Source organism: Marinobacterium sp. xm-d-579 (genome assembly GCF_013282935.1).
In the GTDB taxonomy this organism is placed as follows: Bacteria; Pseudomonadota; Gammaproteobacteria; order Pseudomonadales; family Balneatricaceae; genus Marinobacterium_E.
This window is the reverse complement of record NZ_WBYP01000001.1, coordinates 684,102-741,444: the sequence shown is the minus strand read 5'-3', so window position 1 is coordinate 741,444 and position 57,343 is coordinate 684,102. Positions and strand designations below refer to the sequence as shown.

At 48.8% G+C, this 57,343-nt stretch carries 58 protein-coding genes (1 of these 58 running past the window's edge); 25 read left to right on the top strand and 33 right to left on the bottom strand.

Annotation, left to right across the window (positions count from 1 at the left end):
* On the bottom strand, positions 1-741 hold the 5' portion of the coding sequence (locus tag XMD579_RS03815) for a dienelactone hydrolase family protein (protein WP_173505853.1). 168 nt of this gene lie to the left of the window's left edge; the window shows 741 of its 909 coding nt (coding positions 1-741); it begins with the start codon at positions 739-741; its stop codon lies beyond the left edge, outside the window.
* A 191-nt stretch (positions 742-932) separates the two neighbouring features.
* Here XMD579_RS03815 and XMD579_RS03810 point away from each other — a divergent pair, with 191 nt between their 5' ends.
* Both XMD579_RS03810 and XMD579_RS03805 read left to right on the top strand, forming a co-directional pair.
* Positions 933-1,430, top strand: coding sequence for a hypothetical protein (locus tag XMD579_RS03810; protein ID WP_173505852.1), 498 nt, complete (start codon positions 933-935; stop codon positions 1,428-1,430).
* A 35-nt stretch (positions 1,431-1,465) separates the two neighbouring features.
* Complete coding sequence (locus XMD579_RS03805) at positions 1,466-2,239, top strand: sulfite exporter TauE/SafE family protein (RefSeq protein WP_173498780.1); 774 nt, start codon at positions 1,466-1,468, stop codon at positions 2,237-2,239.
* Here XMD579_RS03805 and XMD579_RS03800 read toward each other — a convergent pair.
* The 3 genes from XMD579_RS03800 to ssb all read right to left on the bottom strand — a co-directional run bounded on the left by XMD579_RS03800 (position 2,228) and on the right by ssb (position 4,056).
* The gene (locus tag XMD579_RS03800; RefSeq protein ID WP_173480025.1) at positions 2,228-2,836 is read right to left on the bottom strand and encodes a LysE family translocator; all 609 of its coding nucleotides are present in this window, start codon (positions 2,834-2,836) and stop codon (positions 2,228-2,230) included. The two genes, XMD579_RS03805 and XMD579_RS03800, sit on opposite strands and share 12 nt — an antisense overlap.
* 8 nt (positions 2,837-2,844) lie before the next feature.
* Positions 2,845-3,471 (bottom strand): LysE/ArgO family amino acid transporter, encoded by a 627-nt coding sequence (locus XMD579_RS03795; protein WP_173482818.1) that lies wholly within the window; start codon positions 3,469-3,471, stop codon positions 2,845-2,847.
* 69 nt (positions 3,472-3,540) lie between these two features.
* Positions 3,541-4,056 (bottom strand): single-stranded DNA-binding protein, encoded by a 516-nt coding sequence (gene ssb / locus XMD579_RS03790; RefSeq protein WP_173480027.1) that lies wholly within the window; start codon positions 4,054-4,056, stop codon positions 3,541-3,543.
* Between the two features lie 141 nt (positions 4,057-4,197).
* Here ssb and uvrA point away from each other — a divergent pair, with 141 nt between their 5' ends.
* Positions 4,198-7,020 (top strand): excinuclease ABC subunit UvrA, encoded by a 2,823-nt coding sequence (gene uvrA / locus XMD579_RS03785; protein ID WP_173505851.1) that lies wholly within the window; start codon positions 4,198-4,200, stop codon positions 7,018-7,020.
* Positions 7,021-7,076: 56 nt separating this feature from the next.
* On the opposite strand, the gene ilvD is transcribed toward uvrA, so the two are convergent.
* Positions 7,077-8,909, bottom strand: coding sequence for a dihydroxy-acid dehydratase (gene ilvD / locus XMD579_RS03780; RefSeq protein WP_173488965.1), 1,833 nt, complete (start codon positions 8,907-8,909; stop codon positions 7,077-7,079).
* A gap of 188 nt (positions 8,910-9,097) precedes the next feature.
* Here ilvD and XMD579_RS03775 point away from each other — a divergent pair, with 188 nt between their 5' ends.
* Genes XMD579_RS03775 through XMD579_RS03765 form a run of 3 tightly spaced genes read left to right on the top strand, consistent with a single transcriptional unit; the run spans position 9,098 to position 11,641 of the window.
* Positions 9,098-9,592 carry a PepSY domain-containing protein gene (locus XMD579_RS03775; RefSeq protein ID WP_173480030.1) on the top strand — a complete coding sequence of 165 codons (495 nt, stop codon included), beginning with the start codon at positions 9,098-9,100 and terminating at the stop codon, positions 9,590-9,592.
* Entirely contained in the window at positions 9,589-10,269 is a 681-nt protein-coding gene (locus XMD579_RS03770) for a response regulator transcription factor (protein ID WP_173480031.1), read from the top strand. Before XMD579_RS03775 ends, XMD579_RS03770 begins: the two co-directional genes overlap by 4 nt.
* Positions 10,247-11,641, top strand: a complete 1,395-nt coding sequence (locus tag XMD579_RS03765; RefSeq protein ID WP_254442888.1) for an ATP-binding protein — start codon at positions 10,247-10,249, stop codon at positions 11,639-11,641. The genes XMD579_RS03770 and XMD579_RS03765 overlap by 23 nt, the downstream gene beginning before the upstream one ends.
* Here the strand turns inward: XMD579_RS03765 and argA are convergent, their stop codons facing one another.
* On the bottom strand, positions 11,642-12,979 hold the full coding sequence (argA, locus tag XMD579_RS03760; RefSeq protein ID WP_173480032.1) for an amino-acid N-acetyltransferase: 1,338 nt from the start codon (positions 12,977-12,979) through the stop codon (positions 11,642-11,644).
* 2 nt (positions 12,980-12,981) lie between these two features.
* Positions 12,982-14,136, bottom strand: a complete 1,155-nt coding sequence (argE, locus tag XMD579_RS03755; protein ID WP_173480033.1) for an acetylornithine deacetylase — start codon at positions 14,134-14,136, stop codon at positions 12,982-12,984.
* A gap of 119 nt (positions 14,137-14,255) precedes the next feature.
* On the opposite strand from argE, the gene XMD579_RS03750 reads away from it, so the two are divergent.
* On the top strand, positions 14,256-15,272 hold the full coding sequence (locus XMD579_RS03750) for a CYTH domain-containing protein (RefSeq protein ID WP_173505850.1): 1,017 nt from the start codon (positions 14,256-14,258) through the stop codon (positions 15,270-15,272).
* Complete coding sequence (locus XMD579_RS03745) at positions 15,265-16,224, top strand: asparaginase (RefSeq protein ID WP_173480035.1); 960 nt, start codon at positions 15,265-15,267, stop codon at positions 16,222-16,224. Before XMD579_RS03750 ends, XMD579_RS03745 begins: the two co-directional genes overlap by 8 nt.
* Before the next feature lie 39 nt (positions 16,225-16,263).
* Here the strand turns inward: XMD579_RS03745 and XMD579_RS03740 are convergent, their stop codons facing one another.
* From XMD579_RS03740 to XMD579_RS03725, 4 genes are all read right to left on the bottom strand, one after another.
* A complete protein-coding gene (locus XMD579_RS03740) occupies positions 16,264-17,028 on the bottom strand; it encodes an amino acid ABC transporter ATP-binding protein (protein WP_173480036.1) in 765 nt (254 codons plus the stop codon).
* Positions 17,029-17,030: 2 nt separating this feature from the next.
* Positions 17,031-18,131 carry an amino acid ABC transporter permease gene (locus XMD579_RS03735; protein WP_173482814.1) on the bottom strand — a complete coding sequence of 367 codons (1,101 nt, stop codon included), beginning with the start codon at positions 18,129-18,131 and terminating at the stop codon, positions 17,031-17,033.
* Positions 18,132-18,140: 9 nt separating this feature from the next.
* Positions 18,141-19,361, bottom strand: coding sequence for an amino acid ABC transporter permease (locus tag XMD579_RS03730; RefSeq protein ID WP_173480038.1), 1,221 nt, complete (start codon positions 19,359-19,361; stop codon positions 18,141-18,143).
* 74 nt (positions 19,362-19,435) lie between these two features.
* Entirely contained in the window at positions 19,436-20,452 is a 1,017-nt protein-coding gene (locus tag XMD579_RS03725) for an amino acid ABC transporter substrate-binding protein (RefSeq protein ID WP_173480039.1), read from the bottom strand.
* A gap of 335 nt (positions 20,453-20,787) precedes the next feature.
* On the opposite strand from XMD579_RS03725, the gene glnE reads away from it, so the two are divergent.
* Complete coding sequence (gene glnE / locus XMD579_RS03720; RefSeq protein WP_173505849.1) at positions 20,788-23,646, top strand: bifunctional [glutamate--ammonia ligase]-adenylyl-L-tyrosine phosphorylase/[glutamate--ammonia-ligase] adenylyltransferase; 2,859 nt, start codon at positions 20,788-20,790, stop codon at positions 23,644-23,646.
* 8 nt (positions 23,647-23,654) lie between these two features.
* Positions 23,655-24,269, top strand: a complete 615-nt coding sequence (locus XMD579_RS03715; RefSeq protein ID WP_173505848.1) for a phosphatase PAP2 family protein — start codon at positions 23,655-23,657, stop codon at positions 24,267-24,269.
* 37 nt (positions 24,270-24,306) lie between these two features.
* Here the strand turns inward: XMD579_RS03715 and XMD579_RS03710 are convergent, their stop codons facing one another.
* The gene (locus tag XMD579_RS03710; protein ID WP_371815176.1) at positions 24,307-25,362 is read right to left on the bottom strand and encodes a branched-chain amino acid aminotransferase; all 1,056 of its coding nucleotides are present in this window, start codon (positions 25,360-25,362) and stop codon (positions 24,307-24,309) included.
* A 111-nt stretch (positions 25,363-25,473) separates the two neighbouring features.
* Here XMD579_RS03710 and XMD579_RS03705 point away from each other — a divergent pair, with 111 nt between their 5' ends.
* The 5 genes from XMD579_RS03705 to XMD579_RS03685 are packed head-to-tail and all read left to right on the top strand — an operon-like array spanning position 25,474 to position 30,502.
* Positions 25,474-26,322 (top strand): ELM1/GtrOC1 family putative glycosyltransferase, encoded by an 849-nt coding sequence (locus XMD579_RS03705; protein ID WP_173505846.1) that lies wholly within the window; start codon positions 25,474-25,476, stop codon positions 26,320-26,322.
* Positions 26,319-27,431: a glycosyltransferase family 4 protein gene (locus XMD579_RS03700; protein WP_173505845.1), complete on the top strand. Its 1,113-nt coding sequence runs from the start codon at positions 26,319-26,321 to the stop codon at positions 27,429-27,431. Before XMD579_RS03705 ends, XMD579_RS03700 begins: the two co-directional genes overlap by 4 nt.
* Complete coding sequence (locus XMD579_RS03695; protein WP_173505844.1) at positions 27,428-28,669, top strand: O-antigen ligase; 1,242 nt, start codon at positions 27,428-27,430, stop codon at positions 28,667-28,669. Before XMD579_RS03700 ends, XMD579_RS03695 begins: the two co-directional genes overlap by 4 nt.
* Positions 28,662-29,795 carry a glycosyltransferase family 4 protein gene (locus XMD579_RS03690; protein WP_173505843.1) on the top strand — a complete coding sequence of 378 codons (1,134 nt, stop codon included), beginning with the start codon at positions 28,662-28,664 and terminating at the stop codon, positions 29,793-29,795. The genes XMD579_RS03695 and XMD579_RS03690 overlap by 8 nt, the downstream gene beginning before the upstream one ends.
* Positions 29,783-30,502 (top strand): hypothetical protein, encoded by a 720-nt coding sequence (locus tag XMD579_RS03685; protein WP_173505842.1) that lies wholly within the window; start codon positions 29,783-29,785, stop codon positions 30,500-30,502. The genes XMD579_RS03690 and XMD579_RS03685 overlap by 13 nt, the downstream gene beginning before the upstream one ends.
* Position 30,503: 1 nt before the next feature.
* Here XMD579_RS03685 and XMD579_RS03680 read toward each other — a convergent pair whose 3' ends face one another.
* The 3 genes from XMD579_RS03680 to lpxL are packed head-to-tail and all read right to left on the bottom strand — an operon-like array spanning position 30,504 to position 33,225.
* The gene (locus XMD579_RS03680) at positions 30,504-31,307 is read right to left on the bottom strand and encodes a glycosyltransferase (RefSeq protein ID WP_173505841.1); all 804 of its coding nucleotides are present in this window, start codon (positions 31,305-31,307) and stop codon (positions 30,504-30,506) included.
* On the bottom strand, positions 31,304-32,272 hold the full coding sequence (locus XMD579_RS03675; protein ID WP_173505840.1) for a glycosyltransferase family 4 protein: 969 nt from the start codon (positions 32,270-32,272) through the stop codon (positions 31,304-31,306). The genes XMD579_RS03680 and XMD579_RS03675 overlap by 4 nt, the downstream gene beginning before the upstream one ends.
* Positions 32,273-32,301: 29 nt before the next feature.
* Complete coding sequence (lpxL, locus tag XMD579_RS03670) at positions 32,302-33,225, bottom strand: LpxL/LpxP family Kdo(2)-lipid IV(A) lauroyl/palmitoleoyl acyltransferase (protein ID WP_173495556.1); 924 nt, start codon at positions 33,223-33,225, stop codon at positions 32,302-32,304.
* Between the two features lie 123 nt (positions 33,226-33,348).
* On the opposite strand from lpxL, the gene msbA reads away from it, so the two are divergent.
* On the top strand, positions 33,349-35,100 hold the full coding sequence (msbA, locus tag XMD579_RS03665; protein ID WP_371815171.1) for a lipid A export permease/ATP-binding protein MsbA: 1,752 nt from the start codon (positions 33,349-33,351) through the stop codon (positions 35,098-35,100).
* The gene (gene waaA / locus XMD579_RS03660; protein ID WP_173505839.1) at positions 35,093-36,334 is read left to right on the top strand and encodes a lipid IV(A) 3-deoxy-D-manno-octulosonic acid transferase; all 1,242 of its coding nucleotides are present in this window, start codon (positions 35,093-35,095) and stop codon (positions 36,332-36,334) included. Before msbA ends, waaA begins: the two co-directional genes overlap by 8 nt.
* Here the strand turns inward: waaA and XMD579_RS03655 are convergent.
* Both XMD579_RS03655 and cyaY read right to left on the bottom strand, forming a co-directional pair.
* Positions 36,331-37,335: an NAD-dependent epimerase gene (locus XMD579_RS03655; RefSeq protein WP_173505838.1), complete on the bottom strand. Its 1,005-nt coding sequence runs from the start codon at positions 37,333-37,335 to the stop codon at positions 36,331-36,333. The two genes, waaA and XMD579_RS03655, sit on opposite strands and share 4 nt — an antisense overlap.
* A gap of 3 nt (positions 37,336-37,338) precedes the next feature.
* Positions 37,339-37,665, bottom strand: a complete 327-nt coding sequence (cyaY, locus tag XMD579_RS03650) for an iron donor protein CyaY (RefSeq protein ID WP_173494938.1) — start codon at positions 37,663-37,665, stop codon at positions 37,339-37,341.
* A 170-nt stretch (positions 37,666-37,835) separates the two neighbouring features.
* Between cyaY and XMD579_RS03645 the strand changes: the two genes are divergently transcribed.
* From XMD579_RS03645 to XMD579_RS03620, 6 genes are read left to right on the top strand one after another with little or no spacing between them, the layout of a single operon-like run.
* Positions 37,836-37,943, top strand: coding sequence for a lipoprotein (locus XMD579_RS03645; RefSeq protein WP_217361965.1), 108 nt, complete (start codon positions 37,836-37,838; stop codon positions 37,941-37,943).
* Between the two features lie 10 nt (positions 37,944-37,953).
* On the top strand, positions 37,954-39,210 hold the full coding sequence (lysA, locus tag XMD579_RS03640) for a diaminopimelate decarboxylase (protein WP_173494939.1): 1,257 nt from the start codon (positions 37,954-37,956) through the stop codon (positions 39,208-39,210).
* On the top strand, positions 39,210-40,043 hold the full coding sequence (gene dapF / locus XMD579_RS03635; RefSeq protein ID WP_173505837.1) for a diaminopimelate epimerase: 834 nt from the start codon (positions 39,210-39,212) through the stop codon (positions 40,041-40,043). Before lysA ends, dapF begins: the two co-directional genes overlap by 1 nt.
* Positions 40,040-40,711: a DUF484 family protein gene (locus tag XMD579_RS03630; RefSeq protein ID WP_173505836.1), complete on the top strand. Its 672-nt coding sequence runs from the start codon at positions 40,040-40,042 to the stop codon at positions 40,709-40,711. Before dapF ends, XMD579_RS03630 begins: the two co-directional genes overlap by 4 nt.
* Position 40,712: 1 nt before the next feature.
* Entirely contained in the window at positions 40,713-41,621 is a 909-nt protein-coding gene (gene xerC, locus XMD579_RS03625) for a tyrosine recombinase XerC (protein ID WP_173484400.1), read from the top strand.
* The gene (locus tag XMD579_RS03620; protein WP_173482795.1) at positions 41,608-42,324 is read left to right on the top strand and encodes an HAD-IA family hydrolase; all 717 of its coding nucleotides are present in this window, start codon (positions 41,608-41,610) and stop codon (positions 42,322-42,324) included. The genes xerC and XMD579_RS03620 overlap by 14 nt, the downstream gene beginning before the upstream one ends.
* Here the strand turns inward: XMD579_RS03620 and hemW are convergent.
* The 8 genes from hemW to XMD579_RS03580 all read right to left on the bottom strand — a co-directional run bounded on the left by hemW (position 42,314) and on the right by XMD579_RS03580 (position 48,466).
* Entirely contained in the window at positions 42,314-43,459 is a 1,146-nt protein-coding gene (gene hemW / locus XMD579_RS03615; RefSeq protein ID WP_173482794.1) for a radical SAM family heme chaperone HemW, read from the bottom strand. The two genes, XMD579_RS03620 and hemW, sit on opposite strands and share 11 nt — an antisense overlap.
* Positions 43,460-44,062: an XTP/dITP diphosphatase gene (locus XMD579_RS03610; RefSeq protein WP_173480064.1), complete on the bottom strand. Its 603-nt coding sequence runs from the start codon at positions 44,060-44,062 to the stop codon at positions 43,460-43,462.
* Between the two features lie 2 nt (positions 44,063-44,064).
* Positions 44,065-44,502 (bottom strand): DUF4426 domain-containing protein, encoded by a 438-nt coding sequence (locus XMD579_RS03605; protein ID WP_173480065.1) that lies wholly within the window; start codon positions 44,500-44,502, stop codon positions 44,065-44,067.
* Between the two features lie 12 nt (positions 44,503-44,514).
* The gene (metW, locus tag XMD579_RS03600) at positions 44,515-45,105 is read right to left on the bottom strand and encodes a methionine biosynthesis protein MetW (protein WP_173480066.1); all 591 of its coding nucleotides are present in this window, start codon (positions 45,103-45,105) and stop codon (positions 44,515-44,517) included.
* Entirely contained in the window at positions 45,095-46,261 is a 1,167-nt protein-coding gene (locus XMD579_RS03595; RefSeq protein WP_173482793.1) for a homoserine O-acetyltransferase, read from the bottom strand. The genes metW and XMD579_RS03595 overlap by 11 nt, the downstream gene beginning before the upstream one ends.
* A gap of 65 nt (positions 46,262-46,326) precedes the next feature.
* Entirely contained in the window at positions 46,327-46,872 is a 546-nt protein-coding gene (locus tag XMD579_RS03590; RefSeq protein ID WP_173480068.1) for a YggT family protein, read from the bottom strand.
* A 60-nt stretch (positions 46,873-46,932) separates the two neighbouring features.
* Positions 46,933-47,757 (bottom strand): pyrroline-5-carboxylate reductase, encoded by an 825-nt coding sequence (proC, locus tag XMD579_RS03585; RefSeq protein ID WP_173505835.1) that lies wholly within the window; start codon positions 47,755-47,757, stop codon positions 46,933-46,935.
* A gap of 16 nt (positions 47,758-47,773) precedes the next feature.
* Positions 47,774-48,466 (bottom strand): YggS family pyridoxal phosphate-dependent enzyme, encoded by a 693-nt coding sequence (locus XMD579_RS03580; RefSeq protein WP_173505834.1) that lies wholly within the window; start codon positions 48,464-48,466, stop codon positions 47,774-47,776.
* A 55-nt stretch (positions 48,467-48,521) separates the two neighbouring features.
* On the opposite strand from XMD579_RS03580, the gene XMD579_RS03575 reads away from it, so the two are divergent.
* Both XMD579_RS03575 and XMD579_RS03570 read left to right on the top strand, forming a co-directional pair.
* Positions 48,522-49,556, top strand: a complete 1,035-nt coding sequence (locus XMD579_RS03575; protein WP_173482831.1) for a type IV pilus twitching motility protein PilT — start codon at positions 48,522-48,524, stop codon at positions 49,554-49,556.
* A gap of 12 nt (positions 49,557-49,568) precedes the next feature.
* Positions 49,569-50,702 carry a PilT/PilU family type 4a pilus ATPase gene (locus XMD579_RS03570; protein WP_173480071.1) on the top strand — a complete coding sequence of 378 codons (1,134 nt, stop codon included), beginning with the start codon at positions 49,569-49,571 and terminating at the stop codon, positions 50,700-50,702.
* A gap of 61 nt (positions 50,703-50,763) precedes the next feature.
* On the opposite strand, the gene XMD579_RS03565 is transcribed toward XMD579_RS03570, so the two are convergent.
* The 8 genes from XMD579_RS03565 to XMD579_RS03530 all read right to left on the bottom strand — a co-directional run bounded on the left by XMD579_RS03565 (position 50,764) and on the right by XMD579_RS03530 (position 57,315).
* The gene (locus tag XMD579_RS03565; protein ID WP_173480072.1) at positions 50,764-52,041 is read right to left on the bottom strand and encodes a dihydroorotase; all 1,278 of its coding nucleotides are present in this window, start codon (positions 52,039-52,041) and stop codon (positions 50,764-50,766) included.
* A 3-nt stretch (positions 52,042-52,044) separates the two neighbouring features.
* Positions 52,045-53,049, bottom strand: a complete 1,005-nt coding sequence (locus XMD579_RS03560; RefSeq protein WP_173505833.1) for an aspartate carbamoyltransferase catalytic subunit — start codon at positions 53,047-53,049, stop codon at positions 52,045-52,047.
* Between the two features lie 12 nt (positions 53,050-53,061).
* Positions 53,062-53,574, bottom strand: a complete 513-nt coding sequence (pyrR, locus tag XMD579_RS03555) for a bifunctional pyr operon transcriptional regulator/uracil phosphoribosyltransferase PyrR (RefSeq protein WP_173480074.1) — start codon at positions 53,572-53,574, stop codon at positions 53,062-53,064.
* A complete protein-coding gene (ruvX, locus tag XMD579_RS03550) occupies positions 53,564-54,031 on the bottom strand; it encodes a Holliday junction resolvase RuvX (protein WP_173480075.1) in 468 nt (155 codons plus the stop codon). Before ruvX ends, pyrR begins: the two co-directional genes overlap by 11 nt.
* A 10-nt stretch (positions 54,032-54,041) precedes the next feature.
* Positions 54,042-54,605 (bottom strand): YqgE/AlgH family protein, encoded by a 564-nt coding sequence (locus XMD579_RS03545; RefSeq protein ID WP_173480076.1) that lies wholly within the window; start codon positions 54,603-54,605, stop codon positions 54,042-54,044.
* 65 nt (positions 54,606-54,670) lie between these two features.
* Positions 54,671-55,621 carry an energy transducer TonB gene (locus tag XMD579_RS03540; protein ID WP_173488986.1) on the bottom strand — a complete coding sequence of 317 codons (951 nt, stop codon included), beginning with the start codon at positions 55,619-55,621 and terminating at the stop codon, positions 54,671-54,673.
* On the bottom strand, positions 55,618-56,571 hold the full coding sequence (gene gshB / locus XMD579_RS03535) for a glutathione synthase (protein ID WP_173488987.1): 954 nt from the start codon (positions 56,569-56,571) through the stop codon (positions 55,618-55,620). Before gshB ends, XMD579_RS03540 begins: the two co-directional genes overlap by 4 nt.
* 12 nt (positions 56,572-56,583) lie before the next feature.
* Complete coding sequence (locus tag XMD579_RS03530) at positions 56,584-57,315, bottom strand: 16S rRNA (uracil(1498)-N(3))-methyltransferase (protein ID WP_173488988.1); 732 nt, start codon at positions 57,313-57,315, stop codon at positions 56,584-56,586.
* Positions 57,316-57,343 lie beyond the last annotated feature (28 nt).

Genomic DNA, 57,343 nt, shown 5'->3' with positions numbered 1-57,343 from the left:
GACCCAGGTGCCATTCACCCGCTTATCGAGCTCTGCAAAGTGGAATTGTAATGGAGCAGTGATCTTCTCAAATCCGTCTTCAGCAGGCGTTCCATAGAAAGGGACACCGGCGTTCAAATCTGATCCTAGATCGATCGCCAGTTGGTTGACTAGGTATCCACCAAAACAGAATCCAACCATGCCCAGTTTGCCACTGCTGAACTCGTGATTCTTAATAAACTGAGCGGCTGCAATGAAGTCTGCTACGATTTTGCTACGTTCTAAGGTGCGTTGCATTGCGCGGCCTTCGTCATCATTGCCTGGATAACCACCCAATGGATAGAGAGCATCGGGTGCAAAGGCAATATAGCCTGCTTTAGCAAGACGTCTAGCGACGTCTTCAATGTATGGATTCAAACCACGGTTCTCGTGGGCAACCAGCACGGTCGGCGCATCATTCATCTCATCGACCCCTGCTGGAACAACTAGGTATCCGCGCCCTTTTCCATGACCTTCAGGCGAATCAAACTCGACATATCTCCCTTTGATATCAGGATCATTGAATGAGACCTGTTCCGCTAGGGCGTAGTTCGGTGTCAGCGCTGTCGTCATAGCACCTAGGGTTAATCCTGCAATGCCTAAAGTGCCTAAGCGCGCTAGGAAGGTGCGTCGGTCAATATCACCGTGTGCATATTCGTCGTACCAATCAAACGCGACCTGAGGAATGGTCAGCGGGGTTTGTTCTTTTTGTTTCATATCCATGGTTGCACTCCTGTGCTGATGATTTACAGATACTCTTTTGCCTATACGTCGGTTTCTTACTACTGGAGCAAACTCTATAATTAGTCTCTTATTTATAGCTTAGGATTTTGAAATGCGCCTAATGATATTTTTATTAACGGCCCTGCTTGTGTCGGGCTGCGTGCCATTCGTTCCGTTTTTCTAATTCTAATATGCCATCAGATTTCACTATTAATCGCTTCACCACCGAGTTCTCACCGTCTGAGGACCGAATTCGAATGGTGGTCGAAGAGAGTCAGCAGCAAACGATTGTCATTTGGCTAACGCGTCGTCTTTTGGTGCGACTCATTGGGGCGATGGTTAAAGCGATTGAATCAGAGACAGTGGGGCGTCCTGAGTCGGATACTCTTCAATCATTTACTCAATACCGTGCTCAACAAGCTCAGGTCGAAGAGGCACCTGTTAAGGCGATAGAGTGCAGTTCTGAGTGGTTAATCAATCGTGTTGATCTGAATGTCTCGCATGAGCGACTGACGTTAAAGCTATTCTGTGATGAGGAGTGTGCCACTCTTGCCATGCCTCGTGTTAATGCTCGTCAGTGGCTGAATATTATGCACCGGCTATTTGAGGTCGCTGAGTGGCACTATGATAAATGGCCTAGTTGGCTTCAGCAGTCCCCCTCAGTGACTCAGCCGGCCCTGGTCCATTAAGACCGCGTCAAAATTCCATTAACAGTTTATTTACTATGCTCGCATCCATTAACGCCCTGCTACCCGATTTGCTGACCGTATCAGAATCTTGGTTTCTAATTGTGCTTTCAGGCTTTACCTCGCTGCTAACGGCAACGCTTGGCATTGGTGGCGGCGCGCTGTTGCTAGCGGTCTTGGCGCAGATAATGCCGCTTGCTGCACTGATTCCGGTGCATGGATTGGTCCAATTTGGCTCTAATTTTAATCGTGCAGTGCTGACTTGGCGCCATATTGATCGTCCATTGATCGCTCAATTTATGGCGGGTGCCGTCATAGGAGCGGTGATTGCGTCGTTCATCGTCGTTCAGTTGCCCCTGACGTGGATTCAAATTGCGGTTGGCCTATTTATATTATGGATCGTTTGGGGGCCTAAACCGAAAGGGGGAGGTCTCTCTCCAAAAGGGGCAGTTGTAGCAGGCGGGTTAACCACGATTATCTCGATGTTTGTTGGAGCAACCGGCCCTTTAGTCGGTGGGCTTGTCTACCGCACTGGAGCGGATAAGCTATCGAAAGTAGCGACAATGGCCGCAGCATTGACGGGGCAGCATCTATTAAAGGGTGTTGTGTTCGCGTTTGTTGGATTCTCATTTCTTGAGTGGCTGCCCCTCATCTCATTGATGATCCTATCGGGCGCAATAGGCACTTGGGTCGGACTCAACATTCTGCACAAGATCTCTTCTGATCTCTTTAATCAGCTGTTTCGACTGGTCATTACTCTGCTTGCGCTGCGATTACTGTGGCAGGGGGTCGAATCGTTTTTATGGCATTAACACCAAACCAGCCGCGGCCGTTAATGCTGTTGCGGTGAAACGTGCCAACCACTTAGTGTTTGACTCATCAGCGAGCTTTTTCTGCAACCAGCGGCCACCCGATGCATAAGCAATTAACGCACCGATCTCTATCACAATAAAGGTTCCGCCCATGACAGTAACCTGCTCGGCGATATTGGCTGTTGGATCCATAAATTGTGGAAAGAAGGCGGTGAAGATCAGGATCAACTTAGGGTTGGTTGAGGCGACGATCGCTTCTGATCGAGCCATCTCCCAGATTTTTGTCTCTTGTGCATCGACACTGTTCAGGTTGACCTGTGCACGGAGTGATTGCCAGGCCATGTAGAGCAAGTAAGCGGCACCGATTAGCTTCATAACAAAGAAAGCGTGTTCGCTTAGTGCAAGCAGCGCTTCTAGGCCATAAGCAAGCAGAACCAGCATCACCACCATGACGGGTAGACGCGCAAGACCGGCAACTGATGCAGCAAAGAGTGAAGTGCGTGTCCCATGTATCAGTGCTATCAGGTTATTGGGACCAGGGAAAAAGTTCATCCCGATACAGGCTGGAAGGAATATCCACCATTGAGCTTCGTTCATATCTCTCCCTATTTCCCTAAAGAGTCGGTTAACAGCAGGTAAGCTATTGTCCACATAGTAAGGGCTACGAGGCAATCTAATACGCGCCAAGCCAGTGGATTGGCAAACAGAGGTGTAAGCGCTCTCGCACCGTAGCTAATGGTTAAAAACCAGAGCAGAGAGAAACTGGATGCACCGGCTGCAAACCAATAAGTGTCTAGGCTGTCATAACGCCCTGCAATGCTGCCCAGTAGTACCACAGTATCTAGGTAGACATGGGGGTTAAGCAGGCTTAAGGCTGCGGTTGCCATCAATGCTGTAGAGAGGCTGCTAAAACCTGCGCTTTTATTAGCTTGTAGAGTGTTGCTTTTGAGTGCCGACAACCCTGCTTTGCATCCATAGAGTATCAAAAAGGCAGCACCGCCCCAGGTAACCAAGGTTAAAAATAGCTCGGAGCGATTGATTAAAGCACCCATGCCGGCGGCACCCGCAAAAATTAACAGGGTATCGATCAATGCGCAGGTGAGGGCAATCTGCCAAAAGTAGTGCTGCTTAACTCCTTGGGTTAATACAAAGGCATTTTGAGCACCAATCGCAGCGATTAAGCTCGCTCCGGTAATGGCACCTGTAATGTAAGCAGTCGGTAGCAATGTCATAGTCGGTCCAAACCAAAAGAAGCCACGGAGTTCGTGGCTTCTTGATGGCTATCCTATCTAAGCGATCGCTTAGAACGGGATGTCATCATCAAAGTCATCAAACGCAGGAGGCTGCTGTTGCGGGGCTTGTTGTTGCGGCGCCTGCTGAGGCGCTTGTTGACGCGGTGCACTTTGCTGAGGTTGTTGGTTGTAACCCATATCGCCGCCCTGCTGTTGGTAACCGCCGCCCATGTTGTCGCCACCGCCATTTCGGCCATCTAGCATCTGCATTTCGCTCGCTACGATTTCAGTAGTGTAGCGATCTTGGCCATCTTGACCCTGCCATTTACGGGTACGCAGTGCGCCTTCAACGTAGACTTTTGAACCTTTGCGAAGGTACTCACCAGCGATCTCAGCAAGGCGGTTAAAGAATACAATGCGGTGCCACTCGGTACGTTCGTTCATTTGCCCCGTGTTCTTGTCTTTCCAAGAGTCACTGGTTGCCAGTGTGATGTTGGTCACCGCACCACCGTTTGGCATGTAACGAGTCTCTGGGTCACCACCAATGTTACCCACTAGAATTACTTTATTAATACCGCGTGCCATTCTTATCTCCGCACAAAAACTTTAATCAATTTAGGTTACTTTAACAGATCAAAAGCGGCGATTCAGCCGTAATTGCAATCTACTTATCTGTCGTATTGAACTGCATGATATAGTACTCGTTTTTTCACGGCCGGAGCAGTAATGGACACAATTCTGGTACGCGGTGCGCGCACCCATAACCTTAAAGGGATCGATCTAGAGATACCCCGCGATAAGTTAGTCGTAGTCACCGGTCTATCGGGATCTGGTAAGTCCTCACTTGCCTTCGATACGCTCTATGCTGAGGGACAGCGACGTTATGTCGAGTCACTCTCTACCTACGCGCGTCAGTTCCTATCGATGATGGAAAAACCCGAGGTGGACCACATTGAAGGTCTCTCGCCGGCCATCTCTATTGAGCAGAAGTCGACCTCCCACAACCCGCGTTCAACGGTCGGTACCATTACTGAGATCTATGACTACCTGCGCCTTCTTTACGCTCGTGCGGGTGAACCGCGTTGTCCTGATCATGATCTACCTCTAAAGGCGCAAACTATCAGTCAGATGGTCGACCAAGTGTTGGCACTGCCAGAGGGGTCTAAACTGATGCTACTGGCACCTGTTGTGCAGGATCGTAAAGGCGAGCATCTGCACACTTTGAATGAGTTAAGAGCCCAAGGCTTTGTTCGAGCTCGTATTGATGGCACGGTTGTTGATTTAGATGATGTCCCGGCGCTCGATAAGAACAAGAAGCACTGTATTGATGTGGTCGTAGATCGTTTTAAAGTGCGATCTGACCTACAGCAACGTCTTGCTGAGTCGTTTGAAACCGCCATCAATCTTACCGACGGTCTGGCAACGGTTGATTGGATGGATGAGGGTGCGGGCGAAGAGATGATCTTCTCTGCGCGTTTTGCTTGTCCTAAGTGTGGGCACTCCATTCAAGAGCTAGAGCCGCGCCTCTTCTCTTTCAACAACCCACACGGCGCTTGCCCAAGCTGCGATGGTTTGGGGGTTAAGCAGTATTTTGATCCCAACAAGGTTGTTCAAGATAACACTCTGACGCTCTCTGAAGGGGCAATTCGTGGTTGGGATCGACGCACGCTTTACTATTTCCAACAGCTTAAAGCAGTTGCCGAACACTACGGCTTTGATATCGATACGCCGTTTAAGGATCTGTCTAAAAAGCATCAAGAGGTGATCCTCTATGGCAGCGGTACTGAGACAGTACCATTCCGCTACCTGAATGATCGTGGCGATATCGTCTCTAAATCACACGCTTTTGAAGGGGTTATTAATAACCTTGAGCGTCGTTATAAAGAGACTGAGTCAGACATGGTGCGTGATGACTTAGCGAAGTACATCAACATGCAGCCTTGTCCGAGTTGTTCTGGCAGTCGTCTGCGTCGTGAAGCGCGTCACGTATTCATCGATGACAAGACACTGCCAGAGCTTGTACGTTACCCCATTGGTTCAGCATTGGACTACTTCAATGGCTTGAAGCTAGAGGGAAAACAGGGCGAGATCGCAGAGAAAGTGCTGAAAGAGATCCGTGAACGACTCAGCTTCCTTGTCAATGTCGGACTTGATTACCTCTCTCTAGAGCGCAGTGCAGAGACTCTATCAGGCGGCGAAGCTCAGCGTATTCGTCTGGCCAGTCAGATTGGTGCCGGTCTAGTCGGTGTGATGTACATCCTAGATGAGCCCTCTATCGGTCTGCACCAACGCGATAATGAGCGTCTTTTGAAGACGCTTGAGCATCTACGCGACCTGGGTAATACCGTGATTGTCGTTGAGCACGACGAGGATGCGATCCGCCAAGCTGATCATATTATTGATATTGGTCCTGGTGCCGGTGTACACGGTGGCGAGGTTGTTGGTTCTGGAAGCTATGAGGATATCGTTAACAGTGAGCGCTCACTTACTGGTCAATACCTCTCCGGCAAGCGTGCCATTGAGGTGCCCAAGCAGCGCCATGAGCGTGATCCTAAGAAGTCGCTCAAACTGTTTGGGGCCTCTGGTAACAATCTGCAAAACGTCGACCTAGAGATTCCGGTTGGCCTGTTTACCTGTATCACCGGTGTATCGGGCTCTGGTAAGTCGACACTAATTAATAATACGCTCTACCCGATTGCGGCAACGGAACTGAATAACGCGACGACCTTAACGCCAGCTCCGTATAAGAAGGTGGTCGGTATGGACCACTTCGATAAGGTGATCGATATCGATCAGAGTCCAATCGGTCGTACCCCTCGTTCAAACCCTGCAACTTACACCGGTATCTTTACTCAAGTACGTGAGCTATTTGCCGGTACCCAAGAGGCTCGTTCACGTGGCTACAAACCTGGCCGATTCAGCTTCAACGTTAAAGGCGGACGCTGTGAAGCCTGTCAAGGTGATGGTGTTATTAAGGTAGAGATGCACTTCCTACCGGATGTGTACGTGCCCTGTGATGTTTGTAAAGGGAAGCGTTACAACCGCGAAACTCTGGAAGTTCAGTACAAGGGTAAAAACATCCACGAAGTGTTGGACCAAACGGTTGAGGACGCACGAGAGTTCTTCGATGCTATCCCAGCCTTGGCTCGCCGACTACAGACTCTGATCGATGTCGGCTTGAGTTACATCCGATTAGGCCAAGCGGCAACGACCCTGTCTGGTGGTGAGGCGCAGCGCGTTAAGTTGGCCAAAGAGCTCTCTAAGCGTGATACGGGAAAAACACTCTACATTCTCGATGAGCCGACGACTGGTCTGCACTTCTATGATATTGAACAGTTGTTGACTGTTCTCAATCGTCTGCGCGATCACGGCAATACCATCGTTGTCATCGAGCACAACCTCGATGTGATTAAAACGGCGGATTGGATAGTCGACTTGGGGCCTGAAGGTGGCAGTGGCGGTGGCAGTATTGTCGCTGAAGGAACCCCTGAGCAGGTGGCTGATACTCAAGGGTCCGAGACAGGGCGTTTCCTGAAACCGATGCTCTAAAACCGACAGCTACAAAAAAGCCGGCACATCTGCCGGCTTTTTTATGTCGCTTGAGATCAGTCCAGCTGACTAAGATCGCGAACGGCACCCTTATCTGCTGCCGTAACGAGTTTCGCGTAGGCTTTTAGCGCTGCAGAGACTTTACGAGGACGCTCTTTAGCAGGCTTCCATCCCGCAGCATCTTGAGCTGCGCGACGAGTCGCTAGCTCTTCATCGCTGACAAGCACATCGATGGTGCGATTCGGAATGTCGATACGAATCATATCGCCATCTCGAACAAGACCGATGTTACCGCCACCAGCAGCTTCTGGTGAGACGTGACCGATCGATAGGCCTGAAGTACCACCCGAGAAACGACCATCAGTAAGTAGAGCACAGGCTTTACCTAGACCCTTAGACTTGATGTATGACGTTGGGTAGAGCATCTCTTGCATGCCTGGGCCACCCTTAGGGCCTTCGTAACGAACAATGACAACGTCACCCGCTTTGACCTGGTCGTTTAGGATGTGATCAACCGCTTCGTCTTGAGATTCGGTGATGTGTGCGGGTCCTTCAAACACAAGGATCGAGTCATCAACACCGGCTGTTTTCACAACACAACCATCTTGAGCTAGGTTGCCGAACAGTACCGCTAGGCCACCCTCTTGAGAGAAAGCGTGCTCTACTGAACGGATACAACCCTCGGCGCGATCCCCATCAAGAGATGGCCAGCGCGTCGATTGAGAGAAGGCTTGTTGAGTTGGAATGCCGGCAGGACCCGCTTTGTAGAACTCAACGACTTCCGGTGTTGGATTACGCATGATGTCCCATTTGTCGAGCACTTCAGCCATATCTTTACCAGCTACGCTTGGAACGTCGGTGTGTAATTTGCCGCCACGATCGAGCTCACCCAAAATGGCCATGATGCCACCCGCACGGTGTACATCTTCAATGTGGTATTTAGGTGTATTTGGCGCCACTTTACAGAGCTGTGGGACGACGCGTGAAAGACGATCGATGTCAGCCAATGTGAAGTCGATCTCTGCCTCTTGAGCAATCGCTAGAAGGTGAAGAATGGTATTGGTAGAACCGCCCATTGCGATATCCAGCGTGATCGCGTTTTCAAAGGCTTTGAATCCAACGCTACGAGGTAGAACGCGTTCGTTGTCATTCTCGTAGTAGTCCTTTGCCATCTCAACGATGCGGCGGCCTGCCTCTAGGAAGAGGTTTTCACGGTCAGCGTGGGTTGCCACGACCGTACCGTTACCTGGTAGAGCAAGACCTAAAGCTTCTGCCAAACAGTTCATCGAGTTGGCCGTAAACATACCAGAACAAGAACCACAGGTTGGACAGGCTGAGCGCTCAACGGCGTCTACTGTCTCATCGGAAGCCGTTGGATCGGCTGCCAGTACCATTGCATCGACTAGATCGAGTTTGTGCTCTGCTAGTTTTGTCTTGCCGGCTTCCATTGGGCCGCCGGTGACGAAGATAACAGGGATGTTCAGGCGCATAGAGGCCATCAACATTCCCGGTGTGATCTTGTCACAGTTAGAGATGCAGACAATGGCATCGGCACAGTGTGCGTTCACCATGTACTCCACTGAGTCGGCGATGATGTCACGGCTAGGTAGAGAGTAGAGCATACCGTCGTGGCCCATCGCGATGCCGTCATCGACGGCAATGGTGTTGAACTCTTTTGCAACACCGCCCGCACGTTCGATCTCACGTGCGACTAGCTGCCCCATGTCTTTTAGGTGAACGTGGCCGGGAACGAACTGAGTAAATGAGTTGGCTACGGCAATGATCGGTTTGTGAAAGTCATCATCTTTCATGCCAGTTGCACGCCAAAGCGCGCGGGCACCAGCCATATTGCGGCCAGCGGTGGATGTTTTTGAACGGTACTGTGGCATCGTCTTCTCTCTTTTGATTACGCCAAAAAATTATCCACTCAGTATATCAGATTGAACGAAATGATCAGCTTAAAGACTTGTTCGCAGGTTCCTTATTCTGAGTAGGGTTTTTTACCGATTCAGACTCAATTAATATGTGCTGAGTTATTCTAATAATCATTGTTCTATCCTCGTGTTTGGAGGAGTGTTTGAAACACTTATTTTTGTTGATGTTGAGCCCCGTGTTTTTGGGGTTTTCTGTTGCTAGTGCCGCTGATAAAGAGGCCGTGGCCGATGCGGTTACTGCTGTTGTTGAAGCAGATGTTACTTCGCCTGAAGCCGTTGCAATTCCTGAAGGTGTCATTGATCCTGTTGTCACCCCTGAGTCGACCAGTGCCGCTGAAGTGAGTGTGGCTGATGTGCAATTGCCCTTTGATCTTAAGGCTGCAGCTGATCTGGCCATCGACACATTCGGTGGTGAAGTGGTGAAAGCGGAAGAGACACCGGACGAAGCTGGACTGCTTCTTTTCACTATCCGTATTGTTAACGAAGGGCGTGTTAAAGACGTCGTTATTGATGCAGCTAATGGTGACATTATTAAGCCTCTTGAAGAGCCGCTTGCTGCAGAAGCTGAATCGGATACGGTAACCGAGGATGTTCCTGTAAGCGAGAAAGCTCCTTTAAGTGAGGAGGCTGCACAGTGAAAATACTCGTCGTTGAGGACGATCCGGATCTACGTCGTCAGCTAGTCAGCGGTCTATCGGGTCGTGCTTATACTGTAGAAGATTGCGGTGATGGTAACGAAGCGCTCTACCAGGGCAGTGAGTTTGAATACGATCTTGCGATTGTCGATATTGGCCTACCCGGCATGTCAGGCCTTGATGTTATTCGAGGCTGGCGTAAAGCGCAGAGACAGTTTCCTATTTTGATTCTTACGGCACGCGGTGATTGGCAGGATAAGGTAGAGGGGTTAGAAGCGGGCGCTGACGATTACCTTGTTAAACCTTTTCACATGGAAGAGCTGAATGCGCGCGTGAATGCACTGCTTCGTCGTGCAGCTGGTCACGCCTCCCCGCAGATGACCTTTGGCCCCATTACTTTGGATACGGTCGCACGTGCCGTATTTGTTAATGGCTCAGAAATTAAACTGACCAGCTATGAATACCGCACATTGGAGTACCTAATGGTGCACGCCGGTAAGACAATCTCTAAAGCTGAGTTGACTGAGCATCTCTACCATCAAGATTACGATCGCGACTCCAATGTGTTGGAAGTGTTTGTTCGTCGTCTTCGTCAAAAACTGGATCCTGATCAGACCTTGCATCCGATCATGACCGTCCGAGGTCTAGGCTATCGTTTTGCTCTGGAAGCCTCTGAATAAGTTCTTTTCGGGCATCAAATGGGTGCCCGGATCTCTGCAGACTCGACTCCTTTGGGCGTCGATTGTGCTGCTCCCTATTCTGATTATTTTCGCCGGTGCAGCACTGCAGAACGCCTACGAGAGCAGTCTGTTTGCATCGGAGCGCTCCCAAGCGCAACTGCAAACCTATGGTATTTTGGGGTCCGCTGATCTGGTGGAGGGGGAGCTCGTCCTACCACGCCGCCTTCAAGAGCCGCGTTTCAGTCAGGTCCAATCTGGATTATCAGGGCTGGTGTTCGATGCTCAAGGTCTATTGCGTTGGCAGTCTGAGTCGAGTGCACTGCTCGAAGAGCAGTTTCTCATTCAGGTTTCAACCATCCAGCCGGAGCCGGGCAGTAGTCGATTTCAGCACTTAAAAGATCAAGGATTCTACCTCTACGTCTACCCACTGGTTTGGGAGATTGAAGAGAAGGAGTTTCGTTACACCATCGCGATAGTGAGTTCAGATGCGGCCGCGATGGAAGAGCTGCTAGCCTTCCAACGCCAGTTGTGGGGTTGGTTATTAGCGGTCTACTTGCTGGCTCTTTTGCTGCAGTTCTTTATTCTTCGTTGGGGTCTGAAACCCTTGGATGATCTTGCGGACGACCTCTCTATGATTGAGCAGGGTGATGCGGAGAAGCTTGAAGGTGTCTATCCCTATGAGGTGGAGCGTATTACCAAGAACTTGAACCGCCTGATCGAATCCGAGCGCTCGCAACGAGAGCGCTACCGCAACACCCTAGGCGACCTTGCACACAGTCTTAAAACACCACTGGCAGTGATTCGTGGTGCCGGAGAAGAGCAACACTCGCAATCGAGCTATAAACGCTTGGTTGAAGAGCAGAGTGATCGCATGACTCAGATTGTGCAGTATCAATTGAGCCGTGCGGTGAAGTCTAAAGAGCAGGCTATGACAGGCGCCACCAGCCTGCTGTTGTCGGTCGATCGTATTGTTAATGCACTTGGCCGGGTCTATGCCGCAAAAGAGATCGATGTCGAGCGTGAAGGGTTAAATCATTTCTTCGCGGGTGATGAACGAGATCTGATGGAGATGCTGGGTAATCTGATTGAGAACGCCTTTAAGTATTGTGATCATCAGGTTCGTCTCTCTGCGACGCAAGAGCAGCAGTGGTTAGAGATTGTTATAGAGAATGATGGCCAAGCTATCTCGACAGAGGAACATCAGGTTGTCATTGAACGAGGTGCTCGTCTCGACACCTCTCGACCTGGTCAGGGCATAGGTTTAGCCGTTGTGACGGATATTGTCAGCAGTTACAACGGGGGTATCGAAATAGCGCAGTCGGAGCTTGGCGGAGCCCAGATTAGACTCCGCCTTCCGGCTGGTGAGGAGTGATTACTCCAAGATTTTAAAGAAGACTTTTGAGTTTCTTTGAAAGTTATAGAGCGCCTGACGTTCAGTGGGTAGTGCGCTTAAATCGCGCTCTACAAAGCCTCTCTCCAAGAACCAGTGTGCGGTTCTTGTTGTCAGTACAAACAACTCTTTAAGGCCAATGGCTTTAGCTCGCTCAGTAATGTGCTCAAGCAGACTATCACCACGTTCACCACCACGATACTCATCACTGACGGCTATTCCGGCAAGCTCACCAACGCCCTCTTCATGGAAGGGGTAGAGGGCGGCACAGCCAATGATCGCATTATCTCGTTCAATGACAGAGAAGCGCTCAATTTCAGATTCGAGCAGCTCTCTAGAGCGGCGCACCAACACACCGGCCTGCTCTAGAGGGGCGATAAGATCAATCAGACCGCCGACATCATCGATGCTCGCTTCCCTGACCTGCTCATAGGAGTGGCGGCTGACCATTGTGCCGTAACCGTCTCGGGTGAACAGTTCCGTTAGCAGTGCACCATCCTCTTGGTAGCTCACTAGGTGACAACGTGGCACACCACGCTCACAAGCATCGGCCGCGGCACCAAGCAGACAAGCGATCTCGGAGTGTGGTTGAGTCGGGTCATCAATATTCGCTAAATAGTGCGAAACCAGACGTTTAGCCGTCGACGCGAGCAGTTCACTGCGTAACTCGCCTTGGCTATCACGTATACCCTGCTGTGCGCCAAACAGCACAAGTTTGTCGGCGTTCAATGCTGTCGCTACATTCACTGCGACCTCCTCAACCGATAGGTTGAAGATCTCTCCAGTCGGTGAGTAACCCAGGTTGGTCACCAGCACTATGTTCTCTAGGGCTAACTGCTGCTGAATCGCTTCACTGTCGACGCGACGCAGCTCGCCGGTTAATCCCATGTCCACGCCATCAAGAACACCCAGCGGTTTAGCCATAACAAAGTTGCCACTAACAACACGTATTTTGGCGCCGTGCATCGGTGTGTTGGCAAGGCTCATAGAGAGGCGTGCTTCAAATTCGGTTCTGACATTGGCCACGGCATCAATGACATCACCCATTAGGTCGGGTGAGGTAATACGCTGATCGTGGTGCAGTCTAACCTCTTTGCCGGCAGCTTGAAGGCGTTGATCAATTTGTGGGCGCGCACCGTGCACCAGAACGAGCTTAACACCTAAGCCATTCAGCAGCGCAATGTCATGAATAATGTTAGCAAAGTTGTCGCTGGCAACGGCTTCACCCGTCAGCATCATCACCATCGTTTTATCACGATGATGGTGGATGTAGGGTGATGAGTGCCTAAACCACTTCACATAGTTCGATGAGCTATCCATCGTTAACAGCCTTTCACACAGTATTGATTGATTAGATTATGCAACAGATCGAGGGTTGGAGCGAATTGATCCAGCGCTAAGAACTCATCTGGCTGGTGAGCCTGATCAATCGACCCAGGTCCGAGTACCAGTGTCTGCATCCCCATCTGCTGCAGGAAGGGCGCCTCTGTGCCAAATGCGACCGCTTCCGCTTTGTGTCCAGTGAGTCGTTCGACACATGCCACAAATTCGCTTTCGCTCTGTTCAAACGGAGGGATGCCGGGGAATAGTGAGCGAACACTCAGATCCACTCTGTGCTTCTGCTCTATCGGCTTGAGCCGATCGCTGATTAGGTTTCGCAGTCCATCCATCGACATGCCAGGTAGCGGGCGAAGGTCAAACTCCAACTCACACTGCCCACAGATCCGATTGGGATTATCACCACCGTGGATACAGCCCAAATTCATGGTCGGGACGTCGATTCTAAAGTTTGAGTTCTGATACTTAGACTGAAGCTCGCTGCGTATTGTGAGCAGCTCATTCATCACACCACTCATCGCCTCTAGCGCATTGGCCCCAAGCGATGGATCGGATGAGTGACCCGCTTGCCCCTCAATGCGAACCGCTTCCATCATCATGCCTTTATGCATTCTGATCGGTTTCAGGCTGGTCGGCTCGCCGATCAACGCAGCACGTGCTTTGGGTTTGCCCGCATCGACCAAGGCTCTTGCCCCAGACATCGAGGACTCCTCATCGGCTGTTGCGAGAATGATCAGCGGTGCTTGTAAGGGTGTATCTTTGTATTGCTTGGCGGCTTCAATCGCCAGTGCTAAAAAGCCTTTCATGTCACAGGTGCCCAGCCCATACAGTTTTTGATCACGCTCTTCGACTTTAAAAGGGTCTGATTTCCACAGCTCTGGATCACAGGGCACAGTATCGGTATGGCCAGAGAGAACGAGACCGCCAGGTCCTGTGCCCAAGGTTGCTATTAGATTGGCTTTGCCTGGGTTGTTGGGAACCGGCATCACCTCACATTGAAACCCTAGCGATTCACACCAGCTGTGCAGTAACTCAATGACGCCGAGGTTTGAGTGATCCCATTTCGGTGTGGTTGAGCTGATAGAGGGCACAGCTATCAGTGAACTGATCATCTCTATCGGCTTGGGTGGCATGGGCATGGTCGGCTCTCCATAAATATTTCATCTGACTTTATCCTGTTCCAGTGCGTTGGTCACTGATTCAGAGCTCAAAACTCTTGTACAATGGCTTAAACATCCGCGTTATTGAGAATGGAATCATGTCCAAAGAGCTTGAGTTAAAGTTAGGTTGCCTTCCGACTGTGGCAGCACAGGTCTGCGCACTGCCGTTTTTAAGTGACTTACCCAGTGAATCAAAGCTCCTTCTCAATCTCTACTACGATACGCCGGATGAGTCTTTGAAACGGATGAAAATGGCGCTGCGCATTCGTAAATCTGGCGATCAGTGGCTGCAGACTTTGAAAACGACTGGGATAACCGATGCATCGGGGCTCTCCACTCGTGGTGAATATGAGTGGGTGATCGATGGGCCCAATCTCAAGTTGGATCTTCTAAAGGAGTTGCTGCCCGCCGATCTCGACAGTGACAGCCTCTACCCTGTCTTTTCAACCAACTTTAAGCGCACAACTTGGCTCTATCAACGCGAACAGACGCAGATCGAGATCGCTTGTGATCAGGGTGAAGTACGAACCGGTAATCGTATTGAGCCGATCTCTGAAGTGGAGTTAGAGCTAAAACAGGGCGATGCCAGTGCTCTGTTTGATCTTGCTGAACAATTGACTCGATTGAGCCCACTGTGGATTGGTCAGCGTAGCAAGGCGCAGCGTGGCTGGGAGCTACGATTCGAGCACCCTCCTGCCCCAGAGTTGCCATCGCTTCTCATGGAGCGTGGCGATTTGGCTGAGCGTGTTGAGCGCCTCTCGGCCATGACCATCTGTTGGCAGCGCTGTTATGAATTGATTCCAATCACTCTCGCACCAACGGTCATTACCACCCTCTGTTCTGCCCTGGAACAACAGATTGCACTGTTGCGACAGTTAAGTGATTTAGAAGCCTCTGCAGGGCTGCTGAAGGAGTACGAAGCACTGCTTACTCGAGTCATGCCTCTTTATGATTTGGCCTATTTCAGCGGCTCCTCTCCAACCTTTTATAAGACCATTCAAGAGAGATCACGATCGATCTCTGCTGATCTTTTGAATGATCCTTCAATCGGTCAGTTAGCGCTCAGAACGGCTCACTTCATTCGTGAAACGACTCAAGGAGCGGGTGATGAATAAGGTTCTGATCATTAATACCGGTGGCACCTTTGGTATGGTGCTAGGTGAAGCCGGGCTGGCGCCCGCTGCCGATCTTGAATTACGGCTGCGAGAACAGGTACCAGAGTTGGCGCACTATTCATTTGATCTCGTCGACCTGCTTCCCCTCATCGACAGTTCCGATCTTCGTTTAAATGATTGGACGCGCATCTGCGAAACGATCCTATCTGAACAGCATCACTATGCCGGCTTTATTGTGATTCATGGCACGGATACCTTAGCGTACACCGCATCGGCGTTAAGCTTTGCGCTGCTGGGTTTGAGTCAGCCTGTTGTGGTGACGGGATCTCAGTACCCCTTAGGTGTTGAGGGCAGTGATGCGCCAACTAACCTGTTGGATTCGCTTAGCTATCTGGCCCAGCCTGATGTTGAAGGCGTTCGTGTCTGTTTTGGCGGACTTAATCTTCAGGCAAACCGCGTTCGAAAAGTGGATGCTCAGGACTATGTCGCTTTTGAGATGCCAAACGGTGAGATCTCATCTATCCATGAAGCTGCGGTTCCAGAAGTGCTGGGCTACCAAGAGGGCGCAGTCGCGACCCTTTTGATCTACCCCGGAATGTCTGCCGCTATCATGGATGGGCTTCTGACGGATGATCGCCTGCGAGCTGTTGTGTTGTTGAGCTTTGGCAGTGGCAATATTCCAACGACCAGCAGTGACTTTGGCGATGCACTAAGGCGTGCTCATGAGAAAGGTGTGCTGTTGGTCAACATGACCCAGTGTCTGAAAGGTCGAGTCATTCCAGGGGCTTATGAGACCGGAGCTTTGTTAGCAGAGTTGGGCGCATTGCCGGGCTTTGATATGACACCTGAAGCGGCCTTTGCCAAGCTGCACTATCTGTTTGCAAAAGGCTTAGACAAAAAAGCGGTTGAGGCCCAATGGCAACAACCGCTTTGTGGAGAGCTTCAGCCCTGAGAAGAGCTTTAGCCTTCATTGAGGGGTGAAGGCTCTGTATTAGTGCCCCAGAATCTGACTTAGGAAGAGTTTAGTACGCTCGTTCTGTGGATTGTTAAAGAACTCGTTGGGTTCATTCTCTTCCACAATTTGTCCTGCATCCATGAAGATGACACGGTCAGCAACTTTCTTAGCGAAGCCCATCTCGTGTGTCACACACAACATGGTCATACCCTCTTCAGCGAGCTCAACCATGACGTCGAGTACCTCTTTGATCATCTCAGGATCGAGAGCTGACGTCGGCTCATCAAACAGCATGATGTTCGGGTTCATACAGAGGGAGCGCGCAATCGCGACACGCTGCTGCTGACCACCCGATAGCTGGCCTGGGTACTTATCAGCCTGATCAGGAATCTTAACGCGCTCTAGGTACTTCATTGCGATCTCTTCAGCTTCCGCTTTTGGCTTCTTCTGAACCCAGATCGGACCGAGTGTTAGGTTTTCCAGAATGGTTAGGTGCGGGAATAGGTTGAAGTGCTGGAACACCATGCCCACGTCGCGGCGGATCTTTTCGATATTCTTAACATCTTCAATCATCTCGACACCGTCAACCACTAGAGATCCCTCTTGGAACTCCTCTAGGCGGTTGATACAGCGAATGGTGGTCGATTTGCCTGAGCCCGACGGGCCACAGATAACGATACGCTCACCTTTTTTAACACGCAGATTGATATCACGTAGTACATGGAAATTACCGTACCACTTGTTTAGGTTCTCAATAACGATGACATCTTGAGAGTCTGCTGCTGAGTTAGTTGCGGTCATGATTAGTCTCTCTTATCAGTATTCATTTGACGTTCGATGCGGCGAGCAAGCACCGACATGCTGAAACAGCTTCCCCAGAACACGAGGAAGACGAATAGGTAACCTTCAAGCGCATGGCCACCTAGCCAGTAGGAGTTAGACAGAGCTGTCTGTAGTGTTTGAACGACTTCTGGGATGCCGATGATCAACAAGAAGGTTGTGTTCTTAAACAGCATGACAAAGGTAGCCAGAATGTTCGGCATCGACACTTTGATAACCTGCGGCAAGATGATCAACAGGATCTTCTGCCAGTAGCTAAGGCCGATCGAATCTGCCGCTTCGTATTGACCCGACGGGACAGCTTGGAAACCACCACGGAACACTTCTGCCATGTAACCTGACATGAAGAAGATCAATACCAACCAGACACGAATCAACTTATCGACGTTCGTTCCTTCTGCAAAGAAGAGTGGCAGCATGACTGAGCCCATGAAGAAGAGCGACAGTACCGGAACACCACGGAAGAACTCGATAAAGATAACTGAAACGGATCGGATAAATGGCATCTCTGAGCGACGGCCCAAAGCCCACAGGAAGCTGAATGGGAAGGCGACGATAATGCTGGCGGCTGCCATAAAGACGTTGAGCGTAAATCCACCCCAAAGGTCAGTACTGACAACCTCTAGACCTAACCAACGACCATCTAGGATAGCGATACCCACAATCGGTAGTAGTAACCAAGATGTGATGGAAGCTTTCAGGCGAATCGATTTTGGTAGCGTGAATGACGCCGCAATCACCATCACTAGTAAGACTAGGGTTAGGTTGATACGCCATACCTCTTCAACAGGGTAAGTCCCATAGAAGAATTGGTAAGACCAAGCGTTAATAAAGACCCAACAAGCCCCCTCTTTGACACAGGCATCTTCTGTGGTGCCGGTGAAATTTGCCGACCAAAAAGCCCAGTCAAAGATAAGTGGTAGGTAGTAAGCCAACAGTGCAATGACTGAAAGGGTTACGACCGAGTTCGGGATCGAAGAGAAAAGGTTGTCACGCAGCCAGGCTGTAAAACCGACGGTTTTAATCGGTGCCGGGCGGGCTGCAATAGGCTGAAATTCTTTCATTATGCTCTCCTATCGGCTCACCAACGCAACCGCGCTGTTAAATCGGTTCATGAGGAACGAGATCACCATATTGACCACAAAGTAGACGATAATGGTCATAAAGATGGTCTCAATCGCTTGTCCAGTCTGGTTAAGAGCGGTGCCGACAAATACGTTGAATAGATCGGGATAACCGACCGCCGCCGCTAGCGTAGAGTTCTTCACCAGTGACTGATACTCGGAGTTAAGTAGCGGCACAATGACACGCATTGCCTGAGGCACGATGATCAATGACATGATCTTATTCTCACGCAAACCAATGCTGCGAGCCGCTTCTGTTTGACCGTGTGGAATCGATTGCACACCTGCACGCACGGCTTCGGCAATGAATGCACCAGTGTAGACCGACAGCGCAATGGCAAGCGACATCAGCTCTGGGATGACGGTAATACCACCGAAGTAGTTAAAGCCCTTTAGAGCTGGGTATTCAACGGTGAATGGAAAGCCCGTTAACGCTGCAACAATTAATGGAAATAGAATCACCATGGCGATGCTGGTCTTCAGCACAGGGAACTGTTGGCCGGTCAGCTCTTGACGTTTTTTGGCCCAGCGACGCAGTACAAAAATTCCTGCAACGGCAGCGCCTAAAGCGATCCAGACCAAAGATGATAGATCGCCGCCAATCAGTTTAGGTAGGTAGAGGCCGCGAACGTTGAGGAACACAGCTTCGCCTAAACTCAAGCTTTGGCGAGCGCCAGGCAGACTGGATAGAACGGCGAAGTACCAGAAGAACACCTGTAGCAGAAGCGGTACGTTTCGGAAGATTTCTACATAGACCAGAGCAATCTTACGAATCAACCAGTTATGCGAGAAGTGCGCCACACCAAAGATAAATCCAAGTAGCGTCGCGAAGAAGATACCGATGGCCGAGACCAAAAGGGTGTTTAAGAAACCGACAACAAATATTCGTCCGTAGGTGTCGGTCGACTCAAAGGAGATCAACGACATCAAGACATCATAGCCTGCAGCTGCGCCTAAGAAGTCGAAACCGGTTTTGATCCCCGTCGCTTCCATGTTGGCCAGCGTGTTGCCAATGATGGTGCCAAAGAAATAGAGCAACCCAGCGACCAGTGCGATCTGATAGAAGAAACCGCGGATGCGTGGGTTGTTATAAAAGGCGTTGGAGGTGGTTCCGGAGCTCGATTTACGGCTCGCTGACTTAACCTCTTCAATGGTTTTTTGTTTGAACATTGAATTAACCTAAAAATAGAGTGCTTTCACGCAGAAAGGGGCACTGTTGTGCCCCTTTTTAGATCGCTTCGGTTTTAGCGCATAGCTGGTGCGTATAGGATACCGCCATCACGCCAAGACGCGTTGATACCACGTGCTAGCTTAAGTGGTGAATCCATACCCACGTTACGCTCAAACGACTCTGAGTAGTTACCTACTTGAGTGATGATGTTGTAAGCCCAGTCAGCACTTAGACCTAGGTTAGCACCTAGTTCACCTTCAGCACCTAGTAGACGCTTGTTAGCTGGGTTGCCGTTCGCTTTCATGTCAGCTGCGTTTGCAGAAGTGACCTTCTGCTCTTCTGCTTCGATCATTGCGTTTAGAGACCACTTAACAATGTTGAACCACTGGTCATCGCCTTGACGAACTACTGGGCCTAGAGGCTCTTTAGAGATAACTTCGGGAAGAATCACTGCATTGCCTGGGTTAGCTAGACCGATACGAAGTGCCGCTAGCTGAGAACCGTCTGATGTTAGGAAGTCACAACGACCTGATTCGAAACCTTGACGAGTTTGGTCAGAGGTATCGAAAGTAACCGCTTTGTATGACATGCCGTTCTCACGGAAGTAGTCAGCGATTGCAAGCTCAGTAGAGGTACCCGCTTGGATACATGCGTTTGCACCGTCTAGCTCAGTTGCGCTTGATACGCCTAGGTCTTTCATGACCATGAATGACGCACCGTCGTAGTAGTTAGTACCAGCAAAGTTGATACCTAGTGATGTATCACGAGTGTGAGTCCAAGTCGTGTTACGAGATAGCATGTCGATTTCGCCAGACGCTAGCGCAGTGAAACGCTCTTTAGCGGTTAGCGGTTTGTATTGAACAGCTTCTGAATCGCCAAGTACTGCAGCTGCAACCGCACGACACATATCAACGTCGAGACCGCTCCATTTGCCGTTCTCATCTTTTTGAGAGAAGCCTGCAAGACCAGTAGATACACCACAAGTTAGGGTGCCACGGCTCTTAACATCGTCAAGAGTAGCTGCTTGAACTGCACCAGCAGTCATTGTTGCAGCAAGGATAGAAGCGGTTAGTAAAGCTTTCTTAGCCATTATGTAGATCCTCTTTTGAGTAGGTTGTTGTTCTTTTTCCACAGCAACTAGTGTGCCAACAATTTTCAGTGAGTCATTTTCATCGACATTCATCGTTAAAAATTGTCTGAAAGTTACGGTATAACGGGGTGTTTTGATCAAATAATCTTTAATACCCAACGCCAGCACTCTGCTTACTCGTTTAAGATTGTGTCATTCTGACTCAAAGGTCAATACTAAAGTAGGGCTTAAATTGAGCTTTTGCACAGTATTGGTGCAATTTGATTTAAGTCCTGTTCCTCTTATAACTGAACGCAGTATATTAGTCCTATTGGCAAGATTTCGGAGTGGTTTGAGTGACAGCGATATTGAATGACTACCTAGAAAAACAGCAGCAAAAGGTTTCAGCAGCAAGAGATCTGCTTGAATCAGATCACAATCGGTTGGCGGAGTTAGATCGAGTGCTATTGGGATCTGACTATGTTGCGGATCAGCTGCAGCGTCATCCCGAATTGATTGAGCAGTTAAACCTTGATGTTGGTGAGCTTCCAACAGGTGCTTTAACAGCGCAAGTGTTGGCGGCTGTTGAAGCTGTGGGGAGTGAAGAGGCACTGAGTGTTGCGCTGCGTCGCCTGCGTCGATTGGCCATGGTTAGAATTATTTGGCGCGACTTGAACCGATTGGCCGATCTAACAGAAACCACCCGGATGCTCTCCGAACTGGCCGATGCCACTACTGATGCAGCATTGAATTGGCTGCACCAAGATCTAGTCAAAGATCTGGGTGAGCCAATGGACTCTGATGGAAATTTGCAACGCATGGCCGTCATTGGAATGGGCAAATTGGGGGCACATGAGCTCAATCTCTCCTCGGATATCGACCTGATGTTTACCTTCCCCGCCAATGGCGAAACCCAAGGTGGCCGCCGTTCACTATCCAACCAAGAGTTCTTTACACGACTGGGTAAAAGATTGATTCGTGTTTTAGATGCCCCCACAGCCGAGGGCTTTGTATTCCGTGTCGATATGCGTCTGCGTCCGTTTGGATCTTCTGGTCCATTGGTTGCCAGTTTTGATGCCATGGAGCAGTACTACCAGACACAGGGGCGTGAGTGGGAGCGTTATGCGTTGATTAAAGCGCGTATCATCGCGGGTGATAAGGAAGCTGGCGCCCAGTTGATGCAGGATCTGCGCCCCTTTGTCTATCGTAAGTACATTGACTACAGCGCCTTTGAATCTTTGCGTGAAATGAAAGGGATGATTGAGCGTGAGAACCGTTTAAAGGGTCGTGAGAATAACGTTAAGTTGGGAGCCGGAGGTATTCGCGAGGTTGAGTTCATCGCTCAAGCCTTTCAGCTAATCCGCGGCGGGCGTGATACACGTTTGCAGCAACGAGAGTTGTGCAACATATTGCCACTTCTCCCAGAGGTAGTCGGCATTCCAGACGTGGTTGTGACAGAGCTAACCCATGCCTACGTCTTCCTGCGTAATGTGGAACATGCGATTCAGGCGCAAGCCGATAAGCAGACCCAAGAGCTACCAGCTGATGATCTCGGTATGCAGCGCCTTGCCTACTCCATGGGCTTTACGAGTCCAGAGGCGCTTTTAACAGAGCTAAATGAGCATCGAAGTCGAGTCTCACAGCACTTTGCAGATGTTATTGCACCGGTGGATCAGGAAGGCAATGCCGAGCAAACTGAGAGCGATGCGCATCTTACGGGCCTCTGGCATGAGGAGTTTGCAGATCAGGAGGCGCTGGCTCACTATCTGACAGAGCTGGGTTACAGCGAAACCGATCGAGCGTTGAAGGCACTGGTATCGCTGCGCCAGTTAAGAACGGTACAGGCGTTGCAAAATGTCGGGCAGGAGCGTTTGTTGGATCTGCTGCCTCGTTTGCTCCGGGATCTGTCGGGCGTGGAAAACGCAGAAGAGACTTTGGAGCGGGTTTTGCAGCTGATTCAAGCTGTAGTGCGTCGTTCAGCCTATCTTCTTCTGCTAGCCGAAAACCCCAGTGCTCGAGCGCAGTTGGTAAAGCTCTGTTCAGCCAGTCCATGGTTTGCAGAGAAGTTAGCTCATCAACCGGTCCTTCTTGATGAGCTGATTGATGCATCATCACTGTTCAATCCACCGGACGCACAAGCTTTATCCAATGAGTTACGACAGCAGTTGATGCGTATCCCAGAGGATGACATTGAGCAGTTAATGGAAGCGCTGCGTTACTTTAGAAATGCCCATATTCTGCGAGTGGCTGCTGCGGATATAACTGGTGCTTTGCCTCTGATGAAAGTGAGTGATTACTTAACCTGGCTAGCAGAAGCGATTCTCCAGGCGGTTTTGGAGATCGCATGGCGAGATATGACAACCAAATATGGCACGCCGCAGCGATCGGCAGGCGTTCCATGCGATCAAGACTTTGTCATTATCGGCTTTGGTAAATTGGGTGGGATTGAGCTCTCTTATGGATCGGATCTGGATCTGGTTTTTGTGCATGATGCGCCCAGTAATTTGATGACTGCTGGGGGCAATAAAGAGATAGCCAATGACGTTTTTTTCACGCGTTTAGGTCAGCGCATCATTCATATATTGAACACCTTCACGACCTCGGGTCAGCTTTATGAGGTCGATATGCGTCTGCGACCCTCTGGCAATTCTGGACTATTGGTCAGCTCCCTGAATGCCTTTGAGGCCTATCAACTGAATGAAGCCTGGACTTGGGAGCACCAAGCACTGGTGCGTGCCCGTGTAGTGGCAGGGTCGAGTCGACTTAAAGCCGAATTTGAAGCGGTGCGTGCTAAGGTCCTTTGTAAGGATAGGGAAGCTGAATCGTTACGTGAAGAGGTGATCGCAATGCGCCAGAAGATGCGTGATCATCTTGGCACTGCAGAGGGTTCAGAAGCGTTCAATATCAAACAGGATGCTGGCGGTATTGTCGATATCGAGTTTGCGGTGCAGTACCTTGTGCTCAGATACGCTAAAGAGACAGCTGCGCTTTATGAGTTCACTGATAACGTGCGCATTATTGAGGCTCTGGCGGATGCGGGTTATTTGGATCAAACCCAGGCTGAAGTGTTAAGCGAGAGTTATAAAACTTACCGCGCATTAGGCCATCGCCAGACTCTACAAAACGCGAAGGGCTTGATCTCCAGTGCAGAATTAATAGATCTACGCCAATCTGTAAAAGATGTTTGGCAATCAATTTTTAAACAGAGTACTTGATTGTGTTGATGGATTTAGACCAATCCTTATTTCAGTTAATCAATAAGAGTTTGGGAAACCCCATTTTCGACTGGATTATGCCTTTATTAACCCATCTCGGTGATAAAGAGGTGGTCTGGGGGCTTATAGCGCTTATTGGTGTGTCGATTCCTGCCGAGCGTTTTGTCAGTAGTAGTATGGGAATTCCTGTCTCAAATAGAGTGTCAGGAATTCAATCAAAACTTAGAGTTTTGGCTCTATTAGCACTCATTTATGGAGTGAATGCTGGCGTCTACAGTGCTGTGAAAGTAGCAGTTGATCGAGATCGTCCGTTTGAGCAGAACTTAGCCGAGCTTAGAGTCGATCAACATGAAGCACAGTCTCTCTCATCTAATGGATCATTTCCTAGTGGTCACTCAGCTAATAGCATGATGTTAGCGACAAACCTTGCGTTCGCCTTTGTTCGTTTGAGATGGGTCTTTTTTTCAATTGCAATTTTAGTTGCCTTTAGCCGAATCTATTTAGGTGTCCATTTTCCGTTGGACACGATGGTTGGGGCAGGTATAGGTGGCTTAGTAAGCTACTTGTTACTCAAATCAAAGTTTTCATCTATGATTTTGGTGACAAGGTGGAACAAAGATTAAATTAAAAAGGGGCTGATGCCCCTTTTTAGTTGAAAATTTATAGGTGGGTTAACCAACCGTGCGGGTCTTCGGCCTTACCCCACTGAATGTCATTCAGTGCACGACGAAGCTTAACGGTAGTCTCGCCGATTCCACCGTTACCGACTTTGTACTCTTTATCTTTGTAGATCAGAGTATCTACAGGGGCTAGAACAGCTGCCGTACCCGACAAAGCCGCTTCACAACCCGGTTTTGCAGCACGTTCCAGAAGCTCATCTACTGAAAGCTGGCGCTCTTGAACATCCATGCCTAGATCACGAGCTAATGTCAGAATCGAGTCACGAGTGACACCGTGCAGGAAGCTCTCATCCAATGCTTTAGTGATGATCTGGTTGCCATCAATAAGCAAGAAATTCGCAGCGCCGGTCTCTTGAACGTCACCACCTGGGCAGAAGAGTACCTGATCCGCCTGGTATTGGGCTTTGGCATTTAAGATGGGCCCCATGGCTGCAGCGTAGTTACCACCGCTTTTGATCATGCCCATGTGCGGAGGGCAACGCATTGCTTCATCGTCGACCAGTAGGCGAAGTGCTTTATCGCCACCTGCGAAATAGTCACCTACAGGAGATAGAAGGATGTATTGGCATGAGGTAACCGATGGCACCGCCGCTTTACCAATCGCAGGCTCAGTACCAATGTGTGTTGGACGAATGTACATCGAACCCGGTGGCTCTGGTACATCTGCAGTATACTGACGAACGATCGACTCGATCATCTGTTGCGTCTGCGCCTTATCAATCTCAGGTAAACCAAGAAGACGACTGCTCTGCGCAAAGCGTTCAATGTTCTTGTCCATACGGAAAATTTTGACTGAACCATCAGCATGGCGAAACGCCTTTAACCCTTCAAAGCAGGTGCTTGAGTAGTGCAGCACATGTGCGCCTGGGTGAAATGAGATGGAGTCACTAGCGACCACTTCAGTTGGGCTCCAGCTGTCGCCATCAAACCAAGTTATCGCCATCTCTGGCATAAAGAGAGAACCAAATGCTGCCATGAAAATCTTCCTAAAATTACAACTGTTCTTTTGAGTCGATACAGTGCGCCAAAATTTAATCGATCAATTGTAAGCCATAGAGGGAAAATTGGAATCGATATTTATTAATTTGAAGTGTGTTTAGGGCGGGAACTGTTTATCCTTAGGAATCTATATGCGAAAAGGTTTGTTGTGGCAGATATCTGGATCATCAGTGATGGAAAGCCCGGGCACATTAATCAGTCCCTTGGGCTAGTTGAAGCGTTGCTTGAGTTTAAACCGAATCTGACATTCAAAACCCTTCCACTGAAGGGTGTCAGTAGCGAACTGTTTGCTACAGATCGCCCCAAATTGATTATCAGTGCAGGCAGAGCCACTCACTTTTGGAATTGGGCGCTCACTGTTCGCTTTGGGGCGAAAAATGTCGTACTGATGCGCCCATCGCTCCCCTATAGCTTCTTTAATTTAACTCTGGTCCCAGAGCATGATGCGCCCCCCGCTTTTGATCGTGTAGTGACTACCAAAGGAGCAATTAATCGAATGAAGCCGGCTGCAAAACAGCTAGGTAGTCGACTGGTGCTTCTAGGTGGGCCAAGTAAGCACGTGATCTGGGATGATGATCGCATTATTGAGCAGATCGACCAGTTAACTGAACCATCCATTGGCTTATTGAATGTAGCGACCTCTCGAAGAACCCCCAACGACCTATTACAACAGCTTAGATCGAAAACGAGCATCAGATTAATTGAGCCTGATTCAGTCGATAGTGATTGGTTACCCAGCACTTTAGCAACCACCGAACAGGTTATTGTCAGCTCAGACAGTGTCTCAATGGTCTACGAAGCATTAACCGCCGGGTGCACTATTTCGCTGATACGTTTAGAATCTTCGCCTAATTCAAGAACGCAACAGGGCATCGACGCATTGGTTGAGCAAGGCTTAGTGGGTGCTACTGCTGATCAAAAGCCGGCCAATCCAGTGTCGAATTTTCGAGAAGCAACCCGCTGCGCAGAGATTATTTTGGAGAGATTTCCCCTGTGAAAGTAGTTCAGGTACTTCCGGCATTAGAGGTCGGCGGAGTCGAACGCGGTACCATCGATATCGCAAAAGCATTAGTTGAAGCAGGGCACGAATCTATTGTTATTTCAGCTGGGGGGCGTTTAGTTGGTCAATTGGAGTCAGAGGGCTCGCGACATATCACATGGGATCTTGGCAAAAAATCGCTGTTAACATTTCTCAAGTTTTGGTCTTTCCGAAAATGGCTTCGTAAAGAGAAGCCTGACATTGTCCATGTTCGTTCCCGTATGCCAGCTTGGGTTGTCTGGCTAGCTTGGCGCGGTATTCCAAAAAATGATCGCCCTAAATTTATTACTACACTGCACGGCATGCACTCGGTCAATTGGTATAGCGCCATAATGGCCAAAGGGGAACGTGTTATTTGTGTTTCCGATACCTGCAAACAATATCTATTCGATAATTATAAAGTTGATGACCCAGATAAAGTAACGGTTATCCATCGCGGTATTGATGAGGACTATTTTTACAGAGGCTTTAAGCCATCAGACGAGTGGAGTGAAAAGTTCTTTGGGGAACACCCAGAATGTATTAATAAAAAATTGATCTGTTTTCCAGGCCGAATCACTCGATGGAAAGGTCATCTTGAGCTAGTCAAGGTTGTTGAAGAGCTCGCTAACCAAATAGATGACTTTAAAGTATTGGTCGTAGGCGGTGATTCGAAAGGTAAGTTTCTGGCAGAGGTTAGGGCTGCTATTCAGGCTAAAGGTCTTGAGCATTTTTTTGTTTTTTTAGGCACACGCTCTGATATGCGGGAGTTATACTCTATTTCTGACGTCACTTTATCACTGACCTCAACTACCGCAGAGTCGTTTGGTAGGGCGGTTGTGGAAAGTTTAGTTCTTGATACGCCGGTAATTGCCTATGAACATGGTGCTGTTAAAGAGACGCTAGAAGCCTGCTTCCCAGAGGGTAAAGTAGAAGTTAATGACGTTAAAAAACTGGGTCATAAGGTTTTAGACGTTTTTGATCATTCGTCAATGTCATCTATCTCTATACCAAACGCATTTACACTGGATTGTCAGAAGCAATCCACCTTAACTCTTTATAAGAACCTATTAAGTAAAAAATTATGAACTCGATACTAAAAAGTAAACTATCAAACGCAGCCATTTTTTTAATGCCTACAGTGTTTTTGTTCTCAAGAGCTGCTGCAGATGTTGCTATGTTCATTGTTGGATTGGTTTTTTTGTTTAAAAGCTATACCTCGAAAGAGTGGCAATGGACTCAGGTGTTGTGGGTTCGTTTAGCTGCACTGCTGACGCTCTATATCTCGTTCGTTGTACCGTTTTTCTCAACCGATTTTGTTCCGGCTCTTTTGAATGGTATGGCCTTTTACAGGTGGCCTCTGTTTGCGGCAGCGATGGTGTTTTGGATCTTGAACTCAAACGAGAAGTTGAGGGTTTTCGAGACAGGTGTTTTAGCTGTGTTGGCTTTCATTTTTGTCGATACATTCATTCAGTATTTTACAGGTACTGACCTTTTCGGGCATCAAATCTCCTCATATGGATATAGATTAACTGGCCCTTTCACTAAATTAGTTCCAGGTACATTTTCAGCCAGAGTATTGTTCATTGGCGCGTGCTTGATATTTTTCGCCCTGAAAGGGTCATACAGATTAAAGCTTACAGCCCTGCTTACTTATTTAGCCTTAGCTCAGGTGTTTATGTTTGTGACTGGCGAGCGAGGCGCGTTCTTAGTGACTGGTTTGGCGAGTTTTATATTGGTGGTCTACCTATTCTTCAAGCTAAATACAGAACGAGTTTATTTACTTGGTTTGGGGGCCGCGTTGCTTGCCTCAGCAATTGCGTTTGGATTAAGTCAGCCCAAGATGGTCGATAGGACGATTAATAGTACAGTTCAATATATAAGTAATTGGAAGGGAAGTGCATCGGGTAGTGCAGTGATTTTGCCTACGATCGAGATTTGGCAGGATAACAGTGTCCTATTTGGTGTGGGAGTAAAAAACTACCGTGAGCTCTGTTTAAGAGGCGATTATGACTATCTTGATAAAGAGTTTGGTGTAGCGCGCAATTGTGCCCACCCGCATGCACTCTATCTTCAATGGGCGGTTGAGGCAGGTGTTATAGGGTTAATCATTTTCGTGTTGTTGGTGGGTGCTTGGATCAAGGCATTTTTTGAGCACTCGAATTCAAGTACTCGACTTGTCTCTATCTTTGCATTCTGTGCTTTTCTGACCACTTTTTGGCCGATCATGGGGAGTATGAGCTTCTTCAATAATTATGTGGGTGCAGTTATTTGGCTCTCATTGAGTTGGTCCTTGGCTAAAACATATCAGTTAAGAAATGCTTAGCATCGCGACAGTTTTACCTCCTAGAGAGGGATTTAATTCTGAGGAAGCTGGCGCCATCGCACTTTTCGTGTCGCACTACATGAGAGTTGATAAAGACAGTGTCGACAGTACGGTATTTGGGGGCTGGGTTGGTACGCCTTACAAAGATCTAAAATATCGCTCAGTTAACATCCCAAGGTTACGACTGACATCTAAAAGCATTGCTTATGCAAATGAGGTCAGTCAATTATTGTTGCATGGTGGTTACAGTCTAGTTGAGGTGCATAACCGACCCGCTATTGCGCTAGCCATTAAACAGCGCTGTCCTGAATTAAAGGTCTCTCTTTTTCTTCATAATGATCCTGTCACCATGAAGGAGTTAAGATCTTCTAAGTTTTTGCAAAGTTGTGCACGTGAATTAGACAGTTTTGTCGCCGTTAGCCACTTTGTTGCGGACTCCTTAAGTAATATGTGTCCCGAGGCAAAGAGTAAAACAAAGGTGGTGTATAACGCTCTCGATGACAGCTGGTTTGATCGGCCTGAATCGACTATCGATTTAGATGATTTACCCATCAATGTGACCTACATTGGAAGGATTGTTCCTGAAAAAGGAGTTCTTGAGATTGCTCAAGCTTTTAAGCAACTGTCTCTATCATCAAAAAGATTTAAGTTCTCATTCATAGGGAGCTCAGGCTTTTTGAAAACTGCCTCAGAAACTGACTTTGAGCGAGAGGTAAAACGGTTAGTTGAAGCATCGAGTTCAAGTGTTGAATATCTTGGCGCAAGAAATAATGATTTTATACGTCAGCATTTACAAAAAAGCGATTTAGTCATTGTTCCGTCTAAGGTAAAAGAAGCCTTCGGTAGAGTCCTGCTCGAAGCTATGTCCCAAAATAATGCTTGTATTATTAGTGATGCAGGTGCTCTGCCGGAAGTGGGAGGAGAGGCTGTTATAGTTCTTGAGACTGTTTCCGCCGAGGCTATCATTTCCACAATAGAAAAGTTGACGGCGAATAAATCGTGTATCACTGATTTAAAGCGCAAAGCTATTGAAAGAGCGAAAGAATTTAGTGTTCAAGCGTGTTACCCTGATCTAGCTAAATACAGGTTCGAATTATTAAATGGAGAAAATCATTGGAAAGCGTAAATGTTATTTGTATGAAGTGGGGTACTAGGTATGGAGCGCATTATGTAAACCGCCTCTTCCATGGAGTCAAAAATAACTTAAACCGTCCATTCAGATTTGTCTGCTTCACAGATGATGACACGGGTCTCGAAGCGGGTATTGAGAGCTTTCCACTTCCTCCGATTACTATCCCTGAACAACATACTGTTTCACCATGGAGAAAACTTTCCCTGTTCTCAAAAGAGTTAGCCGATCTCTCTGGTAAAACGCTGTTCTTAGATTTAGATGTAATTATTGTTGACACCCTAGATGATTTTTTCGATTTCAGTGAGAACTTTTCAATTATCGAAAACTGGACTCAAAAGGGCCGAGGTATAGGTAACTCATCTGTATACTGTTTCAATATTGGTCAGCATGCAGATATTTTGGAGTATTACGAGTCTAATCAAGACGAAGTATTTGCAAACTACTCTAATGAGCAGATCTATCTTTCTCTGAATATTAAGGATAAACAGTATTGGCCCGAGGCCTGGTGTAAAAGCTTTAAGTTCCATGCTATTCCACGTGGTATAAAAAGACTGTTCGTTGAGCCCTCAATTCCAAGTGGATGCAAAATAGTTGTATTCCATGGTTACCCCAACCCTGACCAAGCCATGATTGGCGATTATGGTAAGAAACTGCGTAAGTACTTCAAACCCGCCACATGGATTGAAAAATACTGGGTTTGATTTAATCCAGATGGGTAAATAGGCCAGGGGTAACTGCAATCGTAAAGTTACTTCTGCGCCACCATCTAGAATTAAGCGACCGCTCAATGTCCTGAAATCCATTCAGCGCTCTTGATGAAGGGTGTGTTTTAACTCTATCTAGAAGTGTATCCACCATAAAATCTCTTTGAATCATTACAGATTGGTTTGTCCAGTTGAGGATTGAAGATGGGACTAGATAAGTATTGTTTTGGACTCTTTTAATCCGTTTGTGACGTTTCTCTGGGTGAGACAGGGCGTAAACTGATGAACCTGCTAAGCGTTTGGCTTTAAATGGACGCAAATACTTGCGGAGCTGTTTGGTTAGAATCGTTTTCCGGTCAGAGGGTGTTGGTTCGATCTCAAAGTAACGGGAATATTTTTCTATATTGTAAAATTTAGCGCCTGGAGCTCTTCGAGATCTCAGTCTCACAACGTCAGCAGTGCCGTTTTCAAGCAGCTCCTTTGCAAAAATTAGCTCTTGTAAGGTTGTCGCTTTGCTTTCAATAAGAGGGCAGTCATTTTCTAGCACTAAGCAATAATTATTATTAATATTATTTAGGGCACACCTCCATGCCCCCTCAATGCCAAGATTTTTAGGATTTTCTACAAGTCGCAATCCGTATTGCTTAGCAATGTTTCGCTCTGCATCCGAGGTTTCTTGTGATATCAGAATGCAATCTGATACGGCATCAAAGAGTCCTCCCTCTTGGTAAGATTTCAGAGTTAATTCAAGCTTTTCAAAGTTTCGCCAAGTGATGATTGCTAGGCTAAGGTCGTTAATCATTTTAACTCAATAAGCGTTTTGTAGTGGTCGATAGTCTTATTCACCATCGCCTCAATTGTGAAGTTCTCGGAGGCAAATGTGAATTCTCGAGAATAGTTTAGATTGTTGTTTGCAGCACGCTGCATTAACTCAGAGAGGGCGTTAACATCACCAACTGCGCATATTTTCTCGTCGCCAAAAAATTCATTAGCTACGGGAACGTCAGTCGAAATGACAGGTGTCTGATGCACCAATGCTTCAGCAATAACATATGAGAACCCTTCATTTCTGGATGAGACAACGCAGATATCGGACTCTTGTAGTAGCTTAATCACATCGTCTCTTTGGCCAAGAAATTCGACGCGATCATCAAGTTTGTTGAGTGTGCATAGACTGGTTAGCTCCTGCATTCGAGGCCCGTCGCCAACAATTTTGAGTGTGCCTGGCACTTGTGCGAATGCATTTAATAGTATGTCAAAACCCTTAGCATCTACGAGACGGCCTACAGAGATCCAGCGGATAGAGCCTTCATCACTATTTCGATAATGGGTCTTTGGTTGCAAACTCTCTTTTTGAATGCCGTTATAAATGATTACTGGAGTGGTCGTGTCTGGAAAATTTTGAGCAACATTGTGACTAACAGCGATAGTACTTTTGAACGATTTCAGAAAGCTCAGGTTCTTCTTAAGGTTATGGATAGTGCAGACAGCAGGTATGTGTAAAAATTTACTTAACAATCCGCCAATCTGTGCCGCTTTATTAGCCTGATAGTGAACTATATCTGGATCGATCTTTCTGACTAATTTATAAATTTTAAACAGTTGTATTGGATTATATCGGCTGTTCGCAAATTCAAAGTGATGCACTTTGATTTTTGGATTTTGAACCGATTGGCATAGGTTTTGGGGAGCAATAAGGTGCACCTCAACGCCATTTGTGTACAGGCCTTCACTCAACTCTAGGGTGTGCTTTTCTAGGCCTCCCATACCCTGGCTTGCTAGAACTAGAAGTACTTTCACTGCGAATCAGCCTGATAAATAAAGTTTTTACCACGTGGATGGGTCTTAAATCGTCTATGCACCCACATATATTGAGTAGGTTCATAGCGAATGCCTTTTTCGATCTCTTGGTTTATACGAGTTGCAGAGGCAACGTCATCATCCAAGGGGAAGGGTTCTACCGGTGGATGCACTCTTAAGATGTATTGCCCATCAATTGAGCGGTGGTGTGAAAGCATGATCACAGGAGATTTGCTCATTTTTGCCAATCGAGCGGTTGCTGGGACTGTGGCTGCAGGCACTCCAAAAAAGGGTGCAAAGACAGAGTTGGTCGGGCCGAAGTCCTGATCAGGTGCGTACCAAACAATCTCATTTCTTTTAAGTGCTTTCAATACGGATCTAAAGTCAGATCGATCAATCATGGAGTCAATCGACCTTAAACGCCCCTTTGTAATGACCTTGTCCATGAGTAAGTTGTTGTGTGGACGGTACATAGTATGTAGAGGAAAAAACAGTGAGAAAAGCAGCCCGCCTAAATCCAAGGTGGAAAAGTGAGCACCCAATAGGATGACGCCTTTGCCTTTTGAGAGAGCCTCTTCTAAGTGCTCTTTGCCTTCAATAGTTACTCGACGCCGAAAGCCTTCACGAGGGCTCCACCAGGCCATTGCTGTCTCAATAATGCCGATGCCATTTTCAATGAAAACCTGTTTTACCATCTTCTTGAGCTGGATCTCATCGAGTTCTTGAAAGCAAAGTTTGAGGTTGATGTAGACGATATGCCTTCTCTTCGGTGCTAAATAAAAAAGAGCTAGGCCGAGCCATTTTCCTACAACAAGCTGAGTCTGAAAGGGTAAGGTATTAACGAGACGTAATAGCCCTAAACCTAACCATGTTGGCCAGTAAGCTGGAGAGTAGATTGAGTGGACTGTTTTATTAGGCATAAACTGTTAGTCGTTGCTGTATTACGAGTTTAATGCTGCACTGATACTCAATCAACACAGGATGCTGTTTGCTGAGGTATACTTAGCTCAAAATAGGTTCGATTAGAGCATTAAAGGATTTTTGTGAGTCAAACTCAGTCAAGTTGGCATCTTTATCATCGCTTACTAGGGTATGTAAAACCTTATTGGCATGGCTTTCTCTTTAGTTTCATTGGCTATGCGATTTATGGGGCCTCTCAGGCTGCTTCTGCAAAGTGGTTAGAGATGGTCGTTAATTCAGTTGAGTCTGGCAGATTTGATCAGCGCTACCTACTTGCAGCTATGGTCGTTGCTATTTTTGCAGGAAGAGGTCTGGGGACCTTTGTCGGCTCTTACTGTATTGCCTATATCGCCAGACAGACGATTCATGGTTTGAGAGTCGATCTTTTCAATACCTTACAAAAACTCCCCACAGCATTCTACTCTGCGAGCTCCAGTGGCCAGATCTTGGCCAAGATGACCTATAACGTTGAGCAGGTGACCGAAGCTGTGACTGACGCTGTTAAGGTCGGACTTCGAGAAGGGATGACCGTTATTGGCTTGTTTGGCTACATGCTTTACCTAAACTGGAAGCTCACTCTGATTTTTGTCGCTGCTGCACCTCTAATCGGGGTGGTCGTTATGATTGCTTCAAAGCGTATGAGAAGACAGTCACGCAAAATTCAGGAGTCGGTGGCGGACATTACTGATGCCGCATCTGAAGCCGTTAAAGGTTACCAAGTTGTTAGGGTGTTTGGCGGTTCAGAGTTTGAAAAGCAGAGGTTTTTTCAGGCGAGTGATTTGAATCGACGCCAGTTCATGAAATTGGTGGTTACCCAGTCTATTAATACCCCGATCGTTCAAGTGCTTGTTGCGATAGCTTTAGCGGCACTGATGTTCATTGCGATGCACCCAGATGTCATGTCAGGAATGAGTACAGGTGGTTTTGTAGCCTTTCTTACCGCTGCAGGCTTAATTACTAAGCCCCTTCGATTGCTCACCGATGTGAATACCAAGATTCAACGCGGTATTGCCGCCTCAGAAGGTGTTTTTGCGGTGATGGATGAACCGGTTGAGGTCGATACCGGATCGATTGAGCTTAGTCGAGCGGTTGGTGATCTTAAATTCTCGGATTTAAGCTTTGCTTATCCTGGGGCTCAGGATGATGCGCTCAAGCAGATTAATTTGGATATTCCTGCAGGAACGACCGTTGCGTTGGTCGGTAAGTCTGGCTCGGGTAAATCTACAATGGTCAGTCTGTTACCTCGTTTTAATGATGGTTGGCGTGGTGAGCTGTTACTGGATGGCCAAGCAATTGAGTCCTGTACGCTAGAGTCGTTACGTGAGCAGATTGCGTTAGTTAACCAGCAAGTTGTACTTTTTAACGGCACGATCGCTGACAATATTGCATACGGTGCGTTAGCATCATCTTCTTCAGAACAGATTAAAATGGCAGCAGAGGCAGCGCATGTCATGGAGTTTGTTGAGCGACTGCCCAAAGGTCTTGAAACAGAGATTGGCGAGGGTGGCGTGCTTCTCTCAGGTGGTCAGCGTCAGCGTATTGCGATCGCTCGCGCTATTTTGAAAAATGCACCTATCCTGATTCTTGATGAGGCAACCTCGGCACTGGATACAGAGTCGGAACGACACATCCAGGAAGCACTCGATGAGGTCGTAAAGGGGCGTACAACGCTTATCATTGCACATCGCCTCTCTACCATTGAAAAAGCTGATCTGATCGTCGTAATGGATCAGGGTCAAATAGTGGAGCGCGGTACTCATGCAGAGCTATTGGCTTTGAATGGGGCTTATGCTCAGCTTCACCGCATGCAGTTTAGTGAGCAGCTAGATGGCTAGGCTGCTCTATTCCGCGCTTTATACTCTGTTACTGCCTCTGTTCGTTTTTCGCCTGTTAGTTCGTAGCTTTAAAGCCCCTGCCTATCTACAGCGTTTGATTGAACGTTTTGGCATTCAGCAGAAAACACCAGGCAAGCCGATTTGGATTCACGCGGTTTCTGTTGGTGAAACCATTGCGATTAGCCCGCTTGTTGAGAGGCTCTTGGATCAGGGCGAATCGGTCCTTTTCACAACGACCACACCAACGGGAGCGGCACAGGTAAAACAGCGTTTTGGCGGGCTAGTCGAGCACCGTTACCTGCCATGGGATCTACGGATCTTCTTTACACTGTTTTTCGGAGCTCACTCTCCAAAATTACTGCTTATTGTTGAGACAGAGATTTGGCCGAATCTTTTGTCAGCTACATCAATTCGAAATATTCCCATCGTTCTGGCTAATGCCCGCTTGTCCGAAAAATCATTGAAGGGCTATAAGCGTTTTTCAGGGTTAACTCAGCAAGCGCTGAATTCGATAAGACTTTTGCTGGCCCAACATGAAGCGGATGCAGAAAGGTTTAAGAGCTTGGGTATGCCAGAGGATCGACTGCTGGTTTCTGGTAGTATCAAATTCGATATCGATCTTCCTGAAGATCAGATTCAAATAGGTAAAGCGTGGAAAGCTGCTTTTGCCCGCAAAGTGCTAGTGGCTGCCAGTACCCATCAGGGTGAGGATAAGATTTTGTTGGATGCTTGGCGTGTCATTCCACAAGATCAGCGTCCGGTACTCATTCTCGTACCCCGCCATCCAGAGCGTTTTGACTCTGTTTATCAGTTGGCTAAAGACTATTCCGATCATGTAAGTAAGCGATCACTATCTACGGCCGATAGCAATATCGATATATGGATTGGTGATTCGCTGGGTGAGATGTTTGCTTACTACTCAGCTGCGGATCTAGCCTTCGTCGGTGGAAGCTTCTCTGGTACAGGAGGGCACAACCCGCTAGAGCCGGCCGCACTTGGTTTGCCAATTGTCATGGGGCCAAGTGATTATAACTTCCACTCGATTATCTCGACGCTGAAACGTGAAGGTGCATTGGTGCAGGTGCAAGGCGAACAAGAATTGGCTGAGCAGATTAGGGTTTTGCTCGGCAATGATAACTACGTAATGTCTAAAGCGGGCATCAGGGTGGTAGAAAAAAATAGAGGCGCTATGGAGCGCCTCTATCAACAGGTTCAAAGTTTAATCACTAATTAACCGTAGTAGGACTTAAACCAGGCTATAAACTTCTCTACACCCTCTTCAATCGGTGTGTTGGGCTGGTATCCAGTGTCGCACATCAGAGCGGCTACATCTGCATAGGTATGCTCAACATCGCCAGGTTGTAGAGGCAGTAACTCCTTCTCGGTTGTTTTTCCTAACGCCTTCTCAATGCACTCAATGTAGTAGAGTAGCTCTACAGGCTGGCTATTGCCGATGTTGTAGATGCGCCAAGGCGCTTTTGATGTTGCTGGATCAGGATCTAAGCCAGACCACTCCGGATTGGGTTGAGCTACATTATCCAGTGTGCGCACTACGCCTTGTACGATGTCATCGATGTAGGTGAAGTCGCGGCGGTGCTTACCGTAGTTAAACACCTTCAGTGGTTTGTCTTCCGTAATCGCTTTTGCGAAAAGAATTGGCGACATATCTGGACGACCCCAAGGACCGTAGACAGTAAAGAAGCGCAGGCCAGTAGTCGGTAAGTTGTAGAGTTGACTGTAACTATGAGCCATCGCTTCGTTAGCCTTTTTGGAGGCGGCATACAGCGAAACTGGGTGGTCGACATTATTATTTTCGCTGAACGGAATGGTCTCGTTTGCACCGTATACTGAGCTTGATGATGCGTAAACCAAGTGCTCCACTTGATTGTGGCGACAACCTTCAAGAATATTTAGAAATCCAACAAGGTTGGAATCTGCATAAGCATGCGGGTTCTCAATGGAGTAACGAACACCCGCTTGCGCCGCTAAATGAACAACACGATCAAACTTCTCTTCTGCAAATAAATTAGCCAGTCCATCACGATCTGCGATGTCGAGTTTTATAAAGCGGAAGTTCGATAGGGGTTCCAATTGAGAGAGACGCGCCTCTTTCAAACTCACTTCGTAATAGTCATTAAGATTATCGATACCAATAACCTCATCACCGCGATTGCATAGCCACTGACTGACGTGAAAACCAATAAAACCGGCCGCACCTGTAACAAGTATTTTCATTAATTAGATCTCAGATAGGTCGAGCTGCTCGTCGGTTTGATCGACGAATGCAGCCATTAGATGAGTTCGTAGCAACGAGCCGTCCGAGTCTAAAACCCAAGCCTGTTGAGCTTCATCGTAGTCAAAATGCAGACCTTGTGTGCGGGTTGCTAGCCAAAGCTGCTTTACTGGAGGCTGGCGCGTTAGGATAATTTGGCTTCGGTCAGGGCACTTAATCGTCATCATCGCGCCGTTATTGTCATAGTCCAAATCGGACTCCGCATGGTCTAACAGCTCTTCGAGTGCGTTGAGGGTCTCTTCAACACGCTCTAAATAGATCGCATCACTCATTGTCTAACCTCCTGTAAACATTGATTTCATTATACTGATTTCCGCAGCTTTGTCCGTGCTAAATAGGCCTTTCGTGGTCGCCTACAAGCCTATTATCAGGGTATACTCTGGCTTTAATTTTATTGATCAAAACCCGACACATTAAGGGTTGGTCGTAATTGGAGTGGATTATGCGAATGTTCTTTGCACTGGTGTTCTGTTGTGCACTCGTTGGATGCGGTCAGAAGGGCCCATTGTCGATGCCGGGTGCTGAAACTTCGCAGCAATCAAACTCTTAAGAGAGAAAAAATGGAAAGTTTTGAATACCGCGACGGTCAACTGTTTGCGGAAGACGTCTCTGTTGCAGAGATCGCAAATGCGGTTGGCACGCCCGCCTATGTTTACTCGCGTGATGCCCTTGAGCGAGGCTATTTGGCTTATGCTGACGCGTTAGCAGGGCGCGATGCACTGGTCTGCTTTGCGGTTAAATCTAACTCCAACCTGGCTGTGTTAAATGTATTGGCTAAGTTGGGAGCAGGTTTTGATATTGTCTCTCAGGGCGAATTAGAGCGTGTGCTTTTGGCGGGTGCGGATCCTTCCAAAGTGGTCTTTTCTGGTGTTGGCAAGCAAGCTGCAGAGATCGCTCGTGCGCTAGAGGTTGGCATCCACTGTTTCAATATCGAGTCTGAATCGGAGCTGCAACGTGTTAATGCGGTCGCTGCTGAGTTAGGCAAGGTGGCCGATGTCTCATTCCGTGTGAATCCAGATGTCGATGCGGGCACTCACCCATATATCTCAACAGGCCTAAAAGAGAACAAGTTTGGCATTGCCATTGATTCTGCGCTTGAGGTTTATCAGCGAGCGGCTCAGCTTTCAAACGTTAAAGTGGTTGGCGTTGATTGCCACATCGGTTCGCAGTTGACTGAAATCGATCCCTTCCTCGATGCGCTCGATCGCCTATTAGCATTGATCGATCGATTGGCGGAAGCGGGCATCCTGATCGAACACCTCGACCTTGGCGGTGGCTTAGGGGTTTGTTACACCGACGAGACACCACCAGAGCCCAAAGATTACATCGATGCCATCATTGATCGTTTGGGTGATCGTCAGCTTAAGTTAGTGTTTGAGCCGGGCCGTTCGATCTCTGCGAACGCGGGAATTCTACTCACCAAGGTTGAGTTCCTTAAGCGTAATGAAGAGAAGAACTTTGCCATTATCGATGCGGCAATGAACGATCTGATTCGCCCGTCGCTATACAGCGCTTACCAAGAGATTATTCCAGCTCAGCTAGAGTCATCCGCGGAAGAGGCCGTTTGGGATCTTGTCGGCCCGATTTGTGAAACCGGCGACTTCCTTGGCAAAGATCGTAAGTTGGCACTGACTCCAGGTGATCTATTAGCAGTCTGCTCGGCAGGCGCATACGGCTTTGTCATGGCTTCTAACTACAACACCCGTGGCCGTGCCGCTGAGGTGATGGTGGATGATGCGCGCTTCCAAGTGGTTCGTGAGCGTGAGCAGTTTGCTGATCTTGTGCGCGGTGAATCATTGCTGTCAGAGGAAGGCTGATGCTACTGCGATTCACTAAGATGCATGGCTTGGGCAATGACTTTATGGTCATTGACGCCATCTCACAACGCGTCCGTTTCAACGCGGACCTTGTGCGTCAACTTTCGGATCGTAATTTTGGTGTCGGTTTTGATCAGATGTTGTTGGTCGAACCACCATCCGATCCGGATATGGATTTTCGTTACCGTATCTTTAATGCTGATGGCAGTGAAGTTGAGCACTGTGGCAACGGCGCTCGCTGCTTTGCGCGATTTGTTCGCGATAAAGGGTTGGTGTTGCGAGATACCATTAAGGTGCAAACAGCACGTGGTCGAGCGGTGTTGAACATTGTGGGTCGTGATCTGGTTGAAGTTGATATGGGTGCTCCAGAGTTGGATCCGGTCGAAGTGCCTACCAGCTTCACAGAGAAGAGCACGACCTACTCGACCCAACTGGCTTCAGGTGAAACTGTTGAGTTTGGTGCTGTCTCCATGGGGAACCCTCATGCTGTCTTGGTCGTTGATTCCATTGAAAGCGCGCCGGTTGAGAGCTGGGGGCCAGAGCTGGAATCTCATGCTGTCTTCCCTAACCGTGCCAATATCGGATTTATGGAAGTCATCTCTAAGAATGAGGTGAATCTTCGTGTCTATGAGCGCGGTGCAGGTGAAACTCAAGCGTGTGGTACTGGAGCTTGTGCTGCCGTCGTGTCAGGTCGTTTGCGTGGCCTTCTCGATAGCAAAGTCACCGTTCATTTGCCTGGAGGTGATCTTGAGATTGAGTGGTTAGGTGAAGGGCACTCCGTCAATATGACTGGTCCCGTAAGTTCGGTGTATGAAGGGCAGATCTACCTATGAGCCAACCGCTAGATGAAAACCAAGTTGCAGAGTGGCTTGCACAGAATCCCAGTTTTTTTGAGAACCATACCTGGTTACTTGAGAAATTGACGGTACCTCATCAGAGAGGTTCGGCGGTCTCCTTGGTTGAACGTCAAACCAGCATGCTGCGAGAAAAAGCCAATACGCTCGAGATTCACCTATCGGATATGATTGAAGCGGCGCGTCATAATGATGGGCAGTTCGGAAAGACTAAGCGGATGGTTCTGTCACTGCTAGAGGCAGACAGCTTTGATGAAGTCAGCATTGCACTAGAGGAGAGCTTATGTGGCGACTTCAGTGGCGATGAGGTGGAGCTAATCCTCTTCTCAGATACGGAGCTCGACGTTAACTCACTAAGGGTGTTGCCGCGCAGTCAAACGTCAATTGTTCAGCCGTTGATTGACTCATCAAACCCGGTATGCGGACAGTTATCAGATCAGATGACCCGTTTCCTATTCAGAAACCCTCAAAAGCCCGTTGGCTCCTGCGCTGTGGTACCTCTAGTGAAGGGCGAATCTTTAGGTCTTCTGGTGATTGGCTCATACGACGCCAACTACTTCCAGTCTACGCAAGGAACGCTATTTTTGGCGTATATCGGCGAAGTTCTAAGCAGAATCCTTGCGCGTTTGATGAATATTCGAGGCTAGCATGGGTTGCTCGGATAGCGATTTAGAATTTCGCTTTACCGAGCACCTCCGTGTCGAGCGTCAGCTATCCGATAAAACAGTCTTCAACTATCAGCGCGATCTTCAACGTTTTCGAGAGACGCTGCAACTGATTGAATTCACCAGTTGGCTCGAGCTCTCTGAGCGCCCTCTGCGTTACGCTGTAGCCGAGCTGCACTCTGAGGGTCTGTCGGGCCGATCGTTGCAACGAATGCTGTCTGCACTTCGTAGCTTTTATCGATATCTGAATCAGCAATCGATCTGCGAACATAATCCCGCTCTGGCCATTAAAGCGCCGAAAGCTCCTCGCCGTCTTCCACAAACACTGAGTTCTGAGACCTTGAATGACGTGTTAGATACGCCACAAGATGATCCCTTAAAGATTCGTGATCTAGCCATGATGGAGCTGCTCTATTCCAGTGGGCTGCGCGTATCGGAGCTGGTTGGTATTAATTTAAGTGATATCGATTTGGGTTCAGGCTCCGTCATCGTTGAAGGTAAGGGTCGCAAAATGCGCCAAGTTCCAGTGGGCGGTGCGGCTCTGCAAGCCATTCAACTTTGGCTAAAGGAGCGCTTGGCGCTAGCTGATTACAATGAAGAGGCCCTGTTTGTCGGGAAGCTAGGCAAGCGTCTCTCATCCCGCAGCGTCGAGAAACGTTTGAAAGAGCTTGGTGAACAGTCGGGTGTCGCAGGAAATTTATATCCACACCGGCTGCGTCACAGCTTCGCGACTGAGATGCTCGCCGGTTCTGGTGACCTTCGTGCTGTACAAGAGTTATTAGGTCACGCCGATATCAGTACGACTCAGATCTATACACATCTAGACTTCAAGCAACTTAAATCGATCTATCAAAATTCACACCCAAGGGCTAAGCGACGTGAAAAAAATTAAGTGTGTCACCTTCGATCTCGACGATACCTTATGGGCCGTCCACCCGGTTGTGATTAAAGCGAACGATCTATTGTGGGAGTGGCTAGAACGCGAGGTTCCAGCTTACACAGAGCGATATTCACTCAGTGATCTTGCCGAAGGGTCAGCACTGCGTCGCTCTCTACTTGAGCGCTATCCAGAAATTGCTCACAGCATGACAGAAACGCGTATACGTCTGCTTGAAGAGGGGATGGTCTCAGTGGGGCTTACCCAACAAGAGGCAGAATCAAAAGCGGCGGCAGCTTTTGATCTGTTTTTACATCATCGCCACGCGGTCACGCCCTACGACCAGGTGATCGATATGTTGCAGCAACTTAAAGATCAAGGGTTGCTGATTGGTGCACTGAGTAACGGTAATGCTGAGGTGGCTAAAACACCCTTAGCTCAGTGGTTCGACTTTCAATTTAATGCCGACGGGGTGGGTACTGCGAAGCCCCATCCTCTGATGTTTGAGAAGGCTTTAGAGTTTGCTTCGGTCAAGGCTGATGAGGTGGTTCATGTGGGTGATCACCCGATTAATGATATTCAGGCGGCTAAAGAGATTGGAATGCATACCATCTGGGTCAACCCCGAAGGGCTGGAGTGGGCCATTGAGGTGGATGCTGACTGGCACGCTGAGACGATTAGTGAGATCCCTAAGATCGTCGCTAGCCTCAATCGATAAACATCTCTAATAGATCATTCAGGAACAGCTGCCCCTCTTGGGTAGGAGCAATTCTGGTTGGCTCTTCAATTAACATGCCACGTTGACGAGCTTTTGATAGCAGAGGTTCTATACGTTCAATCGAACATCCAGTGCTCTGCTCAAAAAGCTCTGTGGCAACGCCCGATTTCAGGCGCAAGGCGTTGAGCATAAACTCAAAGGGCAGAGCCTCGGATTCTATGATCTCTCTACCTGCAACTGGGTCGATGGCATTCATGTAAGCCTTGGGTTGGCGCTGTTTATGAATACGTTCAATCAGCAGCTGACCTTGCTCCCAGCGGGAAATCTTAGCGTGTGCGCCGGCACCAATACCTAAGTAGTCACCGAACTGCCAGTAGTTGAGGTTGTGTTTTGATTCACCGCCTGGTCGTGCGAAGGCGGAAATCTCATACTGCTCATAACCATGACGTTTTAGCAGTTCACTGCCCTGCTCCTGAATAGCCCATAAGAACTCCTCGATCGGTAGAGAGGGCGGTTTAGCTGCAAACTCTGTGTTGGGCTCAATCGTCAGTTGATACCAAGAGATTTGATCAGGTTCAAACGCGATAGCCTGCTCAAGATCATTCAACGCAGCGTCCGGGGTTTGACCGGGTAGTCCGTGCATCAGATCGATATTGGTCCGTTGAAACAGTTTTGTTGCTGATTGAATGGCTTTAACGGCTTCGCCGCCTGTATGGATTCGGCCAAGAGCTCTCAGCCGATCATCATCAAAGCTCTGCACGCCAATCGACAACCGATTGATGCCCGCATCTGCAAACCCTTCAAACTTCTCTTGTTCAAAAGTCCCAGGGTTTGCTTCCATAGTAATTTCAGCGTCTGGTTCTAGGCTGTAGTTTGATTTAACAGCCTCAAGTAATCTGGCGTAGCTTTCCGGTTTTAGAAGGCTAGGTGTCCCGCCACCGATGAAGATCGAATGTATGGGTCGACCAGACGTTAGGTGTTGCTCGTTTTTTAGTTCTGAAATGAGTCGGTCCAAGTAGAGTGATTCAGGAATCTCATCTCTGACTTGGTGCGAATTGAAGTCACAATATGGACACTTTCGAATGCACCAAGGCACGTGCACATAGAGTGACAGCGGTGGTAGCTTGGCATCCATTTAGGCGAGGAAAGCAGCCAGCTGTTCTGTCAGCTGTGCAACGGCTTTGCCGCGATGGCTGACGGCTTTTTTCTGCTCTGGGGTGAGTTGTGCTGCTGCGCAGTCATACTCAGGTGACCAGAATATAGGATCGTAACCAAAGCCATTCTCCCCTTCAGGTGCACCAAGAATCTTACCTTCCCAGCTGCCCACAGCGATCAGTGGAGTAGGATCATTCTGGTGGCGCATACAGACCAGAACACAGCGAAATCGTGCAGAGCGCTGCTCCGCTTCAAGCTCACCAAGCTCTTGAAGAAGCTTATCTATATTCTGTTGGTCCGAGGCTCCTGGGCCTGCAAAACGAGCAGAGTAGATGCCAGGGGCTCCAGAGAGAGCATCCACCTCAAGGCCTGAGTCATCAGCAATGGCAGGTAAGCCGGTTGCAGCGCAGGCGTTGCGGGCTTTGATGATCGCGTTCTCGACAAAACTTAAACCGGTCTCTTCAGCATCTTCAACACCCAAGTCTCCCTGGGAGACGATCTCAAAATCCAAAGGGGCCAGTATCTTTGAGAACTCCTTGAGTTTGCCCTGGTTACCGCTGGCTAAAACAATCCGCTGGCTCATGCCTACTCCGTGTAGAAGGTTTGGTTGAAGCTAACCTTGATCGGAGCTTGGTTAGGGTCCGGTGTGACCTCGAGCTCGATCGTCATGCGTTCCTCTTCGCTGAAGCGGAACCCGCCAATGTAGTAGATTGCATCGCCTTCAATGATCGGTTTGAATTCGATGGTCTGAATCTGTTGAAGCAAATTACTCGCCTCGCCTTTTATATTGGCACGTACAGCCGTTTTGTCACCGTTCTGCTCAAGTTTGAAAACAGCCACATTGACCAGAGCTCTCACTTTACTGCGCAGGATGCCATTTGCAGCGGCGACTTCAGGGGTAACGAAACTCGAGTTGAAGGCGTTATAGTGCACTTCATAACCACGCTCAATCTGTTTCTGTTCCGCATGACCGGACAGAGCAAATAGCGAAGTGAGTAATAGAACCATTAAAGAACGCATCATTAATCTCAACCTCTAACGTGTGATTCGGTAGATCGCGATTTCACCCATCATGTTGGGCCAGAGCTTATGCCACCAACGCTGGCGGTGCTCATTATCGACTACGGTGCGTTCAATGATTCGGATGTTTCTCTCGATGCAGAGCGCTTCAAAATCTTTAAAGGTACAGAAGTGAATGTTTGGCGTGTCATACCAACTGTAAGAGAGAAACTTGGAGACCGGCATCTTACCGCGAAATGCCAAGTAGAATCGCGCACGCCAGTGGGCAAAGTTAGGGAAGGTGACGATCCCCTCATTACCAATACGCAACATCTCCTCTACGATCAAGTCGGGACGGTGCATGACCTGCAACGCTTGCGTCATAACGACGCTGTCAAAGCTTGAGTCGTCTATGCTGGCAAGACCTTCATCTAAGTTTTTTTCAATGACGTTTACACCGCGAGCAATACAGTGAGTGATATTGTCATGATCGATCTCTAAACCTAAGCCATCAACCTGCTTTTGCTGGGAGAGAAAATCGAGCAGTTCACCGTCACCACAACCCATATCAAGGACGCGCGCCTCGGGTTGAATCCAGTCTGCAATGATCTCTAAATCAGCTCTCATGGGTGACTCCTAGATTGAGTTCATTGGCTACACGGTTCATGTAGGCTCTAAAAACAGCCATGTAACGAGGGCTATCGATTAAGAAGGCGTCGTGTCCGTGATCAGAGTCGATTTCTGCGTAGCTAACATCTTTATTGGCTGCGACCAGTGCATCGGTAATCTCACGCGAGCGCTCGGGAGAGAAGCGCCAGTCTGTTGTAAACGAGACGACGAGAAATTTACAGCTAGCCTGGCTTAATGCTTTTGAAAGATCATCGCCATACTCTGATGCGGGATCAAAGTAATCCAGCGCTTTTGTCATTAACAGGTAGGTATTTGCATCGAACGCCGTCGAAAACTTCTCACCTTGGTATCGAAGGTAACTTTCGACTTGGAATTGAGTATTTAAGTCGAAACTCAGCTCACCCGTGCGCATCTCACGACCAAACTTCTCGGCCATGCCATCATCAGATAGATAGGTGATGTGGCCAATCATTCGAGCCAGTGAGAGCCCTGTTTTGGGAAGGGTTTCGTGATCGTAATAGCGTCCCTCGTGGAACTGAGGGTCTTTCGAAATAGCCTGTCTAGCCACCTCATTGAACGCGATATTCTGTGCCGTTAACTTTGGTGAAGAGGCGATGATTAACGCGTGACCCAGTCTTTCAGGGAAGTCGATTGACCACTGCATAGCCTGCATACCGCCCAAGCTGCCACCCACAATCGCTGCCCAACGTTGGATACCGAAGTGGTCTGCAAGTCGAACCTGACTGTTAACCCAGTCTCGAACGGTTACAAAAGGAAAGTCTGGTCCGTAAGGTTTTCCGGTGTTTGGATCGATGGAAGTCGGGCCTGTCGAGCCGTGACAGCCACCAAGGTTATTCAAGGACACAACAAAAAAGCGATTCGTGTCGATCGGCTTCCCAGGACCAATAGCACTGTCCCACCAGCCAGGGTATTTATCACTCTCTGAATGATATCCCGCCGCATGGTGGTGACCCGATAGTGCATGGCAGATCAAAACCGCATTTGAGCAATCCGCATTAAGTTGCCCGTAGGTCTCAACCATAAGATCGTATTCAGGCAGCACTCGGCCGGAAGCCAAAGAGAGAGGCTCGGCAAAGTGAATCAATTCTGGTGTAACGATACCGACGGAGTCCGTTGGCAAGCTAGCCGGCATTAGGCTATCTCCTGTGCAATGCTGTACGTGAAACAGTATTTAATTCTAGCAAACCACGGGTTCAGTTACATGACCAGACGAGTGATTTGAGATTGTAGAATTTGAATCACTAAAAAGATCAAAATCGGTGATAGATCCAGACCGCCGATAGGTGGAATAACCTTGCGCGCCAAAGAGAACACGGGCTCTGTGATCTGCATAATGAGCTGTGGGCCAGGGTGGTAGCTGTTTGGGGCTACCCAGGAGAGGATCACTGACCCAATAACAGCCCAGAAATAGATGGTGAGAATGCCGTCAAGCACCCCGAATAGGCCAAACAGTGCCGCACCCAGCATGTTGGGGATGTTGCCCTGTGTAAAGAAGATAATCGCGACAACAACAGCCACTTTAACTGCGAAGGCCAATACCAACGGGGAGATGTCTAAACGCCCAATTCTTGGAACCAGTTTCTGCAGTGGAGCCAAAGGAACTTGGGTAAAGCGAACCACCGATTGAGAGATCGGATTGTAATAGTCAGCGCCACTCGCCTGCAGTAAAAAACGCAGAAGCAGAATAAATGCAAAAACTTCACCAATCGTTCGAATGATTAATGTCAGTGTATCGCCAGCCATGTTCAATCCTATAGTTCGCTTAATGATGACAAGTGTTTAAGAGTAGCTGTTTTGCAGCCATTAGTCTTTACCGAGTTGCTCACTCATCTCTGCTGCACGGTTCTTGCAGGCGGTCATTGCTCGTAACACAACCTCGCCCAGTTGATCCTGTTCGAAGCTGTTAATCGCTTGCTCAGTGGTACCGCCTGGGGAGGTGACATTTTTTCGCAACTGGGCCGGTTCAATCCCCGTTTTAGCGGCCATCTCTGCAGCCCCTTTGGCGGTTTGAATGGTTAGTTGACGCGCCGCTTCAGGACTCATGCCGAGCGCTTGTGCCGCTTCAATCATCTTCTCCATCATTAGGAAGAAGTAAGCAGGGCCTGACCCCGAAACTGCAGTTACCTGATCGATGCCCTCTTCAGTATCACACCAGGTAGCAATGCCGACCGCTTCTGCAATTGAAGAGGCTTGAGCTTTCTGCTCATCACTCACTCTAGGGTTGGCAAACAGGCCGCTGGCGCCTAATTTGAGTAGAGATGGCGTGTTCGGCATTGAACGAATCACGGCCAGTTCACCGCCGGCCCAACGCTCCAAAGAGTCGCAGCTAATGCCTGCTGCCACAGAGATTAACAGCGGTTTACGCTGTTGCAGTGTGGGTGCTAACTCAGTCAGTGTATCGCGCATCATCTGCGGCTTAACGGAGATTACAACAATTTCCGAAGCGTTAATCGCGAGATGGTTATCGGTCGTTGTGTGAACGCCACGCTCAGCGAAACTTGCCAACTTATCGAGCTGGCGACGTGTGGCCCATAGCTTGTCGACGGGGTATCCCGTTGCAATTAAGCCCTCAAGGATTGCACCGGCCATGTTGCCTGTACCAATAAATGCGATAGATGGCTGTGCCACACTTTTCTCCTAAAAATTATTTGTTGTAGTTGCGTGGGCCGAATAGAGCCGTACCAATACGAACGATGGTTGCGCCCTCTTCAATGGCGGCATCCAGATCACCCGACATGCCCATTGATAGGGTATCCAGACTGGGTATCGTTTGTTTGATCTCTTCAAACAGAGTTCTCACCTGACAAAAACGCTCTTTTTGTAGTTCAACATCCTCAGTCGCTTCTGGTATAGCCATTAAACCACGCAAGTTTATTTTGGGGAGTTCGGCAATCTGTTTGGCGAGCTCGAGCGCTTCATCTGGAAGGCAGCCAGATTTGCTCTCTTCACAGCTAATATTAACCTGCAAGCAGATGTTTAAGTCCTCGGCATAGTGAGGACGTTGTGCTGACAGGCGCTGTGCAATTTTCAGTCTATCGACGCTATGGACCCAGGCAAACTGCTCTGCGATTGACTTCGTTTTGTTGGATTGAATGGGGCCAATAAAGTGCCATTCGAGATTAAGGGGCTCAAGAGCGGATATTTTATCCAGCGCCTCTTGCAGATAATTTTCACCGAAAGCACGTTGCCCTAAGCGAGCCAGTTCGCTGACCTCATCCACGCTGCGGGTCTTACTGACAGCTAGAAGGCATACCTCTTTTTCAGAACGGTTTGACTCAGCGCAGGCTTTTTCTATCTCGGATCTCACCTTTTTCAGGCTCTCTGCTATGCTAGTCATATGTGTCACTACTCATGAGGTTGATGCGGTCGTTTCCGCTAGGGTGAACTCAACTATGGATATTACCGAACTTTTAGCTTTTGCTGTACAGCAAGGAGCATCCGATCTGCACATTACGGCGGGTATGCCGCCGTTGATCCGTGTCGACGGTGATGTGCGTCGCATCAAACTGCCATCGATGGATCATAAACAGGTCCATGGGTTGCTGTATGACATTATGAATGACAAGCAGCGTAAAGAGTACGAAGAGAAGTTAGAAGTCGATTTCTCCTTTGAAGTGCCACAGCTGGCGCGTTTTCGTGTTAATGGTTTTGTTCAAAACCGCGGAGCGGCAGCGGTATTCCGTACCATCCCCAGTAAAGTGCTGACTATGGATGATCTTGGTATGGGTAAGGTCTTCCAACAGCTCTCAGACCAGCCTAAAGGGTTAGTTTTAGTGACAGGCCCTACCGGTTCCGGTAAGTCGACCACGCTGGCAGCGATGATCGATTACATCAATGACTCTCGATCTGAGCATATATTGACGATTGAGGATCCCATCGAATTTGTACACGAGAGTAAAAAGTGTCTGATTAACCAGCGTGAGGTACATCGAGATACCCTTGGATTTGATGCGGCACTGCGTTCGGCGCTGCGTGAAGACCCCGATGTCATCCTAGTGGGTGAGATGCGTGACCTAGAGACCATTCGTCTTGCGTTGACTGCAGCAGAGACTGGACACTTAGTTTTCGGCACTCTGCATACCACCTCGGCAGCGAAAACCATTGACCGTATCATCGATGTCTTTCCAGCCGCAGAGAAAGATATGGTCCGTTCAATGCTCTCTGAATCGCTGCAGGGCGTTATCTCTCAATCCCTTTTGAAGAAGACAGGCGGCGGTCGAGTCGCAGCTCACGAGATCATGATCGGGACATCTGCCATACGTAACCTGATTCGGGAAGATAAAGTGGCTCAGATGTATTCAGCCATTCAGACGGGTTCCCAGGTGGGTATGAAGACCTTGGATCAGGCCCTTTTAGAGCTGGTTCAAAAAGGCTTTATCACGCCAGAGCAAGCGGCTGCTCGCGCTAAAGACCCTTCGATATTTTAAGTGAGGTAACCCGTGGATTTTACACAGCTATTAAAAGTAATGACCGAGCGCGGTGGTTCAGATCTGTTCATCACTGCGGGTGCACCCCCTTCTATCAAGGTGGACGGCACGATCAAGCCACTGACACGTGAGTCGCTCAACTCATCACAATCACGTGCACTGGTTTACAGTACGATGAGTGACAAGCAGCTGGCCGAATTTGAAGCAACCAATGAGTGTAACTTTGCACTGAGTGTGAACGGTATCGGTCGTTTTCGTGTTAGCGCCTATGTGCAACGAAACACGCCGGGAATGGTGCTGCGTTCTATAGCTAACCACATACCGACTATGGAGGAGCTCAAACTTCCTGAGGTGCTTAAAGATCTCTCGATGACGAAGCGTGGTTTGATCCTATTTGTCGGTGGTACCTCTACCGGTAAATCGACCTCTCTGGCATCAATGATTGATTACCGTAATGAGCATGCTGCGGGGCATATCATTACGGTTGAAGACCCCATTGAGTACATTCACCATCATAAAAAGTCGATCGTGACTCAACGTGAAGTGGGGCTTGATACTGAGTCGTTTGAAGTAGCACTGAAAAACACCTTACGTCAGGCACCAGATGTCATCTTGATGGGTGAAATCCGCTCGGCTGAAACCATGGCGTACGCTCTGGCATTCGCTGAGACCGGCCACCTCTGTTTGGCAACGCTTCATGCTAACAATGCGAACCAAGCCCTTGACCGTATCATCTCGTTCTTTGGCCCTGAGCATCATAATCAGATCTGGATGGATCTATCACTTAACTTGAAAGCGATTGTCGCGCAGCAACTGCTGCCCACTGCGGATGGTAAGGGGCGAAGAGCGGCCATTGAAGTGCTAATCAACACGCCGCTGATTCAGGATCTGATTCGCAAAGGTGAGGTGCACGAGATTAAAGATGTCATCAAGAAATCGAGCAATCTTGGCATGCAGACCTTCGATCAGGCACTGTTTGCGCTCTACAAAGAGGGTGTCATCACTTACGAAGTGGCACTGTCCTTTGCTGACTCGTCAAATGATCTGCGTTTGATGATCAAACTCAGTGATGAGGGGGGTAAGCAAGAAGGTGAGGATCTACCGTCATTTACTCTTCAAGATTCAGACGATACTCTGAATCACTGATTGGTCCATAAATAGGCAAAAAAAGACCCAGCATCGGCTGGGTCTTTTCGTTTTCAGACTATTAACTTAAGCGATGTACTGGCTGACCATTGAGTAGAGTCAGTGTCACACGGCCTTTCAGTTCAGTGTTGATGAACGGGGTATTCTTACCACGAGATTTGAGCGTTTCACTGTTGACCGTCCAGGTCGCTTCTGGATCAAAGACACACACATCTGCATCAGCCCCGACTTCGAGAGAGCCGGCTTCGATGCCTAGCACTTTCGCAGGACCCGCTGTCAATTTTTCAATCAGCTGAGGCAGGGCGATCAACTGCTGCTCTACCAACATTAGGCTCAGCGGTAATAGTGTTTCAAGTCCACTAATGCCTGGTTCAGTCGCCGCGAAAGGTGCTTCTTTTGAAATAGCATCCTGAGGCTGATGATCGGAACAGATGGCATCCAGTGTGTCGGTGACTAAGCCTTGACGCAGTCCCGCACGATCCAGCTGCGAACGCAGCGGTGGGATGACATGGAATAGGCTGTTAAAACCATTAACCTCCTCATCTGTCAGAAGCAGGTTGTGAATCGCCACATCAGCGGTCACATTGAGACCTCGTTCACGGGCACTCTGAATTAATAGAACTGACTGAGCACAGGAAAGCTGGCCGAAGTGAGCCCTTACACCGGTCTCTTCAATCAGAATCAAGCAGCGTGATACCTCTATGGTTTCAGCAGCGGAAGGAATGCCGTTCAAGCCAAGACGAGTGGCGGTGGTGCCTTCGTGCATACAACCCTCGGCAGCCAGTGCTCGATCTTCCGCTTGAAACACTACCAACAGGTCATGTGTGGCCGCGTATTCAAGCGCTCTTAGCATTACACGCGAGCTATCGATCGGGTGACGACCGTTAGTGAAACCGATACAGCCTGAGCTCGCCAGTGCATGCAGTGGCGCAAGCTGCTCGCCTTGCATTGACTGTGTCAGCGCTCCTAGCGGTAGCACTCGTGCCATACCGGCATCGGTTGCACGATCTTGTACCAGTTCAGCAACCGCTGTGCTGTCTACGACCGGTTTGGTGTTAGGTGAGGCTACCAGTGTGGTAATGCCGCCAGCAGCGGCAGCGGCAGTCTCGGATGCGATAGTCCCTTTTTGCGTTAAACCTGGTTCACGCAGATGGGTACATAGATCGATGAGACCGGGGCAGACGATCTGTCCTTCAGCATCAAACTCTTCGTCAGCAGAGAAGCCCTCTGGCGCCTCTCCTATGGCGGCGATGCGTCCTTTGACAATGTAGAGGTCATCAATTCGATCTATATTTTGTGCAGGGTCGATAATGCGCCCGCCGGCAATTTTAATCTGCACTGTTTACTCTCCTGCCTCTAATTTTTTTGCTCTCTCCGCAACCTGGCCACTCATCGCCATCGACATAACGGCCATCCTAACGGCAATGCCGTTGGTGACCTGATTCAGTATCACCGATTTAGGTCCGTCAGCTACGGAGGACGCGATTTCAACGCCTCGGTTAATCGGCCCTGGGTGCATAACGATCGCCTCAGGGTGTGCAAAGGCGAGCTTCTCCTCTGATAGGCCATAGAGTTTGAAGAACTCAGACTCGCTCGGTAACAGAGCGGAGGTCATACGCTCTTTTTGCAGACGAAGCATGATGACGACATCGGCATCACGAAGACCCTGTGCCATGTTGGTAAAAACTTTGACCCCAAGCATCTCGACATTACGCGGTAGCAGTGTACGAGGTGCGATCAGACGAATCTCGGGTACACCGAGAATCCTTAAGGCATGAATCTGTGAGCGAGCTACACGCGAATGAAGTATATCGCCGACGATCGCGACTTTTAGATGCTTAAAGCCACCTTTATGGCGACGAATAGTCATCATATCCAGCATCGCTTGGGTCGGGTGTGCGTGACGACCGTCACCGGCATTGATGATGGCGACGTTGGGTGTGACCTGGCTGGCAATGAAGTGAGCCGCACCGCTATCCGAGTGGCGAACGACAAACATATCCGAATGCATCGCTTCCAAGGTCATCAAGGTGTCTTTTAGCGTCTCCCCTTTTTTTGTGGAGCTGGTGCTGATGTTTAAATTCAGAACGTCAGCCGATAGGCGCTTAGCGGCTAGCTCAAAGGTCGACAATGTACGTGTACTGTTCTCAAAAAAGAGGTTGGCCACGGTTTTACCCCGAAGAAGCGGCACCTTTTTAACCTGCTGCTCACTCATATCCACAAAAGAGTCAGCCGTATCTAGCAGCTCTAATAGCAGTGACTCTGGCAGCCCCTCGATATCTAAAAAGTGCTTTAGCTGGCCATCTTCGGTTAGCTGCGCTTGAGTTGGGTCAGGAAAGTTAAACATGTTCGCTTCCTATTATTTGCTACGCTGACTGATGGTCAGTTCAAGGGGAGATGGGCCTGTTAGCTTTACCTGTTGATCGCTTGATAACGTCAGGGTTCCACCGATGACATCAGCTTGAATCGGCAGTTCGCGGCGTTGTAGGTCAATCAGGGTGACCAGTGTCACAGAGGCTGGACGACCAAAATCGAACAGTTCATTGAGCGCGGCTCTAGCTGTGCGACCACTCATTAACACGTCGTCAACCAAGATAATGTTGCGATCTTCGGTTGCGCTTGGCAGCTTTGAAACCCCTACTTTAGGGTTCAATCCAACGCGAGTGAAATCGTCACGATAGAAGGAGATGTCCAGCACCCCCATCTCATCCTGAATCCCCAGGTGTTGGTGAAGACGTTCAGCCAACCAAACACCGCCACTATGAATGCCAATGATGTACGGGTTATCTAAGCCGCGTGTCTCGATTAACTGCTGTGTGCTGTCACACATTCTTGTTAGGAGCTGTTCAGCGTCCAAAGTTTTACTGGTCATAATAGTCCTCAAGCCTTGCATGGCTTGGTATGCGCTGTTCTTGAAGAAACCAACCTTCTAACATCAATTGAGCGGCGATACCGTCGACAGATTCTGCACCGAAATCGGCTGATCCGCCATTCTCAAGATGAATCGATTTAGCCTCTTGAGATGTTAATCGTTCATCAAAAAGAAAGCAGGGTATTTTAGATCGTTCATGCAGGCGGTTGGCGAATTTTCTCGCTCGTCGCGCCATATCACTGATAGTGCCATCCATGTTCAATGGCAGTCCCACAACGATCGTCTTTGGCTGCCATTCAGCAATAATTTTATCGACTAAACTCCAATCGGGGATGCCATCTTTTGCAGCAATTGGATTTAGAGGTTGGGCGGTGGCTGTTAATGACTGACCAAAGGCAACACCAATTCTGCGTAAGCCAAAATCGAATCCCAGTGCGCTCTCAGTTAACTCAGTCATTGGACCTTAATTATGCGTGCCCCGCCTGTGCGGAGATTAGGTTTAGGTCGACACCCAGAGTAGACGCTGCGGATGAGAGTCTAAATTCGGGTTCAACATCGAACAGTATATCTAAATTTGCGGGTGAGCTTAACCATAGGTTCTGACACATCTCTTCATCGAGCTGCCCCGGTCCCCAGCCCGCATAACCTAAAGCGAACAGATAGTCTTCAGGCCCCTCGCCACGCGAAATGGCCTCTAGAACATCAAGGGATGTGGTTAACGTCAGTTGCTCGGGTAGGTGTAGTGAGGATTTCCAAGCTTGCTCGCCCTGTCTGTGCAGAATAAACCCATGCTCTTCAGAGACCGGTCCGCCTTGGTAAACAGGCTGATAGTTCAAGGGAGAGTTTTCAGGGAGATCGAGCTGATCAAGGATCTCATCCATAGGAATCTCATGCGGCTTATTGACCACAATCCCCATGGCACCCTCTTCATTGTGCTCACAAAGATAGATGAGGCTGTTGCTAAAGTAGTCACTCTCCAGACTGGGCATAGACATCAAGAAGTGGTGCTTGAGTAGGTTGGCATTACTCATCTCTTTCTCCTTTAACAACGTCGAATCTTTTTACACCCTCAGTGTAAGCTGAAAATGTTTCGATATCAGTACACTTGGGTATTTTTCTCAAATTTCCAAGTGCGAATGATCTCCAGTCGGTCCAGCCGCTGGCGCATCTCATTAGGGAAGGGCTCGAAGGGTGAAGCGCTCCTAACTGTCCGAACGGCGGCATCATCCAGTATTGAGTAGCCAGAACTTTTGAGGATCTCTAACTGCTTGACGCTCCCATCAGCGGCTAAAGTGACTAGCATCTGCAGACTGCCTTCAATGCCCTTGCGTCGCGCTTCGATAGGGTAGTTGAGATTACCTATCGTTTCGATTTTCTGACGCCAGCGCTCTAGATAGAGTGCATCAGCTTTGGCCAAGGTCGAAAGCGAAGTGACACGCCCCGTGCGTGAGCGACTCTCTAATTTTCGCTGCTCATCTTTTAAGCGCGCTTCCAAAGAGGCGATCTCCTCTGACGCTTTAAACAGAGCCGTTGAGTCGCCTGCTAAGGGATTCGAGGCGGTGGTCTGAATGGAATCAGTCTGTTGATTGGCTTTAAGCAGCGCTTGGGTGTTGGCTGCTAACAGCTCATTCGTCCCCGATTTCGCCTGTAGAGTACTATCGTTGACGCCCTCATCATTCGAAGGTGCCACGCCCGTTCCGGATTGTGCACTGATCTGTGCCGAGAGTTGGTTGATCTTGTCAGACCTGAACAGCGCAGGCTCAACAACACTCGCCTCTTGGTTCGTTTGTGAATCGCCCTGACCTAATTGATGATGCTGGGCTAAATAGGCTGGATCGATAGGGGCCTGTGGATCCTGATTTATCGCAAAGGTGATCTCAAGTGTTTTAGATGATTGCTCTGTTTTCAGTGCATCAAATCCGACCAAAAGTATGATCAGTGCGTGCAGAGCCAGTGCCAATACCAGCATAAAGCGCAGACGCTCATCGGCATCTGCACACCATGCAGCTGATCGATTGACCGGTTTTGGCGAGGCAGCTAAGTTCATTGCTGAGCGAGTTGCTCCTCTATGCAATCCATTAACTGCATGCCGATGTCCAAACCGAACTGATCATTGAGTTCACGAATACAGGTCGGGCTGGTGACATTGATCTCTGTTAGGTAGTCACCAATCACATCCAAGCCGACAAATAGAAGCCCTGCTTCGCGCAGTTTTGGCCCCACCTGTGCAGCAATCCAACGATCACGTTCGCTCAGTGGGCGGCCTTCGCCTCGCCCCCCTGCGGCTAGATTACCGCGAGTCTCTCCCTGACTGGGAATGCGTGCCAGTGCATAGTCGATAGGCTCGCCATTGATCATCAATATGCGTTTATCACCCTCGACAATCTCAGGGATGTAGCGCTGCGCCATAATGGTCTCTTGGCCAAATTTTGTCAGCGTCTCTATCACCACCCCTAGGTTCAAACCATCCTCTTTGATGCGGTAGATAGAGCTGCCACCCATACCATCTAAAGGTTTAAAGATGACGTCCTTATGCTCAGCATGAAAGGCTTTTAATCGCTCCTCTGAACGACTGACCAGTACCGGCGGGCAGCATTGCGGGAAGTGCGTAGCAAATAGCTTTTCGTTGAAATCGCGCAGGCTCTGAGTGCGGTTTACGATAAGTACACCGGCAGCTTCAGCAACCGCCAAAAGATGGGTGGTGTAGATGAATTCGTTGTCGAAAGGTGGGTCTTTTCGCATCAATATGACATCGAGCTCTGTTAGCGATAGATCTTGGTAGGCTTCACGTTCGAACCACTTGTTCGGGTTCATATCGACGCTAATCGGTGCCATACGAGCACGAACATCCCCATCTCTTGAGTAGAGATCGGACTGCTCCATATAGAACAGCTCCCACCCTTTCTGCTGCGCTGCCCAAAGCATCGCCAAAGAGCTGTCTTTTTTGTAGTTGATGTCGTCAATAGGGTCCATGACGATGCCCAGTTTAATGCTCATCTCTCGTTCCTTTTATGAGAAGTCGCCCCAGAGGTAATTTAGTACCGATGCCGCTGCGACGGGGGCGGTCTCTGTGCGTAATATTCGACTGCCCAGTAACCAGGGCTTAAATCCTTTTTGCAGTGCCAACTCGACTTCGCTCTCTTCTAAACCACCTTCCGGTCCAATCAGCAGTGCCACGCTGGAGGGTCTTGGCTCACTGTTCAGCGATGTGAGCTCAAGGTGTGGGTGAAGAATCAGTTTTAATTCGGCATCACACTGTTCGATCCACTCTGTCAGTGACATTGGAGCGCTAACGCTCATCGGCTTAGCCCGAAAACTCTGTTCGCTGGCGCTGATCGCGATCTGCTGCCAGTGAGCGGATCGCTTCTCTTGGCGATCGGCTGTTAGTTTGACCTCGGAACGATCCGTGAAAAGGGGGGTCAGGCTTTGTACTCCCAACTCTGTCGCTTTTTGCACGGCATAGTCCATGCGTTCACCGCGCGAAAGTCCCTGCCCAATATGAATGTCGATCGGGGATTCGCGATCATTCGGGTCGGCCGCAATGATCCGCACACTGGATTCACGCTTTGCCACGCTCGATAGCTCGGCCTGATAGTCAAAACCATCACCATTGAATAGTACGAGTTTGAACCCTTGCTTCATACGCAACACTTTCACTAGGTGATTGTGAGCGGCTTCTGGCAGTTCAATTTCTGTTCCGGTGCTCAGTGGTAGGTCTAGGTAGACACGGGGTATTCGCATACTGATTCTCTGGTTACTCTGCCACTGA

Coding starts and splice junctions, on each gene's coding strand:
- XMD579_RS03810 (WP_173505852.1), top strand. CDS start 933: ATGCCATCAGATTTCACTATTAATCGCTTCACCACCGAGTTCTCACCG.
- XMD579_RS03805 (WP_173498780.1), top strand. CDS start 1,466: ATGCTCGCATCCATTAACGCCCTGCTACCCGATTTGCTGACCGTATCA.
- XMD579_RS03800 (WP_173480025.1), bottom strand. CDS start 2,836: ATGAACGAAGCTCAATGGTGGATATTCCTTCCAGCCTGTATCGGGATG.
- XMD579_RS03795 (WP_173482818.1), bottom strand. CDS start 3,471: ATGACATTGCTACCGACTGCTTACATTACAGGTGCCATTACCGGAGCG.
- ssb (WP_173480027.1), bottom strand. CDS start 4,056: ATGGCACGCGGTATTAATAAAGTAATTCTAGTGGGTAACATTGGTGGT.
- uvrA (WP_173505851.1), top strand. CDS start 4,198: ATGGACACAATTCTGGTACGCGGTGCGCGCACCCATAACCTTAAAGGG.
- ilvD (WP_173488965.1), bottom strand. CDS start 8,909: ATGCCACAGTACCGTTCAAAAACATCCACCGCTGGCCGCAATATGGCT.
- argA (WP_173480032.1), bottom strand. CDS start 12,979: ATGGATAGCTCATCGAACTATGTGAAGTGGTTTAGGCACTCATCACCC.
- argE (WP_173480033.1), bottom strand. CDS start 14,136: ATGCCCATGCCACCCAAGCCGATAGAGATGATCAGTTCACTGATAGCT.
- XMD579_RS03750 (WP_173505850.1), top strand. CDS start 14,256: ATGTCCAAAGAGCTTGAGTTAAAGTTAGGTTGCCTTCCGACTGTGGCA.
- XMD579_RS03745 (WP_173480035.1), top strand. CDS start 15,265: ATGAATAAGGTTCTGATCATTAATACCGGTGGCACCTTTGGTATGGTG.
- XMD579_RS03740 (WP_173480036.1), bottom strand. CDS start 17,028: ATGACCGCAACTAACTCAGCAGCAGACTCTCAAGATGTCATCGTTATT.
- XMD579_RS03735 (WP_173482814.1), bottom strand. CDS start 18,131: ATGAAAGAATTTCAGCCTATTGCAGCCCGCCCGGCACCGATTAAAACC.
- XMD579_RS03730 (WP_173480038.1), bottom strand. CDS start 19,361: ATGTTCAAACAAAAAACCATTGAAGAGGTTAAGTCAGCGAGCCGTAAA.
- XMD579_RS03725 (WP_173480039.1), bottom strand. CDS start 20,452: ATGGCTAAGAAAGCTTTACTAACCGCTTCTATCCTTGCTGCAACAATG.
- XMD579_RS03715 (WP_173505848.1), top strand. CDS start 23,655: ATGGATTTAGACCAATCCTTATTTCAGTTAATCAATAAGAGTTTGGGA.
- XMD579_RS03695 (WP_173505844.1), top strand. CDS start 27,428: ATGAACTCGATACTAAAAAGTAAACTATCAAACGCAGCCATTTTTTTA.
- XMD579_RS03690 (WP_173505843.1), top strand. CDS start 28,662: ATGCTTAGCATCGCGACAGTTTTACCTCCTAGAGAGGGATTTAATTCT.
- XMD579_RS03680 (WP_173505841.1), bottom strand. CDS start 31,307: ATGATTAACGACCTTAGCCTAGCAATCATCACTTGGCGAAACTTTGAA.
- XMD579_RS03675 (WP_173505840.1), bottom strand. CDS start 32,272: ATGGGAGGCCTAGAAAAGCACACCCTAGAGTTGAGTGAAGGCCTGTAC.
- lpxL (WP_173495556.1), bottom strand. CDS start 33,225: ATGCCTAATAAAACAGTCCACTCAATCTACTCTCCAGCTTACTGGCCA.
- waaA (WP_173505839.1), top strand. CDS start 35,093: ATGGCTAGGCTGCTCTATTCCGCGCTTTATACTCTGTTACTGCCTCTG.
- XMD579_RS03655 (WP_173505838.1), bottom strand. CDS start 37,335: ATGAAAATACTTGTTACAGGTGCGGCCGGTTTTATTGGTTTTCACGTC.
- cyaY (WP_173494938.1), bottom strand. CDS start 37,665: ATGAGTGATGCGATCTATTTAGAGCGTGTTGAAGAGACCCTCAACGCA.
- XMD579_RS03645 (WP_217361965.1), top strand. CDS start 37,836: ATGCGAATGTTCTTTGCACTGGTGTTCTGTTGTGCACTCGTTGGATGC.
- lysA (WP_173494939.1), top strand. CDS start 37,954: ATGGAAAGTTTTGAATACCGCGACGGTCAACTGTTTGCGGAAGACGTC.
- dapF (WP_173505837.1), top strand. CDS start 39,210: ATGCTACTGCGATTCACTAAGATGCATGGCTTGGGCAATGACTTTATG.
- XMD579_RS03630 (WP_173505836.1), top strand. CDS start 40,040: ATGAGCCAACCGCTAGATGAAAACCAAGTTGCAGAGTGGCTTGCACAG.
- xerC (WP_173484400.1), top strand. CDS start 40,713: ATGGGTTGCTCGGATAGCGATTTAGAATTTCGCTTTACCGAGCACCTC.
- hemW (WP_173482794.1), bottom strand. CDS start 43,459: ATGGATGCCAAGCTACCACCGCTGTCACTCTATGTGCACGTGCCTTGG.
- XMD579_RS03610 (WP_173480064.1), bottom strand. CDS start 44,062: ATGAGCCAGCGGATTGTTTTAGCCAGCGGTAACCAGGGCAAACTCAAG.
- XMD579_RS03605 (WP_173480065.1), bottom strand. CDS start 44,502: ATGATGCGTTCTTTAATGGTTCTATTACTCACTTCGCTATTTGCTCTG.
- metW (WP_173480066.1), bottom strand. CDS start 45,105: ATGAGAGCTGATTTAGAGATCATTGCAGACTGGATTCAACCCGAGGCG.
- XMD579_RS03595 (WP_173482793.1), bottom strand. CDS start 46,261: ATGCCGGCTAGCTTGCCAACGGACTCCGTCGGTATCGTTACACCAGAA.
- XMD579_RS03590 (WP_173480068.1), bottom strand. CDS start 46,872: ATGGCTGGCGATACACTGACATTAATCATTCGAACGATTGGTGAAGTT.
- XMD579_RS03580 (WP_173505834.1), bottom strand. CDS start 48,466: ATGACTAGCATAGCAGAGAGCCTGAAAAAGGTGAGATCCGAGATAGAA.
- XMD579_RS03575 (WP_173482831.1), top strand. CDS start 48,522: ATGGATATTACCGAACTTTTAGCTTTTGCTGTACAGCAAGGAGCATCC.
- XMD579_RS03560 (WP_173505833.1), bottom strand. CDS start 53,049: ATGTTTAACTTTCCTGACCCAACTCAAGCGCAGCTAACCGAAGATGGC.
- pyrR (WP_173480074.1), bottom strand. CDS start 53,574: ATGACCAGTAAAACTTTGGACGCTGAACAGCTCCTAACAAGAATGTGT.
- ruvX (WP_173480075.1), bottom strand. CDS start 54,031: ATGACTGAGTTAACTGAGAGCGCACTGGGATTCGATTTTGGCTTACGC.
- XMD579_RS03545 (WP_173480076.1), bottom strand. CDS start 54,605: ATGAGTAATGCCAACCTACTCAAGCACCACTTCTTGATGTCTATGCCC.
- XMD579_RS03540 (WP_173488986.1), bottom strand. CDS start 55,621: ATGAACTTAGCTGCCTCGCCAAAACCGGTCAATCGATCAGCTGCATGG.
- gshB (WP_173488987.1), bottom strand. CDS start 56,571: ATGAGCATTAAACTGGGCATCGTCATGGACCCTATTGACGACATCAAC.
- XMD579_RS03530 (WP_173488988.1), bottom strand. CDS start 57,315: ATGCGAATACCCCGTGTCTACCTAGACCTACCACTGAGCACCGGAACA.